The organism is Streptomyces luteolifulvus, assembly GCF_008806595.1.
Classification (GTDB): domain Bacteria; phylum Actinomycetota; class Actinomycetes; order Streptomycetales; family Streptomycetaceae; genus Streptomyces; species Streptomyces luteolifulvus.
The window spans coordinates 57,057-111,064 of record NZ_VZRB01000010.1 but is presented as its reverse complement, the minus strand read 5'-3'; the positions used below and the strand labels follow the sequence as shown (position 1 = coordinate 111,064).

The following is a 54,008-nucleotide window of genomic DNA, read 5'->3' as shown; positions in this document are numbered from 1 at the left end:
GCGGTGGAGCCGGAGGAACTGCGCCGCAAGGTGCTTCCCAAGCCGCACGGGCCGCACTCGGCGACCGTGTTCCTGACCCGGATGGCGGGGGCACCGGCCATGCTTGTGGGAGCCCCCGCACAGCCGACGGTCGCCTCACCCCAGGAGCCGCACTCCCGTTAGAGCCTGTGTCACAGGCGCTCAGGAACCGCACTCCCGCGTCCTGGCTGCCAGCAGCTCCCGTTCCCGTTCGTTCCGCGTCAGCCCCGCCGCCCGTTCGAACTCGGCCCGTGCCTCCGTCGTACGCCCGAGCCGGGCCAGCAGATCGCCGCGCACGCTCGGCAGCAAGTGGTAGTCCCGCAGGGCCGGTTCGGCGGTGAGGGTGTCGACGATGTCCAGGGCCGGGCCGGGGCCCTCGGCCATCGACACCGCGACCGCGCGGTTGAGTTGGACTACGGGGGACGGGGCGCGGGCGGCGAGCAGGCCGTACAGGGTGGCGATCTTCTGCCAGTCGGTCTCCTCGTAGGAGTGTGCGAGCGCGTGACAGGCGGCGATCGCGGCCTGGAGGGCGTACGGGCCGGGGGCGCCGGTGGCGGTCGCGGTGGCGCGGTCCAGGGCGGTGATGCCGCGGGCGATCAGCATGCGGTTCCAGCGGCGGCGGTTCTGGTCGCGGAGCAGGACGGGCTCCCCGTGCGGGCCGGTGCGGGAGGCGGCGCGGGACGCCTGGAACTCCATGAGGGAGGCCAGGCCGTGGACCTCCGGTTCCTTGGGCATCAGACCGGCCAGCACCCGGGCCAGGCGCAGGGCGTCCTCGCACAGGGAGGGGCGCAGCCAGTCGTCGCCGGCCGTGGCGGCGTATCCCTCGTTGAAGATCAGGTAGATGACGTCGAGGACGGAGCCGAGGCGGGCCTCGCGGTCGGGCCCGTACGGCACCTCGAAGGCGACGTTCTTCGCCGCCAGGGTCCGCTTCGCGCGCACGATGCGCTGGGCGACCGTCGGCTCCGGCACCAGGAACGCACGGGCGATCTCGGCGGTGGTCAGACCGCCGAGCAGACGCAGCGTCAGGGCGATGCGCGCCTCGGCGGACAGGACCGGGTGGCAGGCGGTGAAGACGAGCCGGAGCAGGTCGTCGTCGATGTCCTCGGGGTCGGCGGGCTCCTTCGGGGGTGCGGTGACCGACAGGTCCCGCCCGATCTCCTGGAGCTTGCGGGCGTAGTTCTCCCGGCGCCGGATCAGATCGACGGCGCGGTGCCGGGCGGCGGCCATGAGCCAGGCGCCCGGGTTGTCCGGCACCCCGTCCCGCGGCCACTGCTCCAGGGCGGCCACCAGCGCGTCCTGCGCCAGTTCCTCGGCGATGCCGACGTCCCGCACGATACGGGCGACGCCGGCGATGATCCGCGGGGACTCCATGCGGAAGACGGTCTCGACGGTGCCGCGTACGGTGCCGCGCGGGTCGGCGGAGGGCGGGACTGCGGAGGGCTGTGAGCTCACAACCCTCCATGCAACACCCGGGGCGGCCCGAAGCAAAGGAGGGTTCAGCCCTCCACGATCTCCCGCACCTCGCAGGTCACCGTCCAGTGCGCCTCGTGGATCTTCAGGAACCGCTTGGTCCACTCGATCGCCTCGGCTTGATCCTTGGCCTGCATGAGGGCGTAGCCCCCGATGACCTCCTTGGACTCGGTGAAGGGTCCGTCGGTGACGGAGAGTTCGCCGCCCGTGTAGTGCACCCGGCTGCCCTGGGCGGACGGGGTCAGACCGGCGGTGTCGAGCAGGACCCCGGCCTTCGTCATCTCCTCGATCAGCTCGCCCATCCGCTGCATCAGCTCGGGGCTGGGGCCCTCGGCGGGAGCGTTCGCCTCGTCGATACGGACCAGGGAGAGGTAGCGCGGCATGGTGACTCCTCGTGTCGGTAAGGGCCGGGACCTTTCCGGCCTCTCACCCCTGCGTCGATCGGGAGACACCCGGATCGACACAGGAGCCGACATTCTCCGAAGTTTCTTCCGCGGTCCTGTTTCCGCAGGTCAGCGCAGTGAATCCCAGAGTTCGCCGGCCTCCGGCTCGTCCGCCACCACACGGTTGCTGTCCGAGGCCGCCGTCACGACCGGCATGGTCACCGTCGTCACCTCGTCCGCCGACAGGCCCTTCAGGCTCTGGCCGAGGCGCATCAGCTCGTTGAGCGAGTCGAGGCCGGTGTCCGTGGTCAGGCTGCCGGTCACCGCGTCGGCGACGGCGTACAGCTCGGCCGGGTCGGCGAGGAGGTTCGTCGAGGCGATCTGTTCCAGCAGGGCCTTCACGAGCTTCTGCTGGAGCCCTATTCGGCCCAGGTCGCTGCCGTCGCCTATGCCGTGCCGGGTGCGGGCCAGGGCCAGGGCCTGGGTGCCGTTGAGGGTGTGGGTGCCGGCCGCGAGTGTCAGGTGGCTGTCGTCGTCGTCGATGTCCTCGTCCGTGGTGACGGTGACCCCGCCGAGCGCGTTCACCAGCTGCGCGAAACCGGAGAAGTCGATCTCGATGTAGTGGTCCATACGGACGTCGGTGATCGACTCGACCGTCTTGACGGCACACACCGGACCGCCCAGCGAGTAGGCGCTGTTGAACATCGCGTCGTACGCCACCGCCGAGGTCCCCCCTGAGGGCAGCGGGCAGGACGGGCGGGTGACGAGCGTGTCGCGCGGGATGCTGACGACGGTGGCGGAGGCACGGCCTGCGTCGATGTGGACGACCATCGCCGTGTCGGAACGGGCGCCGGTGCTGCTTCCGCCGCCGAGTTCCTGGTTCTCCTTGCCGCTGCGCGAGTCGGAGCCCAGGACCAGGATGTTCAGGGCCTCGGTGGGCAGCGCGGAGGGGGAGGCCGTGCCGGAGGGCGTCGAGGTGGTCACCGCCTTCGCCGGCCGGTCGTCGCCGAGGGCGCTGTTGATGTCGACGCTCTTGATGTTGCTGTTCAGATGCCAGTAGGCCCACCCCGCCGTGGCGATGCCCAGGACCAGGGCGCCGGCCAGCGTGAGGCCGACGGCCTTCCTCAGCCCCGTCCGCCGGCCCGTCCGTCTGCTGTCGTCGCCGATCTCCGAGTGTCCGGTCACGGGGGTGAACGTAGGTCCGAATTATTAGGAGATTGTTAGTGGTTGGGGTCCGGGTCTGTTTTCTTCGGGGAATCTCACGCTTCTCAGGTCCCGCTCAGACCCCGCCCACGGGAGGCACCCCCGTGCTGCCGCGCACCACCAGGCTGGTCGCCAGCTCCACGCTCGTCGCCTCCACGCTCGTCGCCTCCGCATCGGAGCCGTCCTCGCGTCCGAGGTCCAGCACCAGCTTCGCGGCCGCCTCGGCCATCTCCGTGAGCGGCTGCCGTACGGTCGTCAGCGGCGGCCCGACCCAGCGCGCCACCGGCAGATCGTCGAACCCGACCACGCTCAGGTCCTCCGGGATGCGCAGCCCCAGCTCGCGCGCGGCCTCGTACAGCCCGAGCGCCTGGAGGTCGTTGCCCGCGAACACGGCGGTGGGCCGGTAGGGCCTGCGCAGCAGCTCCAGCCCGCACCGGTAGCCGGTCTCGTGGTGGAAATCGCCGTCGGCGACGAGCGCGGGGTCGACCGGCAGCCCGGCCGTCTCCAGGGCGGCCCGGTAGCCGTCGATGCGGGCACGGCTGCACATCATGCGGGACGGTCCGCTGATCGCGCCGATCCGGGTGTGCCCCAGCTCGACCAGATGCCGGGTGGCGGCAAGCCCGCCCTGCAAGTTGGTGGCGCCGATCGACGGCATCTCCGGGCCCGGGTCGCCGGCCGGGTCCATCACCACGTACGGGATGGAACGGCTGTTCAGCAGCGCACGCTGGGACGCGTCGAGCCCGGACAGCACGAGGATCACTCCGTGCGGGCGGCGGGCGGCGACCTGGTCGGCCCAGGTCCGGCCGGGGGTCAGCCGGCCCGCGCTCTCGGAGAGCACGACGCCGAGGCCCGCCTGCCTCGCCACGTTCTCCACCCCCCGGATGACCTCCATCGCCCACGCGCTCTCCAACTCGTGGAAGACGAGGTCGATCAGCGGCGAACGGCTCGCCTCCGCCCGCCGGCGCCGGTAACCGTGGGCGCGCAGCAGTTCCTCGACACGGGTGCGGGTCGCGGGGGCCACATCGGCGCGGCCGTTGAGGACCTTCGAAACGGTCGGCGCGGACACGCCGGCCTCTCGCGCGATCTCGGCGAGCGTCGCGACGGGCTCCCGGGCTGCCATGACGGCGATCGTAGCCCTACGGGCCATCGTGACGAAGGGGCGGCGATACTACGTGGCCCCATTGCAACTGCCCGGCGTCCAGGGCGAGTTGCTGGTGTTCTGACCGTTCCTGCCGGAGGCGGGCACTCATGTACGCCTCAAAGGTGCCAAGATGCCCCCGAACTGCCCCTCCTCAGCCCTCGCCGAGCGACTCGAACCGCCACCGATGCACCGAGCGGGTCATCAGCTCCGCGTCCGGCTCGGGCAGTTCGGGGAGTTCGGCGTCGAGGGCCGCGTCCCACCAGGTGATGACCAGGACCCGGTCCTGCGGGGCACGGAAGCTCTCGCGGCGTACGGGACGCTCGGTCAGCTCCTGCCGGCGGGCCCAGGCCAGGAGTTCCTCGCTCCGCCCCTCCGCCGCCCGGGCCTCCCACATCAACGCGACCGTCATGAGTAGAGGTTCTCCTTGCTGACTTCGTGGACATGGTCGTGCCCTGGGACATGCGGGTCCGTCACCGGCAGGGAGGAGTCCGCCGACAGGTCCCAGCTGGAGGCGGGCCGGTTCCGGGCCACCATCTCCGCGCCGAGCGCCGCCACCATCGCCCCGTTGTCGGTGCACAGCTTGGGCCGCGGCACACGCAGCCGGATGCCGGCCGCCTCGCAGCGCTCCTGGGCCAGCGCCCGCAGCCGGGAGTTGGCCGCGACACCGCCGCCGATCATCAGATGGTCGACGCCCTCGTCCTTGCAGGCCCGTACGGCCTTGCGCGTCAGCACATCCACGACCGCCTCCTGGAACGAGGCCGCCACATCGCGCACCGGCACCTCCTCACCCGCCGCACGCTTCGCCTCGATCCAGCGGGCCACGGCCGTCTTCAGACCGGAGAAGGAGAAGTCGTACGCCGGGTCGCGCGGGCCGGTCAGACCACGCGGGAACGCGATCGCCGACGGATCGCCCTCCTTCGCGTACCGGTCGATCACCGGGCCGCCCGGGAAGCCCAGATTCAGCACGCGCGCGATCTTGTCGAAGGCCTCGCCGGCCGCGTCGTCGATCGTCGCGCCCATGGGCCGGACGTCCGAGGTGATGTCCGAGGACAGCAGCAGGGAGGAGTGCCCGCCGGACACCAGCAGCGCCATCGTCGGCTCCGGCAGCGCGCCGTGCTCCAGCTGGTCGACGCAGATGTGGGAGGCGAGGTGGTTGACGCCGTACAGGGGCTTGCCGAGCGCGTAGGCGTACGCCTTCGCCGCCGAGACGCCGACCAGCAGTGCACCGGCCAGGCCGGGACCGGCGGTCACCGCGACGCCGTCGAGGTCCCGCGCGCTCACCCCCGCCTCCTTCAGCGCACGGCCGATGGTCGGCACCATCGCCTCCAGATGCGCCCGCGAGGCGACCTCGGGCACGACCCCGCCGAAGCGGGCGTGCTCGTCGACGCTGGACGCGATGGCGTCGGCCAGCAGGGTGGTGCCGCGGACGATGCCGACGCCGGTCTCGTCGCAGGAGGTCTCGATGCCGAGGACGAGCGGTTCGTCAGCCATTGATCTCGGTTCCTTGTACGGAGGTTGCTGGGTCGGTCAGTCGCATCACCAGGGCGTCGACGTTGCCCGGCTGGTAGTAGCCGCGCCGGAAGCCGATGGCTTCGAAGCCGAAGCGCTCGTACAGCTTCTGCGCCCGGGTGTTGTCGATCCGGCACTCCAGCATCACTTCGGCACAGTCGAAAGCGGTCGCGGCCCGCAGCAGTTCGGTCAGCAGCTGTCCGCCGAGCCCCGTCCCCCACTGGTCGCGGGCCACGGCGATGGTCTGGATGTCGGCGAGGTCCCCGGAGGCGGCGAGGCCGGCGTAGCCGACGATGCGGTCGCCGTGCTCGGCGACGAGATACCGCCGGGTCGTCCCGGGCCCCCGCGAATGGGCCAGCTCGGACCAGAACATCCCCCGCGACCAGGCGTCCTCGGGGAAGAGATCCTTCTCCAGCTCGAGCACGGGGTCGATGTCCCACCAGCGCATCTCGCGCAGTCGAAAGGTCATGGTGTCGGTCACTTGGGGGTGACCACCTTGTAGTTCTTGGGGACCTGGGCGTCGGGACGGCGCAGGTAGAGCGGTCTGGGAGCCGGGAGCGCCTCGCCCGCGGCCAGTTTCTCGGCGGCCAGGGAGGCGAGGGCGGCGGCGGACACACGCTCGGGCTCGTGCACGTTCGGGAAGGTGTCCGGGTACAGCAGCGCGCCGGCGCCGACGGCGGGCAGCCCCGCCACCCGGCCGGCGATGTCGGCGGGACGGTCGACTGCGGGGTCGGTCAGCCGGGTACGGGAGTCGGCGTACCGCGCCCAGTAGACCTCCTTGCGGCGGGCGTCGGTCGCCACGACGAAGGGGCCCTTCTCGATGTCGGCGGCGTACGCGAGGCCGTCGAGCGTGCACACACCGTGCACGGGGACGCCGAGCGCGAGCCCGAAGGTGTCCGCGGTCATCAGACCGACCCGCAGTCCGGTGTAGGGGCCGGGGCCGATGCCGACAACGATGCCGCTGACGGCGTCGAGCGTGAGCCCGGCCTCGGCGAACACACGGTCCACGGCCGGCAGCAGCAGCTCTCCGTGCCGGCGCGCGTCCACCTGGCTCGACGAGGCGATGACGGCCGTGCCGTCGTGCAGGGCGACGGTGACGGCGGGGGTGGCGGTATCCAGAGCGAGCAAGAGCACGCAAACAGCCTACGGCTCCGCAGGGCCTGTGTCGGACGGCTCGGGACAGCCGGGATTCCGACACGGGCCCGGCGCGGGACGGCCGCCCCGGTCGGGCGGGCTCCTGCTGCTACCGTCGCCACGAAGCGTGACGTACGAGACGACCGAGGTGGGCGACGGTGTCAACAGGCAGCGCCGGATTCGTGGCCGGGCTCACCGCGGCGGCCCTCGCGACGGTCGGCGTCCTCGCCTACCAGGCCTCGGCGAGCGTCCCGGGCAGCCTGGGCGGGGGCCACGAGCGCAACTCCCCCGCAGCGGCCGCCTCGAAGATGCCCCGGGACAAGAGGAACCCCGCCGCCCTGCCCGCCGGGTCCGGCACCGGCCGGCGGGTCGTCTACTCGCTGGACGACGACCGGGTGTGGCTGGTCGGCGCGGGCAACAAGGTCCGGCGCACGTTCCGGGTCGTGCCCGGGTCGGTCGACCCGCGCACCGGTGTCCACCGGGTCACGTCCCGTTCCGGGGCGGTCACCGGCACGGACGGTACCCCCATCGAGCACGTCGTCCGTTTCACCAGCAGGGACGGGGTGCACATCGGTTTCAGCGCGGCCGTGGGACCGCCGAAGGAGCAGGTCGACCCGAAGGTGCGCACGGGCGGCATCCGGGAGTCCCGGGCGGACGGCTACGCGATGTGGAAGTTCGCGCTGGTCGGCGAACAGGTCGTCGTCATTCGCTAGCAGGGCCTGTCCAGCGCATTCAGGCGCCCTGGTCACTCTTTTCACTCTCGGGGACGACTCGCCCGCACGGGGGTCACGCGGCCTCGGGCTGGTCCTCGCCGGGTTCCGGCCGCCGCGGCTCCGACTCGCGCGGCGGCTTCGAGATCACGTCCGCCGCCGCACATGCCGCCAGCAGGTCGTGCATGGACACCACACGGGGCAGCGCCTCGTCTCGCTCCGTGGCCGGCATGGACGCCTCCTGAGGTCCGGGGGGCGACGTGGTTAGGCACACCTAACTACGCACTGGATACCATGTGACCACGCACAAGACACCGAACGCAACATCTTGCCGACGTGTTGTCGGAACGTTCATGGAACCCGGCGGCTCACGCCGAGAGCACGCTCAGATCGACGGCCGCCCAGCGCTCCCCCAGCCCGGTCAGCGTCACATGGCGCACCTCGTCCGTCGTGTTCCCGACGGCCCGGTGGATGACGACCTGCAGACGGTCGTCGGTCAGCTCCTCGACCTTGCCCTCGCCCCACTCCACGACGATCAACGACTCGGGCAGCGACACATCGAGGTCGAGGTCCTCCATCTCGTCGAGCCCGCCGCCCAGGCGGTACGCGTCCACGTGGACCAGCGGCGGACCGTCCCCGAGGGAGGGGTGCACACGGGCGATCACGAAGGTCGGGGAGGTCACCGCACCACGGACGCCGAGGCCCTCGCCGAGCCCGCGGGTCAGCGTCGTCTTGCCCGCGCCGAGCTCCCCGCTGAGCATCACGAGGTCGCCCGCGCGCAGCAGCTTGGCCAGCCTGCGGCCCAGCTCCCGCATCTGGTCGGGGGAATGGACGGTGATGTCCAGGGAAAAGGGCTCAGCCGGGTCGTGCGGTGCTGCTGGTGCTTCCATAGCCACTTACGGTAGCCCCTGCGGGGACCGCGCCCGCGCGGGTCAGCAGGTCGGCGAGGCGGTCGGTGACCACTTCCGGGTGCTCCAGCATGACGAGGTGCCCGGCGTCCGGAACGAGCACCAGCTCCGCGTCCGGCAGCAGATCGGCGATGGCCTCGCTGTGCTCACTGGGCGTGACGAGATCGCTGACCCCGGCCAGCACCAGCACCGGCATGTCCGTGAAGCAGTCGAGCGCCCCGGTCTTGTCGTGGTCCGTGAACGCCGGGTAGAACTCGGCGACCACGTCGATCGGCGTGCCCTCGATCATCCGCTCGGCGAACCGGGCGACGGCCGGGTCGACCTCCCGGGACGCGAACGAGTACCGCTTGATGATCCCGGCGAACAGATCGGCGGTGGCCCGCCGCCCCCGTTCCACCAGGGCCGCCTGCTGGCCCAGCGCCTTCAGCACTCCGGGCAGCACCCGCCGCACCGCGTTGACGCCGGCGACGGGAAGCCCGAAGTTGACCTCGCCGAGCCGCCCCGAGGACGTACCGACGAGGGCCGTGGCCACGACCCGGTCGCGGATCAGCTCCGGATACTGGTCGGCCAGCGCCATGATGGTCATCCCGCCCATCGAGTGGCCGACCAGCACTATGGGGCCCTGGGGCGCGGCGGCGTCGATGACCGCCTTCAGATCGCGGCCGAGCTGGTCGATGCTGACCGGCACGCCGTCCTGGGTCTGCGCCACTCCGCGCCCGGACCGGCCGTGGCTGCGCTGGTCCCAGTGCACGGTCCGGACGACTCCGCGCAGCGCCGCGCGCTGGAAGTGCCAGGAGTCCTGGCTGAGGCAGTAGCCGTGGCTGAAGACGACGGTGACCGGGGCGGGGGCCTTGCGGCCGAACAGCCGCCGGCGGCGTGGTGCGAGCGCGGGCACGGCGTCCGGGTCGATGTCGTCGACCTCGTAGTACAGCTCCGTGCCGTCGTCGGCGTACGCCTTGCCGGGGGTGCCGCGCAGTGTCCCGTACGGCCCCGCCGAGTCGAGGACGAGCCGCGCCTTCATCCGCATGCCACGTCCGACGGTGAGCCGCTCTATCGCCACACCGGCGGCCGCGCCCGCGGCCACCACGCCTATCGCGACGCCGGCGATGCCGGTCGCCCGGCGCCAGTTCCCGGCCGCCGCCGTGGCGGAGGCGACGGCCGCGGCTGCCTCCGCGCTGCTCTCGCTCACGTACCGCTCCTCTTCGCGTCTTTGCCGTGCGGGTTACCGGTCTGGTCCGTCCTTCACGGGAACTCGTTCGTCTTTCATGGGAACTGTGCCTCGTTCACACGGACGCATTCCTATAGACGCGGGGAACGCGCGTCCCGATCCGTGTGACGATTTCGTACGCGATCGTCCCCGCCGCCTGCGCCCAGTCCTCGGCGGTGGGCTCGCCGCGGTCGCCGGGCCCGAACAGGACCGCCTCCGCGCCGGGCTCGGGCTCGTCCCCGCCGAGGTCGACGACGAACTGGTCCATCGCGACCCGCCCCGCGACTGTGCGCCACTTTCCGCCCACCAGCACCGGGCCGGTCCCGGAGGCGTGTCGTGGGATGCCGTCCGCGTAGCCGACGGGGATGAGGCCGAGGGTGGTCTCGCCCGGCGTGACGTAGTGATGCCCGTAACTGACGCCGTGACCTCCCGGAACGTGCTTCACCAGCGCGACCGACGCCGAGAGCGTCATCACCGGGCGCAGCCCGAGGTCGGCCGGGGTGCCGAGCTCCGGGCTGGGCGAGATGCCGTAGAGGGCGATCCCGGTGCGGACGAGGTCGAAGTGGCTCTCCGGAAGGGTGAGCGTGGCCGGCGAGTTGGCGATGTGCCGCACCTCGGGGCGGACGCCCTGCTGTTCGGCGTACGCCACCATCTCCCGGAAGAGGGTGAGCTGGGGGGCGATGGAGGGGTGCCCCGGTTCGTCGGCGCAGGCGAGGTGCGACCACAGCCCGGTGATCCGGACGAGCCCCTCGGCCTCGGCCCGCAGGGCCCGGCCCACCAGCTCGGCCCAGTCGTCGCCGGGCGGGCACCCGTTGCGCCCGAGACCGGTGTCGGCCTTGAGCTGCACGCGCGCGGGCGTGCCGGCCTGCCGCGCGGCCTCCGTGACCTCCCTGAGGGCCCACATCCCGCTCACGCCCACATCGAGACCGGCCTCGATCGCCTCCCGCCAGGGCCCGCCGGGCGTCCACAGCCAGCACATGATCCTGATGTGCTCCGGCAGCCCGGCTGCGGCGCGCAGCGCCAGCGCCTCCTCGGGCGTGGCGGTGCCGATCCAGCTCGCCCCCGCCTCGACGGCAGCGCGGGCACACGGCACCGCCCCGTGGCCGTACGCGTCGGACTTGACCACGGCCATCAGGGCCGCACCCGGCGCGAGGGCGCGCAGGGTCCGCACATTGGCGCGCAGGGCGGCCAGGTCGATCTCGGCGCGGGCGCGCAGGGGTGCGGTCGGCGCTGCTGCTGTCTCACTCATGGCGCCCCCAGTGTCTCAGAGGGGTCGGACAGCGCCGGAGGCTATCTAGCTACCGGGCCTTCGCCCCCATACGTAGACGCGGTCGCCGGTCTTGAGGGTGTCCCACAGCTTGCGGGCGTCGGCGGGTTTCAGATTCACGCAGCCCGTGGAGCCGCCGGTCGTGAAGATGGTGTCGTACACGGCGTGGAAGGCCTGCCCGCCGCTGAAGAACTGGGCGTACGGCATGGGGGCGTTGTACAGCGTCGACCAGTGGTTCTTGTGCCGCCAGTAGACCGTGTGCCACCCGGTCCGCGTCCGGTACCCCGCGCGCCCGCTGCGCATGTTCAAGGGCCCGAGGACGGTCTTCTTCCCCTTCTGCACCCAGGTCAGCTGCCGGCTGAGATCGACACAGACGACCCGGTACGTCCGAACCGGGCACTTCTTCGCGGCGTTGGGTTCCTCCGTGCCGCGAGGAGTTGGATCCGCGCCCAGGTGACGGGCCCCGCGAACCCGATGGCGGGCTTGATCTTCTGCTTCTTCTGGAACGCGCGGATGGCCCGGCAGTCGGCGGCCGACTGCTTCCCGTCCACCTTGCGCTTCAGCCCTTTCTCCACGGCCCGCTGATACGGCCCGGTCCGCTTGCTGCACGCCGCGCCGGCGGCGCGGACCAGCGGCGCGGACGCGTCGGCGGGCGGCACGGATCCGGCCTCGGGACCTCCGCCGGCCGGACGCAGGGATTCGGCCGAGGCGGTTGCCGCCGGGAGGGCGACCACCGCGGCGAGCAGCACGGCGACACCTCGGCATGCGATATGTCTGCTGATCATGCGATCAGAGAAACGCGGGTGGCGCGGGGGCGGGCGGTGGCGCGCGGGGGGAGTCACCCGTACGGGCAGCCCGTGCCCACCCGCCCGGAGCGGCGCCGTACGCCTGTTCAGTCCCGTACATCCCGCCAGGCCCTCGGAATCGCCTCCGCCACGTCATGCGCGCCGACCGGCGCCCCGTCCGCCGCGAACCTCCCGGCCAGCCCGTGCAGATACGCCGCCGCGCTCCCCGCGTCCACCGCGGACAGCCCCGCCGCCAGCAGTGACCCCGCGAGCCCCGACAGCACGTCCCCGCTGCCCGCCGTGGCCAGCCAGGACGTCCCGGTCGCGTTCACCCGCACCGGTCCGCCCGCGGAGTCGGCCACCAGGGTCGTCGACCCCTTCAGCAGCACGGTCGCCGCATAGCGCCCCGCCAGCTCCCGCACCGAGGCCAGCCGGGCCCCCTCGACCTCCTCCCGCGCCACTCCGAGCAGCGCGGCCGCCTCGCCGGCGTGCGGGGTCATCAGGGTCGGTGCCGTGCGGGCCCGTACGGTGTCCCGGTCGGCCAGCCGCAACCCGTCCGCGTCGATGAGCACGGGTACGTCCTCCGCCAGCACCTCCGCCACGGTCGCCGCGTCGTCCCCGGCGCCGGGCCCGACGACCCACGCCTGCACGCGCCCCGCCTTCCGCGGCCCCTTGTCCGACACGAGCGTCTCCGGGAAACGGGAGATCACCGCGTCCCCGGCGGGCCCGACGTACCGCACGGCCCCGGCCCCGCCCCGCAGCGCCCCCGACACCGCGAGCACGGCCGCCCCCGGATAGCGCGCCGACCCGGCGGCGATGCCGACGACGCCCCGCCGGTACTTGTCGCTCTCGGAACCGGGTACGGGCAGCAGCGCGGCCACGTCCGCATGCTGCAGGGCCTCCAGCTCGGCCTCGGCGGGCAGTTCGGGCCCGAGCCCGATGTCGACGAGCCGCACCGAACCGGCGTACTCGCGTGCGGGATCGATCAGCAGCCCCGGCTTGTGCGTCCCGAAGGTGACGGTGAGATCGGCCCGGACCGCGGCCCCGTGGACCTCGCCCGTGTCGGCGTCGACCCCGCTCGGCAGGTCGACGGCGACGACGGCGGCCCGCGCCCGCTCGGCCGCCTCGGCGAGCGCCGCCGCGTCGGGCCGCAGGCCGCCCTTGCCGCCGATCCCGACGATGCCGTCGACGACGAGGTCGGCCCGCTCGATCACAGCCTCGGCGGTACCGGGCCGCGCGACGCCACCGCCCGCCCGGCGCAGGGCGGCAAGACCACCGGCGTGCGTGCGGTCGGGCGCGAGCAGCACCGCGGTGACCCCGGCACCGCGCCGGGCGAGACGGGCCCCGGCGTAAAGGCAGTCCCCGCCGTTGTCACCACTGCCGACGAGCAGAACGACCCGGCTCCCGTAGACCCGCCCCAACAACTCCGCACAGGCGGCGCCGAGCCCGGCCGCGGCCCGCTGCATCAACGCCCCGTCCCGAAGCCGCGCCATCAACTCCCGCTCGGCGCTCCTGACCGTCTCCACGCAGTACGCAGTACGCATACGAACGAGTCTGCCGCACCGGCGGCCCCGAAAAGGGGAGCGCCGGGGTCCGCCCGCTGCGCTCTCCCCCTGGGCCCGGTCGTCAAACTCCCGCCTGCCACGCGACGCCATGCGCGCTTCCCCAAGCTCTTCGAGCAGGGGGGACCCCCACTCGCCGCACCGGGCCCTGACCCAAGTACGTCCAGTACGAGGGCCGGGCCCCGGCACGCCGAGAGCACGCACCTGACGCCGCGAGGCCCGCCCTTCGGGCGGACGACGGGAGTTGACGACAGGACCTGGCCGCGACGCTCACCCCTCCGCGATCACCACCGCCGACGCCACCCCCGCGTCATGACTGAGCGACACATGCCATGACCGCACCCCGAGTTCGGCCGCCCGCGCGGCCACGGTCCCCTTCACCCTCAGGCGTGGCTGCCCGCTGTCCTCGACATAGACCTCCGCGTCGGTCCAGAGCAGGCCCGCGGGGGCGCCCAGCGCCTTGGCGAGCGCCTCCTTCGCCGCGAAGCGGACGGCGAGCGAGGCGACGCCCCGGCGATCCCCGTTGGGCAGCAGCAACTCGCTTTGCAGAAAGACCCGTTCGGCCAGGCCGGGCGTCCGCCGCAGCGACGCCTCGAACCGGTCGATCTCGGCCACGTCGATTCCGACCCCGATGATGCTCATCCGCGCACTCTACGAAACCATCGGCGGGCCGCTACTCCACCGTCACCGACTTCGCCAGGTTCCGTGGCTGGTCCACCTCGTTGCCGCGGGCGGTGGCCAGCTCGCAGGCGAAGACCTGCAACGGGACCGTGGCCACCAGGGGCTGAAGGAGCGTCGGTGTCGCCGGGATGCGGATCAGATGGTCGGCGTACGGCACGACCGTCTCGTCACCCTCCTCCGCGATCACGATGGTCCGCGCACCCCGCGCCCGGATCTCCTGGATATTGGAGACGATCTTGTCGTGCAGAACGGAACGGCCACGGGGTGAGGGCACGACGACCACCACGGGCAGGTCCTCCTCGATCAGCGCGATCGGCCCGTGCTTGAGCTCCCCCGCCGCGAAGCCCTCGGCGTGCATATAGGCGAGTTCCTTGAGCTTGAGGGCGCCCTCCAGTGCCACCGGATACCCGACATGCCGCCCGAGGAACAGGACCGTGTTCTTCGAGGCGAGCGTCCGCGCCAGCGCGCGCACCGGCTCCATGGTCTCCAGGACGCGCTCGACCTCACCGGAGATCTGCGACAGGTCACGGATCACCGCATCGATCTCGTCGCCCCACTTGGTGCCCCGTACCTGGCCCAGATACAGCGCGACGAGATAGCAGGCCACGAGCTGGGTCAGGAACGCCTTGGTCGACGCGACGGCGACCTCCGGCCCGGCGTGGGTGTACAGCACCGCGTCCGACTCGCGCGGGATCGTCGAGCCGTTGGTGTTGCAGATCGCCAGCACCTTGGAGCCCTGCTCGCGGGCGTGCCGCAGCGCCATCAGCGTGTCCATCGTCTCGCCGGACTGCGAGATGGCGATCACCAGCGTGCGCGGGTCGAGGATCGGGTCCCGGTAGCGGAACTCGCTCGCCAGCTCCACCTCGCACGGAATCCGCGTCCAGTGCTCGATGGCGTACTTGGCGATCAGCCCGGCGTGGAACGCCGTACCGCACGCGATGATGACGACCTTGTCGACCTCGCGCAGCTCGGCGGCGGAGATACGGACCTCGTCGAGCGTCAGCGAACCGGAGTCGTCGATACGCCCCAGCAAGGTATCGGCGACAGCCTTGGGCTGCTCGGCGATCTCCTTGAGCATGAAGTAGTCATAACCCCCCTTTTCCGCGGCCGACGCGTCCCAGTCGATGTGGTACGAGCGCACATCGGCGGGGCGGCCGTCGAAGCCGGTCACCGTCACCGAGTCCCGGCGCAGCTCCACCACCTGGTCCTGACCCAGCTCGATCGCCGACCGCGTGTGGGCGATGAACGCGGCGACGTCCGAGGCGAGAAAGGCCTCGCCCTCTCCAACGCCCACCACGAGCGGCGAGTTCCGCCGCGCCCCCACGACCACATCGGGCTCGTCCGCGTGCACCGCGACCAGCGTGAACGCCCCCTCCAGACGCCGGCACACCAGCCGCATCGCCTCCGCCGGATCGGCGCACGAGGAGAACTCCTCGGCGAGCAGATGCGCGACGACCTCGGTGTCGGTCTCGGAGGCGAGGGCGTGCCCCCGCTCCTCCAACTCGGCCCTCAGCGCGGCGAAGTTCTCGATGATCCCGTTGTGCACGACGGCGACGCGGCCCGCGTTGTCGAGATGCGGGTGGGCGTTCGCGTCGGTGGGCCCTCCATGGGTCGCCCACCGTGTGTGCCCGATCCCCGTCGTGCCGGTCGGCAGCGGCCGGTCGACCAGTTCCTTCTCCAGATTGATGAGCTTCCCGGCCTTCTTCGCGGCCGCCAGCCCACCGTCCGCCAGTACGGCGACACCTGCCGAGTCGTACCCCCGGTACTCCAGCCGCTTCAGCCCGGCCATCACGACATCGAGCGCCGACTGCGACCCCACGTATCCCACGATTCCGCACATGGGGGGCAGCCTAAGGCCGAAACCCAGCCCGAAACTGCCTTCCGCGTGCCCGAATTCGGAAATTCTCACGGGGATACGAGCCCCTTATGTCTTCGCGCGATACGCCCTCATGGCCAGCGGATAGAACACGAGCGCTATCCCCGCGGCCCACACCAGCGACCACAGCACCGGCTCCGCCACCGGGCCCCCGAGCAGCAGCCCGCGGAAGGCGTCGGACAGATGGGTGACCGGGTTGACGTCGCTCCACGCCTGAAGCCAGCCGGGCATGGTGTCGACGACGACGAACGCGCTGCTGGTGAACGTGATCGGGAAGATGATGGTGAAGGCGAACGCCTGCACCTTCTCCGCATCTCCGGCGAGCATCCCGATCAGTACCGCGCCCCACGACACGGCCGCGGCGAACACCACCACCAGCAGCGTGCCGAGCAGGAATCCGCCGAACCCGCCCGTGACCCGGAAGCCGAGCAGCAGACCGAGGCCGATCATCAGCAGCAGCGCCCACACATGCTTGGCGAGGTCCGCGGTGATCCGTCCGATGAGCGGGGCGGAGCGGGCTATCGGCAGGCTGCGCAGCCGGTCGAAGACGCCCTTGGTGAGGTCGGTGTTGAGCGCCATCGCCGTGTACATCGTCATGAACAGGGTGTTCTGCACGATGATCCCGGGCAGCGCGTACTTCAGATACGCCTCGGGTGATCCGGCCATCTGCCCGCCCAGCACGTAGGTGAAGAGGAACACGAACATGATCGGCGTGATGCTGTAGTCGACCAGCTCGAGCGGGTTGTGCTTGACCGCGACCAGGCTCCGCCAGGCCATCGTGAAGGTCTGCTGCAGCCCGGCCAGGGGCGGCACGCGGCCCGATCCGGTGAGCGGGGCCGTGACGGTGGTGGCGGTCATGTCCGGTTCACCGCCTTCTGGAGTTCGCCCTCGTCCCGGACGGTCGCGCCGCCGTTGCCCTCGGGCTCGCCGGGTTCCGCGCGGTGACCGGTCAGGGCGAGGAAGACCTCGTCGAGCGACGAGCGGCGCAGGGCCAGCTCGCCTATCGCGATCCCTTCGCGGTCGAGCGTGCGCACGACGGTCGGCATGAGTTCGGGGTCCTGCACCGGAGCGGTGACGGTCTCGCCCTCGATCTGGGTGCGCGGACCGGCTGCCCCGGCCACGAGCGCGTGCACCCGCGCGAGGTCCTGCGCCAGCACGGGCCGAAGCTCCAGCACCTGGCCGCCGACCTGGGACTTCAGCTGGTCCGGAGTTCCTTCGGCGATCACCCGGCCCTTGTCGATGACCACGATGTCGTCGGCGAGCACATCGGCCTCGTTCAGATACTGCGTGGTCAGCAGTGCGGTCGCACCGTCCGCGACCAGGCCCCGCAGCAGGTCCCACAGCTCGCCCCGGCTGTGCGGGTCGAGGCCGGTGGTCGGCTCGTCGAGGAAGAGGATGCTGGGTCTCCCCACGAGGCTGGCCGCGAGGTCCAGCCGCCTGCGCATGCCTCCCGAATACGTCTTCACGGCCCGGCCGGCCGCGTCGGTCAGCTGAAAACGCTCCAGCAGCTCACTCCCCCGCGCCCTGGCCTCCCGTCGCGGCAGACCGAGCAACCGGCCGATGAGCAGCAGATTCTCCGTACCGGTCAGGTTCTCGTCCACCGCCGCGTACTGCCCGGTCAGTCCGACGAGGGCACGCACCACCCCGGCGTCCCGGACCACGTCGTGACCTGCCACATGGGCTCTCCCCGCGTCGGGGCGCAGCAGCGTCGCGAAGATCCGCACGGCGGTCGTCTTCCCCGCACCGTTGGGACCCAGCAGCCCGAGCACCGAGCCCCTGCGGGCCCCCAGGTCGACACCGGCCAGCGCCGTGGTCTCCTTGAACCGCTTGACCAGGCCTTCCGCTTCTATCGCATAGGTCATGGGTCGCCCCTCGGGGTTTGTGGACCCCGGCCTGGGCCCACCTCTCCCACAACTGTGACGCACGGCACTGACATTCCCCCCAAGTCCCGACTCCGCCCGGTTTACGGTGCAAGGGCGACGAGGGCCTGCGTGACGGATCCCACCTCACCATCCGTTCGTACTCCCGTAACAATGAAGTGTGATCTCTCCGGTCTCCTCGATGCCCCGGAGCGCCCACCGGCAGCGGCCGGAGGCGACTCCCTATGTCGACCTCACCCGAGCCGAGTGGAGCGCGCTGCGCGACAAGACGCCGCTGCCGCTCACCGCCGACGAGGTCGAGAAGCTGCGCGGTCTCGGCGACGTCATCGATCTGGACGAGGTGCGGGACATCTATCTCCCGCTGTCCCGGCTGCTCAACCTCTACGTCGGCGCCACGGACGGACTCCGCGGCGCCCTGAACACGTTCCTCGGCGAGCAGGGCTCCCAGTCCGGCACCCCGTTCGTCATCGGGGTCGCCGGTTCCGTTGCGGTCGGCAAGTCCACCGTCGCCCGTCTGCTGCAGGCCCTGCTCTCCCGCTGGCCCGAGCACCCACGCGTCGAGCTGGTCACCACGGACGGCTTCCTGTTGCCCACCAAGGAGCTGGAAGCCCGCGGTCTGATGTCGCGCAAGGGCTTCCCGGAGTCGTACGACCGCCGCGCCCTCACCCGTTTCGTCGCCGACATCAAGGCGGGCAAGGGCGAGGTCACGGCCCCCGTCTACTCCCACCTCATCTACGACATCGTCCCCGGTCAGAAGCTCACGGTCCGCCGCCCGGACATCCTGATCGTCGAGGGGCTGAACGTGCTGCAGCCCGCCCTGCCCGGCAAGGACGGCCGCACCCGGGTCGGCCTCGCCGACTACTTCGACTTCAGCGTGTACGTCGACGCCCGCACCGAGGACATCGAGCGCTGGTATCTCAACCGCTTCACGAAGCTGCGCGAGACCGCCTTCCAGAACCCGTCCTCGTACTTCCGCAGGTACACCCAGGTGTCGGAGGAGGAGGCCCTCGACTACGCGCGCACGACCTGGCGCACCATCAACCGGCCCAACCTGGTGGAAAACGTCGCGCCCACCCGAGGCCGAGCCACCCTGGTCCTGCGCAAGGGCCCGGACCACAAGGTCCAACGCCTGAGCCTGCGCAAGCTGTGAAGGAGCGCGGGGAACCGCGCGACAGGCCACCACAAACCCGCAGCCCGCCCACGACAGAACCCCAAACCCCTACCCGGCCGCCGACCTCATCCCAGCGCCGACTTCACCGCGTCCGCCAGCCGCCCCGCCACCGACCGAGCCTGATCGATGTCCGCCGCCTCGACCATCACACGGACCAACGGCTCCGTCCCCGACGGACGCAACAGCACCCGCCCCGTCGCCCCCAGCTCCCGCTCCGCCTCGGCGACGGCGGCCGCGAGTTCGGCCGAGGCCCCGACCCGGGTCCGGTCGACGTCCGGCACATTGATCAGCACCTGAGGCAGCCGCTCCATCACACCCGCCAGCTCCCGCAGCGACCGCCCGGTCCCGGCGACCCGAGCGGCCAGCATCAGCCCGGTCAGCGTGCCGTCACCCGTGGTCGCGTGGTCCAGGATGATCACATGCCCGGACTGCTCGCCGCCGAGGGTGTAGCCGTGCTCCTTCATCTCCTCCAGCACATAGCGGTCGCCGACCGCGGTCTGGACGATCGTCAGCCCCTCCCGCTCCAGCGCCAGTTTGAAGCCCAGGTTCGACATGACCGTCGCGACAACGGTGCCGGAGCGCAGTGCGGAACGCTCCCGCATCGCCAGCGCGAGTACGGCCATGATCTGGTCGCCGTCCACCTCCTCCCCCGTGTGGTCGACTGCCAGGCAGCGGTCGGCGTCGCCGTCGTGCGCAATGCCGAGGTCGGCTCCGTGCTCGACGACGGCCGCCTTCAGCAGTCCGAGGTGGGTGGAGCCGCAGCCCTCGTTGATGTTGAGCCCGTCCGGCTCGGCGCCGATCGTGACGACCTCGGCACCGGCCCGCGCAAACGCCTCGGGCGAGACCAGGGAGGCCGCTCCGTGCGCCTCGTCAAGGACGATCTTGAGTCCGTCGAGCCGGTTCGGGAGCGTGCCGACGAGATGGGCGACGTACTGCTCGAACCCTTCGTCGTACGTCCGTACACGTCCTACGCCGGCGCCGGTCGGCCGGTCCCAGGGGGCGCCGGTGCGGTGCTCCTCGTAGACGGTCTCGATCCGGTCCTCCAGCTCGTCGTCGAGCTTGTGCCCACCGCGCGCGAGGAACTTGACGCCGTTGTCGGGCATGGAGTTGTGGCTGGCCGACAGCATCACGCCGAGGTCGGCACCGAGCGTGGCCGTGAGATAGGCCACTGCCGGTGTCGGCAGCACCCCGACAAGCAGGACGTCCACACCCGCGCTCGCGAGGCCCGCGACCACGGCGGCCTCCAGGAACTCCCCGGACGCGCGCGGGTCCCGTCCGACCACGGCGGTCGGCCGGTGGCCCTCGAAGGTGCCCGCCTCGGCGAGTACATGCGCCGCCGCGACGGAGAGGCCGAGCGCCATCTCGGCCGTCAGATCCGCGTTGGCGACACCGCGCACGCCGTCCGTGCCGAAGAGTCGTCCCACTTGTCCTCCTGAGGAAGCGTCAGTTGTGGCGGCCGGTGCCGGTATGCCCGTACACGCGGCTTCCGCATCTCAGGCATTCCATGCCTGACTATCCGATCACACAAGTCTTTGAGCGTCTTGTGCCGTTATACGCCCCCGCTCGCGATATACGAACGCCCCGACGGCACAGTGGCGTGCCGCCGGGGCGTTCGACGTACGTGCAGGCAGCGAAGCTTAGCGCTTGCTGTACTGCGGGGCCTTGCGGGCCTTCTTCAGACCGGCCTTCTTGCGCTCGACCGCCCGGTCGTCGCGGCGGAGGAAGCCGGCCTTCTTGAGCGGGCCACGGTTGTTGTCGACGTCGGCCTCGTTCAGCGCACGGGCGACACCGAGACGGAGCGCACCGGCCTGGCCGGAGACACCGCCACCCGCGATACGGGCGATGACGTCGTAACGGCCCTCGAGCTCGAGCACCTTGAAGGGCTCGTTGACTTCCTGCTGGTGCACCTTGTTCGGGAAGTAGTCCTCGAGGGTGCGACCGTTGATCTTCCACTTGCCGGTGCCCGGGACGATCCGGACGCGGGCGATGGCGTTCTTGCGACGGCCCAGGCCGGCGGCCGGCTGCGGGTCGCCGAAGCGGGACGCGAGGGACTCGGAGGTGTACTCGCCCTCGACGGGCGTCTCCGACTCCGAGGTGTAGCTGTCGATGTCAAGCTCTTCGAGCGGCTGCTCGGCAGTGGTCTCGGCCACGATTCTCCTCAGATTCTCTTCAGTCTTAGGGGTGGCCGGACTTACTGCGCGACCTGGGTGATCTCGAACGGAACCGGCTGCTGCGCAGCGTGGGGGTGGTTCTCGCCCGAGTAGACCTTCAGCTTCGAGAGCATCTGACGGCCCAGGGAGTTCTTGGGGAGCATGCCCTTGACGGCCTTCTCCACTGCTTTCTCCGGGTTCTTGTCCAGCAGCTCGTCGTAACGGACGGAGCGCAGACCACCCGGGTAGCCGGAGTGGCGGTACGCCATCTTCTGCGTCCGCTTGTTGCCGGACAGGTGCACCTTGTCGGCGTTGATGATGATGACGAAGTCACCAGCGTCGACGTGCGGTGCGTAGATCGGCTTGTGCTTGCCCCGCAGAAGGGTCGCGGCGGTCGACGCCAGACGGCCCAGGACGACGTCCTGGGCATCGATGACATGCCACTGGCGGGTGATATCGCCGGGCTTGGGGCTGTACGTACGCACGGTTCGTAGCCTTCGCTTCTTCAGTGAATGGTCCTGACAAGGTCACCGAAGACGATCACGACAGCCCTGACCGCACTGCGGTGACGCAAACCGCGTGCTGATCGCTGGTCATCGGCCCGGTGGACCGGTGTAAGGGCCCCTCACGTGAGAATGAGCAAGCCAATACACATAACGAACAAGCAGGATACCTGCGGGGACCCGGACGGGTCAAAACGAGGGATCACTGCCGACACCCACCCTACCGGTACCGCATCCGCGACCGTCCGACCACGGAGCGTAAGGCACATCTTCATACCAACCACCCGCAGATGTCGCATTTGCCCTCACTCCCCGACCGAACACCAGTGACTCCAGCGCCTCTTGAGACGAACAGGCATCCCCCGTCCCCCGTCTAAGATGCGGCCCATGAGCTATGGGCAGGGGGGACCCCAGTCCCAGTGGGATCCCTGGAAACCGAATTCCCAGCAGCCGTGGAACCACGGCACCGACCAGACCCCGGACTGGGCCGCGCTCGCCGAGGCCTCCGAGACGCGCAACAAACGGCGCCGACTGATGTTCATAGGCGGCGGAGCACTCGCCACCGTGGCGATAGGGGCCGTCGTCGCCGCGGCCGTGGTGTCCTCGGGCGGCAGCGACGAGGCGTCGAACAATCCGACGTCCCAGCTGCCGGCGACCGCGGACATCCCGGGCGGGCCGGCCGCCACGGCTCCGTCCTTCGACCCGACCACGGCCCCGCCCCCGCTGGACCCCAAGGACTTCATCGCCAGCAAGGGCAAGGACACCGCTCCGCTCGGCGTGGACATCCTCTTCCCGGGCACCCAGCTGACCGTGGGCGAGACGGTGTACAAGAAGGGCCCGAAGGACGACACGAAGAACTGCGCGTCGGCCGCCCAGGGCACTCTGCCCAAGGTCTTCACCGACAACGACTGCACCCGTCTGCTGCGCGTCACCTACACCAAGGACGACGTCGCGGTCACGGTCGGTGTGGCCGTCTTCGACACCGAGGCACAGGCCACGAAGGCGAAGGGCCAGGCCGACAGTAAGAGCATCGTCGAGTCGCTGTCCGGCAAGGGCGTCAAGACGTTCTGCAACGCCGCGGTCTGCCGCTCGACGACCAACGCCTACGGCCGCTACGCCTACTTCACGATCTCCGGCTTCACCACCGGCAAGGATGTGACCACGAAGGACACGAAGGTCTTCACGACCGGGGACGACCTGGCCGAGTTCGCCTTCCGGCAGATCCGCCGCCGGGGCGAGGCCCAGGCGTCGGCCGCGGCCAACCAGTAGGCCTGCCAGGGCCCGGCGTCCCGCCGGGCCCTCACCGGAGCCGGGGTCAGCAGCACCCCGCGCCGGGCAGCGTCCGCTTGTTCCGCGCCTCCTTGTTGCGCGCGGCCAGCAGCTCGTCGGCGGGGTAGCCGACCTCCTCCAGCGTCAGCCCGTGCGGCCGTACGACATGCACCGCGGAGTCCCGTACACCCGCCGCGAGCACCTTCCCGGGCCACTGTGGCCCGCGGTGCCCGTCGCCGACGAACAGCAGGGCGCCGATCAGCGAGCGCACCATGTTGTGGCAGAAGGCGTCCGCCCGGACGGTGGCGGTGATGATCCCGTCGGCCCCGCGTTCCAGGCTGAGCTCCTGGAGCGTACGGATGGTGGTCGCGCCCTCGCGCTTCTTGCAGTACGCGGCGAAGTCGTGCTCGCCGAGGAGTCCCCGCGCCGCCTCGTTCATGGCCTCGACGTCGAGGGGCCAGTCGTGCCAGAGGACATGGCCTCGCAGCAGGGGGTCGACCCCGCCCGGGTTGTCGGTGACGCGGTAGGCGTACCGGCGCCAGACGGCGGAGAACCGGGCGTTGAAGCCGCTGGGTGCCTCCCTGAGCGCCCACACCCTGACGTCCCTGGGCAGACGCCCGGCGAGACGCTTGAGCAGCTTCACATGGTGCTCGGCCCAGACCTCCCGGGGCAGATCGACATGGGCGACCTGTCCCCTGGCGTGCACACCGGCGTCGGTACGGCCGGCCACGGTCAGCTCGTACGTCTCCCCGGACCGCGTGACGGTACGCAGGGCGTCCTCGATCTCGCCCTGCACGGTGCGCTGTCCCCTGGCCTGCTTGGCCCACCCGGAGAACTCGCTCCCGTCGTACGAGAGATCCAACCGCACCCGTACGAACCCGGGCTGTACTTCGTCACTCACCCCTAGATCCTCTCAGCAATGCAAGAGCGGGCCCGCCCCGCAGGGGGCGGACCCGCTCAACGCAGGGCAGAGCCTCAGGCGTCCTTCGACTCCTCGGCGGCCTCCTCGGCCGGCGCGGCGTCCTCGACGGCCTCGTCGGACTTGGCCTCGACGGCCTCCTCCTTCTTGAGGGCGTCTTCCTTGACCGCACGCTTGGTGGCGGCCTCGGCCTCACCGGTCGCCTGCTGCGCCACCGTCAGCGCCTCCACCAGCTCGATGACGGCCATGGGCGCGTTGTCGCCACGGCGGTTACCGATCTTGGTGATACGGGTGTAGCCACCCGGACGGTTCTCGTACCGCGGGCCGATCTCGGTGAAGAGCGTGTGCACGATGCCCTTGTCCGTGATGACCTGGAGCACCTGACGGCGGTTGTGAAGGTCACCCTTCTTCGCCTTGGTGATCAGACGCTCGGCGTACGGCCGCAGACGGCGGGCCTTCGCCTCGGTGGTGGTGATACGGCCGTGCTCGAAGAGGCTCTTGGCGAGGTTCGCGAGGAGCAGCTTCTCGTGCGCGGCACTGCCGCCCAGACGGGCACCCTTGGTGGGCTTCGGCATGGTTCTTCTCCTGTGTGTCTGCCCCGGCCGTATCAGGTACCGGGGTCAGTATCCGAGCAGACGGTCGTCTGTCGGAGATCCGGGCGCCTTTCGGACGCCCGGAGGGTCCGCGCCCCAAAAGGGCGCGGGGCTCTGCCCATATGCGGCTCCGCCGCGTGGGCGCGACCAGCCACAACGGACCGGCAGCCGAATCAGTACTGCTCGGTCTCCACGAAACCGGCGTCAGCATCGTCATCGGCACCGAACGCGTCCGCGGCGGCAGTCGGGTCGAATCCGGGCGGGCTGTCCTTCAGGGCCAGGCCCATGCCGGCCAGCTTCGCCTTGACCTCGTCGATGGACTTCGCACCGAAGTTACGAATGTCGAGGAGGTCCGCCTCGGAGCGGGCAACGAGCTCACCCACGGAGTGGATGCCCTCACGCTTGAGGCAGTTGTACGACCGAACGGTGAGCTCCAGCTCCTCGATCGGCAGCGCCAGATCGGCAGCGAGCGCGGCGTCCGTCGGCGACGGACCCATGTCGATGCCCTCGGCGTCGATGTTGAGCTCACGGGCGAGACCGAACAGCTCGACCAGGGTCTTACCGGCCGACGCCATGGCGTCGCGGGGACGCATGGCCTGCTTGGTCTCGACGTCGACGATCAGCTTGTCGAAGTCGGTGCGCTGCTCGACACGCGTGGCCTCGACCTTGTACGTGACCTTCAGCACGGGGCTGTAGATGGAGTCGACCGGGATGCGGCCGATCTCCTGGCCCACCTGCTTGTTCTGCACGGCGGAGACATAACCGCGGCCGCGCTCGACCGTCAGCTCCATCTCCAGCTTGCCCTTGCCGTTGAGCGTGGCGAGGACGAGGTCGGGATTGTGCACCTCGACACCGGCCGGAGGCGCGATGTCGGCGGCGGTGACCAGACCCGGGCCCTGCTTGCGCAGGTACATCACGACCGGCTCGTCGTGCTCCGAGGAGACGACCAGCTGCTTGATGTTGAGGATCAGGTCGGTGACGTCCTCCTTGACGCCCGGCACGGTGGTGAACTCGTGCAGAACGCCGTCGATGCGGATGGACGTGACCGCCGCACCCGGGATCGAGGAGAGGAGCGTACGGCGCAGGGAGTTGCCGAGGGTGTAGCCGAAGCCCGGCTCCAGCGGCTCGATCACGAACCGGGAGCGGAACTCGTCGACGACCTCTTCGGTCAACGAGGGACGCTGAGCGATCAGCATGTGTGGATCAGATCCTTCTTTCGTGGACGCCCGCTATTTGACGCCCGACAAAACCGTGCCGCTCGCGCAACACGGGGGTACTGCAAGGATACGGGCGATACGGCCCCTTGACGGTGCCGTATCGCCCGAAACCGCTGCCCGCGGAGCGTGACGCGTCAGACGCGACGGCGCTTCGGCGGACGGCAGCCGTTGTGCGGGGTGGGGGTGACGTCCTGGATCGAGCCGACCTCGAGGCCCGTGGCCTGGAGGGAGCGGATCGCGGTCTCACGGCCGGAGCCGGGACCCTTGACGAACACGTCCACCTTGCGCATGCCGTGCTCCTGCGCGCGGCGGGCGGCCGACTCGGCGGCCATCTGCGCGGCGAAGGGGGTCGACTTGCGCGAGCCCTTGAAGCCGACGTGGCCGGCGGAGGCCCAGGAGATCACGTTGCCGGACGGGTCCGTGATCGAGACGATCGTGTTGTTGAACGTGCTCTTGATGTGCGCGTGGCCGTGAGCGACGTTCTTCTTTTCCTTGCGGCGCACCTTCTTGGCAGCGCCCTGACGACCCTTGGGGGGCATCTGTACTCCTACGGGAGGTGGTCGGTCCTACAGCGAAGACCGCTGGACGGCGAAGTCCGCTGAGGACTACTTCTTGCCCGGCTTCTTCTTGCCGGCGATGGCGCGACGCGGGCCCTTGCGGGTACGGGCGTTCGTGCTGGTGCGCTGACCCCGGACAGGCAGACCGCGACGGTGACGGAGACCCTGGTAGCAGCCGATCTCCACCTTGCGGCGGATGTCGGCCTGAATCTCGCGACGGAGGTCACCCTCGGTCTTGATGTTGTTGTCGACGTACTCACGAATCGCGACGAGCTGCTCCTCGGAGAGGTCGCGAACGCGGGTGTTCGGGTCGATGCCGGTCTCGGCCAGCGTCTGCTGGGAGAGCGTCCGGCCGATGCCGAACACGTAGGTGAGGGCGACCTCCACGCGCTTTTCGCGCGGGATGTCAACACCGGAAACGCGTGCCATTCAATGGCTCCTGGTGATCTTCGGAGGTCTTCCGCAGAACCGGTTCCCAGTCGCCGTACGAGGTACGAACTGAGTCCCCGGCCTCCGAGCCGGGGGTATCAGACACCGAGGTGTCCGGGCCCTGCGTATGAACAAATTCAGCTTGCGTCGCGCGAATCTCTGCGAGGGTGCAGAGGGATCGGTCGTGCGTCAGCCCTGGCGCTGCTTGTGGCGCGGGTTCTCGCAGATGACCATGACCCGACCGTGACGGCGGATCACCCTGCACTTGTCGCAGATCTTCTTGACGCTCGGCTTGACCTTCATGGGATTGAGGTTCTCCGGGTCAGTGCCACCACCCCGCCGGAGCGGAATGCGGGCAAGATCTACTTGTAGCGGTAGACGATCCGGCCACGCGTCAGGTCGTACGGAGACAGCTCCACCACGACCCGGTCGTCAGGGAGGATGCGGATGTAGTGCATACGCATCTTGCCGCTGATGTGTGCCAGGACCTGGTGGCCGTTCTGGAGCTCGACCTTGAACATGGCGTTCGGCAGAGACTCGACGACAGTGCCCTCGATCTCGATGGCACCTTGCTTCTTGGCCACGCTTCGCCCTTCGAATCGACTACCTTGATCGACTCCCTTGCGTCCCTTAGGGCGCATGCAGGCATGCGGATGCACGAGAGCCGACGAGTCAGTCTACGTCAGCGCACCCGGAAAGACGAATCGAGAAAGTCTGCCCCACACCGAAGATCCTTAAGCGAGCGGATCCGGTGCCACCGTGATCCCGTACTCCGCCAGCTTCGCCTTGCCGCCGTCGGGGGCCGTGAGGACCAGGAGGCCCTGTTCCGTCAGGGCGACGGAGTGCTCCCAGTGGGAGGACCAGGTGCCGTCCGTGGTGATCACGGTCCAGTCGTCCTCCAGCACCTCCGTCTTCGGGGTGCCGAGCGAGACCATCGGCTCGATCGCAAGGCAGAAGCCGGGGACCAGCTTGGGGCCCTTGCCCCGGCGGCGGTCGACGTAGTTCAGCAGATGCGGGTCCATGTGCATCTCGGTGCCGATGCCGTGACCGCCGTAGTCCTCGATGATCCCGTACCTGCCGCCGCCCGGCTTGGGCTGGCGGCGGATGTACGTCTCGATGGCCCGCGAGATGTCGACGAGCCGGCTGCCCTGCTTCATGGCCGCGATGCCCGCCCACATCGACTCCTCGGTCACCCGGGAGAGCTCGACCAGCTCCGGAGAGTGACCCGAGCCCACGAAGGCGGTGTACGCGGCGTCCCCGTGCCAGCCGTCGATGATCGCGCCGCAGTCGATGGAGATGACGTCCCCGTCCTTGAGGACGACCTCGTCGGACGGGATGCCATGGACGACGACCTCGTTCACGCTGGTGCAGATCGTCGCGGGGAAGCCGCCGTAGCCGAGGAAGTTCGGCTTGGCGTTGTGCTCGGCGAGCACCTTGCGGGCGACCTGGTCCAGATCCTTGGTCGTGGCCCCGGGCACGGCGGCCTCACGGGTGGCCGCGTGGATGGCGGCAACGACCAACCCCGCCTCACGCATCTTGGCGATCTGCTGGGGGGACTTGATCTGCACCATGCGGCTACGGCCTTTCTGGACCGGGGAGTGTTACGGACACCCTCAACGATACGGGGCGGGCGGATCCGGCCCGTCCGGCGCCCGAGGACTGGGCCTCACCCGCACATACGTCGGCCGCGGCCCCCGGCGGGGAACCGCGGCCGACCGAGCGCGGAGCTACTCGCCCCGCTGCAGCGCCTCCATCGAGCGGGCGGTGACGTCCTCCACCTTGCCGAGCGCCGAGATCGTGACCACCAGGCCCTGGGCCTTGTAGTAGTCGATGATCGGCTCGGTCTGGGTGTGGTAGACCTCCAGCCGCTTGCGGACGGTCTCCTCGGAGTCGTCGTCGCGCTGGTAGAGCTCACCGCCGCAGACGTCGCAGACGCCCTCCTGCTTCGGCGCCTTGTACGACACATGGAAGACGTGCGACGAGTCGTTGCGGCAGATGCGGCGGCCGGCGATCCGCTTGACCACCTCTTCCTCGGGGACCTCCAGGTCCAGCACGGCGTCCAGCTTCATGCCCTCGGACTTCAGCATCTCGTCGAGCGCCTCGGCCTGCGAGACGTTGCGCGGGAAGCCGTCGAGGAGGAAGCCGTTCTCTGCGTCCGGCTGCTCCATGCGGTCCTTGGCCATCGCGATCGTGACCTCGTCCGGCACCAGCTCGCCCCGGTCCATGTAGGACTTCGCGAGTTTGCCGAGCTCCGTCTGCTTGCTGATGTTGGCGCGGAACAGGTCGCCCGTGGAGATGTGCGGGATGGACAGGTTCTTGGCGAGGAACGCGGCCTGCGTTCCCTTGCCGGCACCCGGCGGCCCGACGAGGACGATACGCATCAGCGGAGGAACCCTTCGTAATTGCGCTGCTGGAGCTGGCTCTCGATCTGCTTCACGGTCTCGAGACCGACACCCACGATGATGAGGATGCTGGTCCCGCCGAACGGGAAGTTCTGGTTTGCCCCGAAACCAGCCAACGCCATCGTCGGCACAAGAGCGATCAGGCCCAGATACAGCGAACCCGGCCAGGTGATCCGGTTGAGTACGTAGCTGAGGTACTCAGCCGTCGGTCGGCCAGCCCGGATGCCCGGGATGAAGCCACCATACTTCTTCATGTTGTCCGCGACTTCTTCGGGGTTGAACGTGATGGCCACGTAGAAGAAGGCGAAGAAGACGATCAGAAGGAAGTACATCGCGATGTGGGCCGGCGCCGCCGTGTCCGCGAGGTTCTTCCTGATCCAGACGGCCCAACCCGCCGTGGAGTTGGTGAACTGCACGATCAGCGCCGGGATGTAGAGCAGCGACGAGGCAAAGATCACAGGGATGATGCCCGCCTGGTTGACCTTCAGCGGAATGTACGTCGACGTGCCGCCGTAGGACCGGCGGCCGATCATGCGCTTCGCGTACTGGACCGGAATACGGCGCTGAGCCTGCTCGACGAAGACCACCAGGCCGATCATGACGAGTCCGACGGCGATCACGGTACCGAACTCGATCCAGCCGCCCGCGAGGTCGCCCTGCTTCTTGATGGCCCACAGCGCGGACGGGAAGGTCGCGGCGATCGAGATGAACATCAGGATCGACATGCCGTTGCCGATGCCGCGGTCGGTGATGAGCTCGCCGAGCCACATGACGACGGCGGTACCGGCGGTCATGGTGACGACCATGACGATGGTGGTGAAGATCGAACGGTCCGGGACGATCCCGCTCGCCACGGTGCAGCCGGAGAACAGCGCGCCGCTGCGGGCGGTGGCCACCAGGCCGGTGCCCTGCAGGATGGCGAGCGCCACGGTCAGATAGCGGGTGTACTGCGTGATCTTCGCCGTACCGGCCTGGCCCTCCTTCTTGAGGGCTTCCAGGCGCGGGATCACCACGGTCAGCAGCTGCAGAATGATGCTCGCCGTGATGTACGGCATGATGCCCAGCGCGAAGACGGTGATCTGCAGCAGCGCGCCGCCGCTGAACATGTTGACCAGGCCGAACAGGCCCTGGTTGCCGGAGGCCTCGTCCACGCACTGCTGGACGGCCGTGTAGTTGACGCCCGGGATCGGGATGTGGGTACCGACCCGGTAGACCACGATGATGCCGAGCGTGAAGAGCAGCTTCTTGCGCAGGTCGGGCGTCTTGAACGCCCGGGCGAACGCGGTGAGCACGGTGCCTCCTGCGACCCCCGCGCTACTGCGTCAAGGGTGACGGTCTTGAGAGTCCGATAGAACAACGAATTACGTAACGGTCGACTGCCGCTCAGAGTGCCCCAGCTGAAGCATTCCGTGAAAGTAGGCAGTGCAGGCCACCTTACCGGCGAGACTGCCCCCTTGGAACGACCAACCGGGGATACCCCATTTGTGGGGTATCCCCGGTCGGGATCGTTCAAGTCATCGAGACGCCCGAGGGGTTCAGACGAGCTCGGTGACGGTACCGCCGGCGGCGGTGATCTTCTCCTTGGCGGAGCCGGAGACGGCGTCCACCGTCACCTGCAGCGCCACGGAGATCTCGCCCTGGCCGAGGACCTTGACGAGGCTGTTCTTGCGCACGGCACCCTTGGCCACGAGGCCCTCGACCGTGACCTCGCCACCCTCGGGGTAGAGCGCGGCCAGCTTGTCGAGGTTCACGACCTGGTACTCGGTCTTGAACGGGTTCTTGAAGCCCTTCAGCTTCGGAAGACGCATGTGGAGGGGCATCTGCCCACCCTCGAAGCGCTCCGGAACCTGGTAGCGGGCCTTCGTACCCTTGGTGCCACGACCGGCCGTCTTACCCTTCGACGCCTCACCACGACCGACACGGGTCTTGGCGGTCTTGGCGCCGGGGGCGGGACGGAGGTTGTGGATCTTGAGCGGGTTCTGCTCCGCCATGATCAGTCGACCTCCTCGACCGTCACGAGGTGGCGGACGGTGTGCACCATGCCGCGGAACTCGGGGCGGTCCTCCTTGACGACCTGCGTGTTGATGCCCTTGAGGCCAAGGGAGCGCAGGGTGTCACGGTGGTTCTGCTTGCTGCCGATGTACGACTTCGTCTGCGTGATCTTGAGGCGGGCCATCAGACACCCGCCCCGGCACGCGCACGCAGGAGAGCCGCGGGGGCGACGTCCTCGAGGGGCAGACCACGGCGGGCCGCGATCTCCTCGGGGCGCTGCAGGCCCTTCAGGGCCTCCACGGTCGCGTGCACGATGTTGATCGCGTTGTCGGAGCCGAGCGACTTCGACAGGACGTCGTGGATACCGGCGCACTCGAGCACGGCACGCACCGGGCCACCGGCGATCACACCGGTACCGGGGGACGCGGGCTTGAGCAGCACGACGCCGGCAGCCTTCTCACCCTGGATCGGGTGGGGGATGGTGCCCTGGATACGGGGGACCTTGAAGAAGTGCTTCTTGGCCTCCTCAACGCCCTTGGCGATGGCGGCCGGCACCTCCTTGGCCTTGCCGTAACCGACACCCACGGTGCCGTCACCGTCGCCCACCACGACCAGCGCGGTGAAGCTGAAGCGACGACCACCCTTCACAACCTTGGCGACGCGGTTGATCGCGACGACGCGCTCAACGTACGCGGTCTTCTCGGCGGCAGCAGCGCCGCCGTCACGGCCCTTCCGGTCCCGCCGCTCGCCGCCACCGGCACCGCCACCGCGGCGCTGGGGTCCAGCCATTGGATTACCTCTCTCTTTCCGCTAGCTACAAGCGGCTCAGAACTTGAGCCCGGCTTCGCGGGCGGCGTCCGCCAGGGCGGCGATACGCCCGGCGTACTGGTTGCCACCACGGTCGAACACGACGGCCTCGACACCGGCGGCCTTGGCGCGCTCGGCGACCAGGGCACCGACCTGCTTGGCCTGCGCGGACTTGTCGCCCTCGCCACCGCGGACCGACGCGTCCAGGGTGGACGCCGACGCAAGGGTGTGACCCTTGAGGTCGTCGATCACCTGGGCCACGATGTGGCGGTTCGAGCGGGTCACGACCAGACGCGGACGCTCCGCCGTACCGTTGATCCGCTTGCGGATCCGGATGTGGCGGCGCTTGATCGCGGCGCGCTTGTAGGCGTCGCCCTTGAGGATCTTCTGTCCGTATGCCATGGCTTACTTACCCGCCTTTCCGACCTTGCGGCGGATGACTTCGCCCTCGTACTTGACGCCCTTGGCCTTGTACGGGTCGGGCTTGCGCAGCTTGCGGATGTTGGCCGCAACCTCGCCGACCTTCTGCTTGTCGATGCCCTCGACCTGGAAGCGGGTCGGGTTCTCCACCTTGAAGGTGATGCCCTCGGGCGCCTCGACGGTGATCGGGTGGCTGTAGCCGAGCGCGAACTCGAGGTTCGAGCCCTTGGCCGTCACGCGGTAACCGACACCGCTGATCTCGAGCTTCTTCACGTAACCCTGGGTCACGCCGGTGATCATGTTCGCCACCAGCGTGCGGGACAGGCCGTGCAGGGCCTTGTTCTGACGCTCGTCGTTGGGGCGGGTGACGTTCAGAACGCCGTCCTCACCCTTTGCGATGTCGATCGGCGCCGCGACGGTGTGGGTCAGCGTGCCCTTGGGGCCCTTGACCGAGACCGTACGGCCGTCGATGGTGACGTCCACGCCGGCGGGAACCGTGATGGGGAGCTTGCCAATACGCGACATAGCTGTTTCCTCCGTTCCCTTCCGCTACCAGACGTAGGCGAGGACTTCCCCACCCACGCCCTTCTTGCCGGCCTGCTTGTCGGTGAGGAGCCCGTGCGACGTGGAGATGATCGCCACGCCGAGGCCGCCGAGCACCTTCGGCAGGTTGGTGGACTTCGCGTACACCCGGAGACCGGGCTTGGAGATCCGCTTGATGCCCGCGATGGAGCGCTCACGGTTCGGGCCGAACTTCAGCTCGAGAACGAGGTTCTTGCCGACCTCGGCGTCCTCGACGCGCCAGCCCGTGATGAAGCCCTCCTGCTGGAGGATCTCCGCGATGTGCGACTTGATCTTCGATGCCGGCATCGTCACGGAGTCGTGGTACGCCGAGTTCGCATTCCGCAGACGCGTAAGCATGTCTGCGATCGGATCAGTCATGGTCATGAATTGGCCTTCGGCCTCTCTCGCCGGGGTTTCCTGGTGCGCCATCCCTCTCCCCGATCCGAGACGGGACGGGTGCGGCGCGGTGGACCTACGGCGTAGTAAGTCGTATGGGCGCGACAGGCGCCCAACCCCACAAGCCTAAGCCATGCGGGGGTGGGCCCCTGTCCACCCAGTTGCTTACCGAGAGCCCTGAGAATCCCGAATTACCGGAATTACCAGGAGCTCTTGGTCACGCCCGGCAGCTCGCCACGGTGAGCCATCTCACGAAGGCACACGCGGCACAGGCCGAACTTGCGGTACACGGAGTGGGGACGGCCGCAGCGCTGGCAGCGCGTGTAGCCCCGCACACCGAACTTGGGCTTGCGAGCAGCCTTCGCGATCAGAGCCTTCTTCGCCATCTCGCTCACGCCTCCTTGAACGGGAAGCCGAGGTGACGAAGGAGCGCGCGGCCCTCAGCGTCGTTGGTCGCCGTGGTGACCACGGTGATGTCCATACCCCGGACGCGGTCGATCTTGTCCTGGTCGATCTCGTGGAACATGACCTGCTCGGTGAGACCGAAGGTGTAGTTGCCACGGCCGTCGAACTGCTTGGGGGACAGACCACGGAAGTCGCGGATGCGCGGCAGCGCGAGCGACAGGGTGCGGTCCAGGAACTCCCACATGCGGTCGCCACGGAGCGTGACGTGGGCACCGATCGGCTGGCCCTCGCGCAGCTTGAACTGCGCGATGGACTTGCGGGCCTTGGTGACGGCCGGCTTCTGACCGGTGATCGTGGTGAGGTCGCGGATGGCGCCCTCGATCAGCTTGGAGTCGCGGGCGGCGTCGCCCACACCCATGTTGACCACGATCTTGACGAGGCCGGGGACCTGCATGACGTTCTCGTACTTGAACTCGTCACGCAGCTTGCCCGCGATCTCCTCGCGGTACTTCGTCTTCAGACGCGGAGTGGTGGTGGTAGCCATCAGATGTCCTCACCCGTCCGCTTGGCAACACGGATCTTGTTGCCCTCGTCGTCGAAGCGGTAGCCGACACGCGTGACGACCTTGTTGCCGTCCTTCTCAACGACCAGCTGGACGTTGGAGACGTGGATCGGCGCCTCGGTCGTGACGATGCCGCCGGCCTGGGAACCGCGAGCGGTCGGGCCGGCCTTGGTGTGCTTCTTGACCCGGTTGACACCCTCGACCAGGACGCGCTCATCGCGCGGGTAAGCGGCAATGACCTTGCCCTGCTTGCCCTTGTCCTTGCCGGTGATGACCTGGACCAGGTCGCCCTTCTTGATCTTCATGCTTACAGCACCTCCGGCGCGAGCGAGATGATCTTCATGAACTTCTTCTCGCGCAGCTCACGGCCGACCGGGCCGAAGATGCGGGTGCCGCGAGGGTCGCCGTCGTTCTTCAGAATGACGGCGGCGTTCTCGTCGAAGCGGATGTACGAGCCGTCCGGACGGCGGCGCTCCTTGACGGTGCGAACGATGACCGCCTTGACGACGTCACCCTTCTTCACGTTGCCACCGGGGATCGCGTCCTTGACGGTGGCGACGATGACGTCACCGATGCCCGCGTAGCGGCGACCGGAGCCACCGAGCACACGGATGCAAAGGATCTCCTTCGCACCAGTGTTGTCGGCGACGCGCAGTCGCGACTCCTGCTGGATCACGTCTATCTCCTGTGTGTCTGCCGGTTCCCGGCAGGGGCGTCTCGTGATGAGCTGAGCCCCTGCCGAGCCTGGCGGAACTGTCCTGCGGGGCCCCTATGTCTTTTAGGGCCGCAGGAGAATTACTTGGCCTTCTCGAGGATCTCGACGACGCGCCAGCGCTTCGTCGCGGACAGCGGCCGGGTCTCCGCGAGGAGGACACGGTCGCCGACACCCGCGGCGTTCTGCTCGTCGTGCGCCTTGAGCTTGTTCGTACGGCGGATGACCTTGCCGTACAGCGCGTGCTTGACGCGGTCCTCGACGGCGACGACGACGGTCTTGTCCATCTTGTCGCTGACGACGAGACCCTCACGGGTCTTGCGGAAGCCGCGCGCCTCAGTCTTCTCAGTCACATTGTTCTCGCTCATCAGGCGTTCTCCACCGTTTCGATGCCCAGCTCACGCTCGCGCATCAGGGTGTAGATCCGCGCGATGTCCTTGCGGACCGCCTTCAGACGGCCATGGTTCTCGAGCTGGCCCGTCGCCGCCTGGAAGCGGAGGTTGAACAGCTCTTCCTTGGCCTCGCGAAGCTTCGCAAGAAGCTCCTCGTTGCCCAGCTCGCGCAGCTCGGACGCCTTGGTACCGGCCGACATCACGCTTCACCTGCCTCGCGCTTGACGATCCGGCACTTCATCGGCAGCTTGTGGGCCGCACGAGTCAGCGCCTCACGGGCGATCTTCTCGTTGGGGTACGACAGCTCGAACATCACGCGTCCGGGCTTGACGTTGGCGATCCACCACTCCGGAGAACCCTTACCGGAACCCATGCGGGTCTCGGCAGGCTTCTTGGTGAGGGGACGGTCCGGGTAGATGTTGATCCAGACCTTGCCACCACGCTTGATGTGACGCGTCATGGCGATACGAGCGGCCTCGATCTGACGGTTCGTCACGTACGCCGGGGTGAGCGCCTGGATGCCGTACTCGCCGAACGCAACCGTCGTGCCACCCTTGGCAGCGCCGCTGCGCTTCGGGTGGTGCTGCTTGCGGTGCTTGACCCTACGGGGGATCAGCATGTCGGTCAGGCCTCCGTTCCGGTGCTCTCAGCCGGAGCGGCGGGGGCCTCGGCCTTGGGGGCCTCGGCGCCGGCAGCCTGCTGCGGCTTGCGACCGCGCCGCTCGCCACCGCGGCCACCACGGGCCGGGCGGTCGGCGCCACCGCGGGCCGGGCGGTTACCCGCACGGGCGGCAGCGTTCTCGGCGCGGACCTCGGCGATGTTCTTGACGTCGCCCTTGTAGATCCAGACCTTCACACCGATACGGCCGAAGGTCGTCTTGGCCTCGAAGAAGCCGTAGTCCACGTTCGCGCGGAGCGTGTGCAGGGGCACACGGCCCTCGCGGTAGAACTCCGAGCGGGACATCTCGGCGCCGCCGAGGCGGCCACCGCACTGGATCTTGATGCCCTTGGCGCCCGCCTTCATGGCCGACTGCATGCTCTTGCGCATGGCGCGGCGGAAGGAGACGCGGGAGGACAGCTGCTCGGCGACGGCCTGGGCCACCAGCTGAGCGTCCGTCTCCGGGTTCTTGACCTCGAGGATGTTCAGCTGGACCTGCTTGCCGGTCAGCTTCTCCAGGTCACCGCGGATGCGGTCGGCCTCGGCGCCGCGGCGGCCGATGACGATGCCCGGGCGAGCGGTGTGGATGTCCACCCGCACGCGGTCACGGGTGCGCTCGATCTCCACCTTCGAGATACCGGCGCGCTCCATGCCGGACGTCATCATCCGACGGATGGCGACGTCTTCCTTGACGTAGTCCTTGTACAGCTTGTCGGCGTACCAACGCGACTTGAAGTCGGTCGTGACACCGAGCCGGAACCCATGCGGGTTTACCTTCTGGCCCATTACCGGGTTCCTTCCTTGCTGCTGACGACCACGGTGATGTGGCTGGTCCGCTTGCGGATCCGGTAGGCACGGCCCTGGGCGCGCGGACGGAACCGCTTCAGGGTCGGGCCCTCGTCGACGTAGGCCTCGGAAACGAAGAGGCTGTCGGCGTCGGTGTGGTCGTAGTTGTGCGCGGCGTTGGCAATGGCGCTGTCGAGCACCTTGCCGACCGGCACGGAGGCTGCCTGCGGAGCGAATCGCAGAACAGCCTGGGCCTCCGTGGCGTCCATGCCACGGATGAGGTCCACCACACGGCGGGCCTTCATGGGCGTGACGCGGATGTACCGCGCCTGGGCCCTGGCTTCCATGGTTGTCCCTTCAGAGTTACTTACGTGTCTGAATGCGATCCGCTACTAGCGGCGCTTCGACTTCCGGTCGTCCTTGACGTGACCCCGGAAGGTGCGCGTCGGCGAGAACTCGCCGAGCTTGTGGCCGACCATCGACTCGGTGACGAACACCGGGATGTGGGTCTTGCCGTTGTGCACCGCGATCGTGTGGCCGAGCATGGCCGGGACGATCATCGAGCGACGGGACCAGGTCTTGATGACGTTCTTGGTGCCGGCTTCGTTCTGGGCGTCCACCTTGTTGATCAGGTGGTCGTCGACGAAGGGCCCCTTCTTGAGACTGCGCGGCATCTAAACCCGCTCCTAGCGCTTCTTGTTCGTCTTGCGGCGGCGGACGATGTACTTGTTGCTCGCCTTCTTGGGAGAACGAGTACGACCCTCCTTCTGACCCCAGGGGCTGACCGGGTGGCGACCACCGGAGGTCTTGCCCTCACCACCACCGTGCGGGTGGTCAACCGGGTTCATCGCCACACCGCGAACGGTCGGGCGGACGCCCAGCCAGCGCTTGCGGCCGGCCTTACCCCAGTTGATGTTGCTCTGCTCGGCGTTGCCGACCTCGCCGACGGTGGCGCGGCAGCGCACGTCGACCAGGCGGATCTCACCGGAGGGCATGCGCAGGTGGGCCATCTGGCCCTCCTTCGCGAGCAGCTGCACGGAGGCACCGGCGGAGCGGGCGAACTTGGCGCCGCCACCGGGACGGAGCTCGATCGCGTGGATCGTGGTACCGACCGGGATGTTGCGCAGCGCCAGGTTGTTGCCCGGCTTGATGTCGGCCCCGGGACCGTTCTCGACGCGGTCGCCCTGCTGCAGGTTGCGCGGGGCGAGGATGTAGCGCTTCTCGCCGTCGGCGTAGTGCAGCAGCGCGATGCGCGCGGTGCGGTTGGGGTCGTACTCGATGTGCGCGACCTTCGCCGGCACGCCGTCCTTGTCGTGACGACGGAAGTCGATCACGCGGTAGGCGCGCTTGTGGCCGCCACCCTGGTGGCGGACGGTCACACGACCGGAATTGTTACGGCCGCCCTTGCTGTGCAGGGGACGGACCAGCGACTTCTCCGGCGTGGACCGCGTGACCTCGACGAAGTCGGCGACGCTGGAGCCACGACGGCCCGGCGTAGTCGGCTTGTACTTGCGGATTCCCATTTCTCAGTCCTCGTCCGATATCGGACGATCCGGACCGCCCTCAGGCGGTCGGACCGCCGAAGATGTCGATACGGTCGCCCTCGGCGAGGGTCACGATCGCGCGCTTGGTCGCCGCACGCTGGCCGAAGCCGGTGCGGGTCCGCTTGCGCTTGCCCTGGCGGTTGATCGTGTTGACCCCGGTGACCTTGACCGAGAAGACCGCCTGGACGGCCTGCTTGATCTGGGTCTTGTTGGCACTCGGGTCGACGATGAACGTGTACTTGTTCTCGTCGAGAAGCGCGTAGCTCTTCTCGGAGACGACCGGCTTCAGCAGCACGTCACGGGGGTCCGTGTACGCCTTGCTCGCCGGGGTCTCGACGGTGTTCTTGCCCTCGGCGGCGTGGCGGCGCGCCTTGGCGACGCGCGCGGCCTTGGCGGCCTTCGCAGCCTTGGAGGCAATGCTCGGGTGACGCGTAGCCATCAGGCGTCGCTCCCTTCGGTGTCAGTGTTCCGTTCGGCACTGGGCGTGCCGGACACGAAGGACTCGAAGGCAGCCTGGGTGAAGACCACGTCGTCCGAGACGAGAACGTCGTACGTGTTCAGCTGGCCCGGCTCCAGGATGTGGACCTGGGGCAGGTTGCGGGCGGACAGCCACGCGGCCTCGTCGGCGCGGTCGACGACCAGGAGCAGGTTCTTGCGCTCCGAGATCTTGCCGAACAGCGTCTTGGCGGCCTTCGTCGACGGGCTCTCGCCCTCGACGACGCCGGAGACGACGTGGATGCGGTTGTTGCGAGCCCGGTCGGTGAGGGCGTGGCGCAGGGCCGCGGCCTTCATCTTCTTCGGGGTCCGCTGCGAGTAGTCACGCGGCACGGGACCGTGCACGACGCCACCACCGGCGAACTGCGGCGCGCGGGTCGAGCCCTGACGGGCGCGGCCGGTGCCCTTCTGGCGGTACGGCTTCTTGCCGCCACCACGGACCTCGCCACGGCGCTTGGTCTTGTGCGTGCCCTGACGGGCCGCGGCCAGCTGCGCGACGACGACCTGGTGAAGCAGCGGGACGCTGATCTTCTCTACGTCGAAGATCTCCGCGGGGAGCTCGACGGAACCGGCCTTGTCGCCCGCCGGCGAAAGGATGTCAACAGTGCTCATCGGTTACCTCAGGCCCCCTTGGCCGCGGTGCGGACCAGGACGAGGCCGCCGTTCGGACCGGGAACCGCGCCCTTGATGAGCAGCAGACCCTTCTCCGCGTCAACGGCGTGGACGGTCAGGTTCTGGGTGGTGACCCGCTCGTTGCCCATACGACCCGCCATGCGGAGGCCCTTGAACACGCGGCCCGGGGTGGCGCAGCCACCGATGGAACCGGGAGAGCGGTGCTTGCGCTGGGTGCCGTGACCGGCACCGAGGCCCTTGAAGTTGTGACGCTTCATGACACCGGCGAAGCCCTTGCCCTTGCTCTTGCCGGTCACGTCGACCTTGATGCCGGCCTCGAACACCTCAGCGGTGATCTCCTGGCCGAGGGTGTACTCGCTGGCGTCAGCGGTACGGATCTCGACGAGGTGGCGGCGGGGAGTGACGTCGGCCTTGGCGAAGTGGCCCTTGAGGGGCTTGTTCACCTTGCGCGGGTCGATCTCGCCGAACGCGATCTGGACGGACTCGTAGCCGTCGACGTCGTTCGTACGGACCTGGGTGACGACGTTGGGGCCGGCCTTGACGACGGTGACCGGAACAACGCGGTTGTTCTCGTCCCACACCTGCGTCATGCCGAGCTTCTCGCCCAGGATGCCCTTGATCTGCTTAGCCATTCTCAGATCACCGGCCTCAGAGCTTGATCTCGATGTCGACACCGGCCGGGAGGTCGAGTCGCATCAGAGAGTCAACGGTCTTGGGCGTCGGGTCGAGGATGTCGATCAGGCGCTTGTGCGTGCGCATCTCGAAGTGCTCGCGCGAGTCCTTGTACTTGTGCGGCGACTTGATGACGCAGTACACGTTCTTCTCAGTGGGCAGCGGCACCGGGCCCGCGACCGACGCACCAGTGCGGGTCACCGTCTCGACGATCTTCTTCGCCGAGGAGTCGATGACCTCGTGGTCGTAGGCCTTGAGCCGGATGCGGATCTTCTGTCCCGCCATGGCTACTCAGTAGTCCTGTCTCTCGTAACGCTCTGGAACCCGGCGTTTCCTTCATTTCCTCCGACCCACGCGGTCGGGCGTGTCGCACTCCCGCTGACACAGATGCCCCTTGTTCGAACATCCCTGCTGGGAGCACGGCCCTTCCGGAACCGCAAGCCGGGGACGAAAGGCCCACCGGGTGCCTGGCCGGTGCCGCACTGACACTTCCCGGAAGATTCCCGTACGTCCGCCCCAGCGCTGCCTCACGGCAGTTAGGGCGACGAGTACTGTGGGACTCGCTTCCGGTCCCCCCGGCGGGAGGCGCGCAGCATCAACACTCGACCGAGCAACCCCGCTAGTCTGCCATACGGGGCAGGGGGCTGGCCAATCGAGCGGGAGAGAATACCCCGGGGGTGACGAAGGTCAAACCAGCGCCCCGCCGGCTCGTGGACCGCACGTCATCCGCCGCATACGGTGCGCTGAGCCCGTTCGGGCGTGCAGCCGGGTCATCGCGAAGTCGATCTCCCAACCGCTCGGCTGCAGCAGCCGCTTCCCGTCCGCTGACGGCGTTCCCTCCAAGCCGATGCCGACACCGGGGACCAGTGCCAGGCGTCGGGCAGGCCGGGAAGCACGGCCGCACCGCGGAATTCGGTGACTATGGCCCTTATGTCCATGGTTCTCCTGAGGCGACGCAGTGCTCAGAAGCCCCAGGGGTTGGGGTGAGGGGTGAGCGTGCGGTCTTCGGACCAGATCAGACGGGCCTCCAGGTCGGCGCCGAGGATTTCCCTCAGACGGTCCACCGCCCAGGCATTCCAGTGGACGCCTCCCGGGAATTCGGGCACGCGGAAGGCCGGCAGCCCGGCCGGCAGGGCCTCGGGGCGGAAGACGGTCTGCTTCATCTGGCCCGTCCCTTTCTTCGGCTTCGACGATCTGCGCAGGTCCACGCAGTCGACGACCTTCGCCACCAGATAGAGGAGGTAGTCCGGCCCCTCTTCCGGATCAGTGCCTTCCGGATAGACGGGGAGGTACCTCCCTGCCGCCGCGAGGTCTTCCGCCACCAGACCGGCGACATGGCGGCTGAACACCGGAGCGCCCGGATACCCGCAAGGGAACTCGGCGGACCGCAGACGCGGATTCCCGACCCACTCGGCAGTGAACGACTCCGGCAGGTCCTCGGGGGCACCGGTGCGCAGCCAGCGGATCAGCTTCCGATGCGCGTACTCCTCCAGAGACAGGGTCCGGAACTCCACCATGCTCGGCATCAGCCGGTACACCGCGAGAGGCCCACGGGAGCGGTCAGCCGTCATGGCGCCGTCCAGAAGGCACCGGGTCCCGGTACACCGGTGGCGAGCTCACCCTCGACCTGGCGGCCACCCGGCGGCCCGCCTCGTCAGAAGCCCCACGGATCCGGATGGGGCTTGGCCGCGGGGTCCTCTGACCACGTCAGACGCTTCTCGATCTGGTCCCCCGTGAGGCTGACGAGCCGGTCGGCCGCCCAGCCGTTCCACTGGACGGCGCCGGGGAACTGCGGCAGGCGGAAGGCGGGCAGATGCGTCGGCAGCGCTTCGACTCGGTACACCGGCTTCTTGACTTCCCCGTCCAGCCTCTTCGGCTTCGACGACCTGCGAAGGTCCAGACAGTCGACCACCTGTTCCACCAGGTACAGGAAGTACTCGTCGTCCTTCGCGCCCGTGATGTCGACAGGCACCAGACGGCCGGCCGACAGCAATGCGTCCCCCAGGTTCTCCGCGAGACGCCGACTGAGCACGGGAGCGCCCGGTCCACCGGAGGGAAACTCGCTCTTGGACCAACGCCGCTCGCCCATCCACTCCGCGCCGAGCCGAGTCGGCGGGTCTGCGTCGGCTCCGGCACTCTGCCAGCGCATGAGTCGGCGCACACCGACCCTGTCGAGATGTAGCGCCTGGTACTCGCTCAGGCTCGGCAGGAGCCGATATACCGACAGCCCCCTTCCGGGCACGTCAGCCATTGCGTCACCGTCCTCGTTCGTCGTCACATCGGCACGGTCCATCATGGTGCCGTCCATACGGCGTCCGCCGCCGGTTGCCCGCTCGCCAGCTCTCTCTCGATCTGCTGCCCGATGGAGCGCAGTTCCCCACGCAGAGCGCTGCGAATGGCACGGGCCCCGTATCCGGCCGTCGTCATCCTGTCCACCGTGGTTTCCAAATGCGTGTTCAGGCGGAGCAGGAACGGCTTGCGGTGCGTGAAGTTGTGTGGCCGCGGATGTCCCAGCGGTATCCCGTTCGCCGCGTCGTTGATGTCGACGCCGTACTTCTCCAGCAGGGCCCGGCTCTCTGCCGCCCTGTTGCGCTTCATGCCAGACGGCACGATGTGCGCGGCGGCCTCGCCCGCGCCTTTCGCCCGGCCCTCCTTGGCCAGGTTCTTCGCCAGCAGGTCGGCGTTCTCTGCACAGGTGAGGAGGCCTAGGTAGTCGAGCCATGAAAGCGGGTTCGGCACGTAGGTCCGAGGATTCGGGCCCGCGTCCAGACCCAGCGGGTCGGCACTGACGTAGGCGGCCGTGACCGGGTCGTAGTACCGGAAGAAGTTGTGGTGCAGCTGCGACTCGGGATCGAAGTACTGCCCCGGAAAGCGCAGCGGCGTCGACGTGGCGTATGCGTCGTCCCACGCTGTGAGGCCCCACAGTGTGGCGTCGGAGCGCCAGGCGATGTCACCGTTCTCGGACACGAGTTCAGTCGGGGTGCCCACGATGTCGGTGACGATGGCGTAGAACCGCTCGTCGACCAGGTCCTGGGGTGCTCGGTCCAGGGCGGTGCGCTCCGTCTGGGCGAGTGGCCGGACGCCGTCGCGCTCCCAAGTCAGTGTCGACGTCCCGGGAGAGCCGGTCCGGACCGTGGTCTGCTCCACGAGATGCGGGCCGTCCCAGGTGAATCGGGTCTCCTCGGCCACACCCTGGTCGTCGGCGGTCAGCCGCTGCTTGGCGACGCGGCGTCCCAGCGGGTCGTGCAGATAGCGCCAGACCGTGCCGTCGGGGGTGACGACGGAGGTGAGCCGGTCGTCGGCGTCCCAGCTGTAGCGCCAGATGTCGGGCTTGCGCGACAGCCGCGTCCGGCGGCGCTGTACAACGCGCCCGGCGGCGTCGTACTCGTAGTGGACCCCTCCCGCGCGCACGACGCGGTTGCCCTGGTGGACGCGTTTGCCACGGGCCTCCTGTGCCGAATACCGGTCGGGCCAGGTGGCGCGGGTCTGGTTGCCCTGGTCGTCGTAGGCGTACGACTCCGTCCGCTCTCCCGCACGCATCGTGAGGACGTGTCCCGCCGGGTCGAGATCGAATGTCCGACGTCCGGCCGTGCGGTCGTCGAGCGCGGTCACATGGCCGTCCGGCCGATAGGTGTAGGTGCGCTGGGTCAAGGGCAGCGCGCTGTTCGGCGACGTCAACTGCTGGCCGGTGAGCCGGTCGCCGGAGTCCCAGGCATGGGCCAGCGTGAGGGCGGAATCGATCCGTCTTGTCGTCTCGCGGCCGAGTCCGTCGTGGTCGAAGGCCAGGGTGCGGCCGGCGGCGGTGAGCGCCGTACGGTGCCCGGCCTGGTCGTACGCGTAGGTGCTGACCGCGCCGCTGGGCGTGGTCCGGCGCACAGGACGGCCGAGAACGTCGTAGGCCGTGGCCAGGACCCGCCCGTCGACGGACTCGGTGATGATGCGGCCGCCCCGGTCGTATTCCTGGGTGAGGACGGCGTCGGGCCCCTCCGCCCGGACGAGACGGCCTGCTCGGTCATGGAGGTACGTGGTCGTCCGGCCGTCGAGCGTCACCCGGGTCTGGTTGCCGGCCTCGTCGTAGGCGAAGGCGGCGGTCTGCCCGACGGCGTTGGTACGGCTCACCAGCTGGCGTGCGGGGTCGTAGCCGTAGACCAGCGTGCGGCCGTCGAAGTCGGTCTCGGCGACCAGATTGCCGATCGCGTCGTAGCGGTAGTCCCAGGTCAGCCCGCGAGGCCCGGTCACCTGCAGCAACCGAAGTTCCGTGTCGTGGAGGAAGGTGTGGCGGACGCCGTCCGGTGTCGTGCGCGAGGTGAGCAGGTCGAAGGGGCCGTACGTGAATCTGGTGGTGCGGCCCATCGTGTCCGTGTGGGTGACCTGGTTGCCCTCGCCGTCGTACGTCCACCGCTCCACGGTGCCATCAGGGTCGGTCCGCGAGGTGAGGAGGCCCTCCACGGACCAGGTCCGCCGGGTCTGCCCGCCCAGGGGGTCCACAACGGTGGCGCACCGGCCGAAGGGGTCGTACGTGTACGAGAAGACCGCGCCGAGCGGGTCGACGGCCGAGGTCGGCTGTCCCGCCGGGTTGTTGGTGAAGCGGTGGACCGCCCCCGTCGCATCCGTCAGTGAGGACAGGGCTCCGGTCGGCTCACGGGTGAAGACTGTGGTGGCTCCGTCGGCGGTCGTCACCGATGTGCAGTTGCCGCGCTCGTCCCACGCCTGGCGCAGGACGGCACCGTCGTACTCGGTGATCTCCACCGGAAGGCCGAGGTCGTTGTAGCGGGTCGTCGAGGCGGAGCCGTCGGGCAGCCGGACGGCGGTCGGGCGCCCCGCGTCGTCCCACTCCATGCGGAGGGACCGGCCCAGCTGGTCGGTCCGGCTGAGCAGTCGGTCCCGGTGGTCCCACTCCTGGGTGACCGTGTGGCCGAGCGCGTCGGTCTCCTCGACCAACTGGTGGGCGTCGTTGAACCGATAGTGCGTGGCATGTCCCAACGAGTCGACGGCGACCGTCCGGCGGGCCTCGTCGTCGTACGCGAACGTGTAGGAGAGAAACCCGTCCATGCCGTGCCCGGTCACGCAACGGCCGGCCTCGTCGTAGTCGAAGCGGTAGCCGACCCCGTTGCGGTCCTCCCAGCGCGTGATGCGTCGGCTGTCGTCGTAGTCGAACCGCAGGGGCAGCCCCGAGGAGTTGAGTACGGCCGAGAGGTTGCCGCGGTCGTCGTAGCCATAGCGGACCAGGGACGGCTGCTCGGGGTGGCTGCGCAGGGTCAGTTCGGTGATCCTCTTGTTCTCGCACGTCACGCCGATGCGGTAGCCGCCGTGGTGGACGACCTCGTCGGGTGTTCCGTCCGCCCGGTAGGTCACGCCGATCGTGTTGCCGTTGCGGTCGCTGACGCCAGCCAGGGGGAGTTCGGCGGGCGACCTGTCCTGCAGGGGCCGGAAACGCAGCCGGTGACCCGTCTCGGGCCGGTGTACGACGAGTTCGCCGTCGGCGGTTCCGTCCCAGCTCAGCGGCCAGGCCGGGCCTACCACCGGCAGGACGGGGACGTCCGTGTCCGGGACCGGGTAGTGCAGCACCATGCCGTCCTCGACGGCGAACCGGACGCCGGTGTCGTCGAGCAGCAGGCGCTGATCGAGCATGCACGTCCAGCTCGGGCCGAGGAAACGGCCACTGCGGACGTTCGTGCGGTAGTGGCGTTCCAGGACGAGGGGGAGCACACCCTCCAGCGCCACATCGGTGGCGGACATGACGAGTTCGCCGGTCGCGAGGTCGACCGGGTCTCCACGGGTGATGAGCTTCTTCATCTGGCGCCCCATGGAAAGGGCGCTCTTGCCGAGCCCCCTGACGCCCATGGCCATACCCTTGAGGCCCACCTTGCCCAAGCCCTTGAGCCCCTTGGCCAGCCCACCCAGAGTTGTCAGGCCCTTCATGCCCGGGATGCAGTCCAGCGCCGCCAGCCCCACGTCCCACAGCGACGCCCGGCCCTTGGAATACTTGTAGAGCGTGTCGGCCAGGACCACGAGCGCGGCGACCAGCACGATCGCGCCGAGGATCGGACCGCCGATGATCATCGCGACGATCCCGACCACCGCCACCACGATCTTGCACGCCGCGACGATGGTGTCCCAGTTGTCGCTGAACCAGTCGCCGACCTCCTCCCACCACGACCGGTTCTGGATCCCCGCATCCGACGCCTCGTCGATCTTCGACTTCGCGTCCCGCGCCGCCTCCTCACGCATCTTCCGCGCATCCGCAGCCATCTTCTTCGCCGCATCCAGCGCATCCTGCGCATCGTTGACGTCCGACTGCGCCTTGGCGTGGGCCGACTTGGCGCTCTGCGCATCCCGCGTCGCGGCCCGCACCTTCGCCTCGTCCGGCTTCTCAGCCGTGGACTTGCTGCCGGTCGGATCGTCCTTGTACTTGTCCGCCTCCTTGTTCGCCCGCGTCACCCACGAATCCGCCGACGACAGACGGGACTGGGCGGACGACAGATCCGCCTGCGCCTCCCGCGCCCGGGCCAGCGCCCGGTCCGCCAACGCCTGCGCCCGCTCCAGCTTCGGCCAGAAATCCGCCAAAGCATCCCCGCACAACTCATAGGACTTCTTCAGCTTCTTCAGATTCTTCGGCACCCCGGAGAACTCGTCCTGGAACACCGCAGCGGACTTGCCCACCCACTCCAGCATCGCGTCCTCACCGGCCATCCCATTGACCAGACGCAACGCCTCCGACACATCGTCCGCGAAGTCATGCAGGGTCTTCGCCAGCGACCGCACCCGGTCCGGATCACCCGGCGTCGGATCCCCCTCCAGATCCAGAACATGCCAATCCCGCGGCCGATACCCCGCCATACCCCAACCCCCGTCACACGCGCACCGTCAACAACCGTATGCACACGCGAACTTACAAGGCACACCCGTTCGACGGAAAGGTCGGTTCATGCCCGGCCCCCGTGCCGCACGTAATCCACTCGCCCCTCACCGCCCCGCGCTCCTACGCTGATCAGGTACGTCGGCTGTCACGGGGGAACGTTCACCATGCGTACGCACTATCCGCGGACCCGGCATCTTCCCTGGTCCCCCGGCGCCACCGCCGATGACCTCCGGGTCACCGATCTGTCCGGGCTGCGCGGCCGTGAGGTCGTCGTCACCGAGAAGCTCGACGGTGAGAACACCACGCTGTACGCCGACGGCCTGCACGCCCGCTCGCTGGACTCGGCCCACCACCCGTCCCGCACCTGGGTCAAGGCGCTCCAGGCCCGCATCGGCCACGCCGTCCCCGAGGGCTGGCGGGTGTGCGGGGAGAACCTGTACGCCCGGCACTCGATCGCGTACGACGCCCTGGAGAGCTGGTTCTACGGCTTCTCGGTGTGGGACGGGGACGGCCGCTGCCTGGACTGGGACCGGACGGTGGCCTTTCTGCGCGGGCTCGGCATCCCCGTACCGCGTGTGCTGTGGCGAGGCGTGTTCGACGAGCGGGCGCTGCGCGCGCTGAGGCTGGATCCGGGACGGCATGAGGGGTACGTCGTCCGGATCGTGGACGAGTTCGGCGCGCAGGAGTTCGGGGAGCGCGTGGCCAAGTGGGTGCGGGCCGGGCATGTGCGGACGGACACGCACTGGATGCACGCAGCCGTCGTCGAGAACGGACTCTGCCCGGCGGCGGCGTTGTGGGCCGTACGGTCGGGGGACACCGTCGATGCGGCGGCGCTGGAGGCGGCCGTGGGACTGCCCGGAGAGGGGGACCCGCGGGCCGCCGCCCGGTTCGATCCGGCGGCGCGCTCCGGGGACGACCGGCTCATCGGCGTACTCGCCGCGCTGTTGCACTCGGGCAGGCGGCCGCGGCTCGCGGCTCGTCTCGCCGGAGTGGTGGGCATGCCGCTCGCGCGCCGGGTCGCCGATCTCGTAGGGCTGCACCAGGCGTTGCACCGGCCGTATCCGGACGAGGACCGGCGGGCCGGCCTGGTGCGGTTGTCCTACGCCGCCGACCTGGGCCTGCTGCACGCGGTCGCCCGGGCCACCGCAGCGACCGACGAAGCACGCGACCACGTGGAGTGGTCGGCGCTGCACGCCGAGGACATCGGGGGCCTGGACGAGGGCGCGCTGCGGGAAGCGTTCGCCGAGCTGCCGACCGACGCGGCCGTCCGGTGCCGGGCCGAGGCACGGGAGGCGTACGCGCAGGGGCGCATCGGCGGTGTGGACGAGGCTGTCGCGGCGACCTGGCGCCGACGGTCCGGCGCTGCCTTCCCGAAGCTGATCCACATGGTCGGTCCGGCCGGCAGCGGCAAGAGCACCTTCGCCCGGGGGCTCCCGGGCGTGGACACGTACATCTCCTTGGACGATCTGCGCGAGGAGCGCGGTGCACGCGCCGACCAGCGGGCCAACCAGGACGTCCTGCGTGAGGCGCCCGACCGGCTGGACAGGGCCCTGGCCACCGGAGGGACCGTGGTGTGGGACGCCACGTCCTTGAACAAGCAGCAGCGCTCGCTCGTGCACACGATAGCCCACCGCCGCGACGCCCTGACCACCCACGCCGTGGTCCTGGTCGAAGAGGACGAGCTGGTACGGCGCAACGCCCGCCGCGAGCACCCGGTGCCGCCGGAAGTGCTCACCGCCCAGCTGCGCCGCTTCGGCCCGCCGTACCCCGGCGACGCGCATCGCACCTGGTACATCGGGGCGAGCGGGACCGTCGAGGAAGAGGTCTGACCGGTGCGTACGAGCGAGGAGATCTATCACCGGGTGCGCTGGGACGCGCGCTTCGACCCGGCCCGCTTCGTGCTGGGCGTGCTCCAGCGCGGGGCCGCGCCCACGCGGGTTCCGCTGCCCGCGTTCGTACCCGGAGGCGAGATCCCGTGGCACCGGGTGCTGTTCTTCGAGGCCGACGGCGAGGTGGTGTGGGACCGGGCCACAGGGGTGGACCGGATCGACGCGACCGAGGCCGGGCGGGTTCGGGTGGCTCGGCTGCTTCGGGCGCCGTTCTTCACGGCCCGTACGCCGCACGCATGGGACGGCGAGGACTGGGTGCCCGCGCGTCCGTCACTCCCACCGGGCGGGGTCGCATCCGGCCCGGCGTACGACTTCGGCGGTGTGCGGGTGCTGACCTGGAACACCCTCTGGGACCGGTACGACGCCGACCTCATCGACAGCGCCCGGCGCAGGCCCCTGCTGCTGCGGGCCCTGTGCGAGGCCGATGTGGACGTGATCGCGTTGCAGGAGGTCGAGGCGGAACTCCTCGCCCTGCTGCTGTGCGAGCCATGGGTGCGGGCGGGCTGGACGCTGGGGACGGACCCGCGGGGCCGGGACGTGGACGAGTGCGGACTGCTGCTCCTGAGCCGGTTGCCCGTCCGCGAGACCGCGCAGCATGAGCTGAGCCCGCACAAGGCGGTGACGGCCCTCGTCGTGGAGGCGGGAACGCGGCCCCTCGTCGTCGCGGCGACCCATCTCAGCAGCGACCACTCCGAGAACGGTGCCGACCGCCGCGATGCCGAACTGGCCCGTGTCGCAGAAGGGTTGGCGGGCCTGGACGCCGATGTGATCCTGCTCGGCGACTTCAACGAGGGCGGAGACACACCGCAGCTGACGCTCGGGATGCGGGACGCGTGGAGCGAGGTCCACGGTGCCCATGACACGACCCCGACCTTCGATCCGGGCACCAACCCGTTGGCCGCGATCTCCTCCCTCAGCGGCCGGGCCTCCCGGCTGGACCGGGTGCTGCTGCGCGGGGAGGGGCTGCGGGTACGGCGGGCCGAACTGTACGGCGATGCGCCCACCGCGGACGGGCTGTACATCTCCGATCACTACGGTGTGCGGACCGAGGTGACGGCGGACGCGGAGGAAGGGGACGCCCTCGACCGCCTTGACGCACGGCCGACGCCCCGCACGGCTCTGGCGTGGATCCCTCCCCAGGAGCTATGGCCGCCCCTGCAGGACATCCGCCGGGACCACGACCCGCAGGTCCACCGCTGGCCTCCGCACGTGAACCTGCTCTTCGGATTCGTACCGGAACACGCCTTCGAGCAGGCGGCATCGGTGTTCGCGACGGACACCACGGCTCCCTTCGACGCCCGGCTGGAGGGCGTGCACTGGTTCGGCCACCGGGACGACGCCACCGTCTGGCTCGACCCCGCGGCCGCCGGCGAGGAACCGTGGACCGAGCTGCACCACACGCTCATGCGCCTCTTCCCCCGGTGCCGCGGCCGCCGCGCGGGCTTCACCCCACACCTGAGCCTGGGCCGCACCACCGACCCGAACGCCCTGGCCGCCGCTTGCGAGGCCCGCCTCATCCCGATGCCGGTCAGGGTCGGCGAGCTGGCGCTGCTGTCGCGGCGCGGCGACGAGCCGATGCGGCTGCGGGGGACGGTGGCGCTGGGGACGGGAGAGGTCCGCTGGACGGAGGAGGCCCCGCGGTACGGGTACGAAGCCGCCGCCGACACCGCCGCGGCCGACCGGATCACCCGCCGCATCGAGGACGCGCTCTCCGCTGGCGTCGTGCACGTCGTCGGCTCCCGGCGCATGGACTGCGCGCTGCCTGGTGCCGACCTGGACCTGGTGGCGGCTCTGCCCGGCACGGTCGAACTCGCCTCCGTTCAGGCGCGGTTGACGAAGGTGCTGCCCGGGGCGACCGACGTGCGCGAGGTGGTCGGGGCCCGGGTACCCGGCCTGCGGTTGCGGGTCGACGAGCTGGACGTGGACCTGGTGGTCGCCGCCACCGGTGCGATGGCCCCGGCCGAGGCGGTGAATCGCCGAACCGAGCTGGGCGAGGGGGCGGCGATCGCGCTCAGCGCGGTGAGCGATGCCGACGCGGTGGTCGCCTCGGTGGGCGCACACCGGCCGGCCTTCGCCCGACTCGCTACGCAGGTCAAGGCATGGGCGAAGGCACGGGGCCTGGACTCGGCGCCGTTCGGGGGTCTGCCGGGCCTGGCCTGGTCCGTCCTGGCAGCCCGCACCGCGAGCCAGGCGGACGATCTGCGACCGGCCGATCTCCTACGGCACTTCTTCGCGACGTGGGCGGCGTGGGACTGGCGCGACCCGGTGGGGTCAGTGGGCGATCGGCCTCAGCCCCTCCCCTTCACCGTCACGACGCCCTCCGCCCGGGTAGCCCCTGCACGGACCAGGTCACGGCGGGCATGCGCGACCTCATCACCCAAGAGCTGTTCCGCGCCTGGGAGTTGCTGGACGCGACGCGGGAACCGTACCCATGGGCCGAACTCCTCGCCCCTCCCCCGCTCCACCGCCGCCACGCGGCCTGGGCGGTCGTGACGGTGGGCGCGGGCGCGGACGAGGGCCGAGTACGGGGCAGGATGCGGGCCCTCGTCACCGACCTCTCGGCAACGGCCCCCGACTGCCACGCCTGGCCCCGCCCCTACACCACGCACCCCGTCCGCTATGCCATCGGCCTGGGCTCCACCCCACCGTCCCCTGACCACCTCACCTCTGTCGCGGAACGCCGACTGCGAGGCCTGACGGGGGTCACGCTGACGAGGGCAGAGGGAGGCGAGGTGCCGACGCTGCGCTGATCGTCGGGGCTGTGAAGGTCGGAGGTCAGGCTTCGGCGGCGTACGACACGAAGTCCGTCCACGCGGCCGGGCCTAGGGTGAGGCGGGGGCCGTCGGTGAGCTTGGAGTCGCGGATGTGGACGGTGGCGGGAGAGGTGGCTATTTCGACACAAGAGTCGCCTTCGTTGCCGCTGCTGTAGCTGCTCTTGAACCACGCCAGGGCGACTTCGACACAGGACTCGCCGTCGGTGCCGCCGCTGTAGCTGCTCTTGAACCACGCCAGTTGTGAGGCGTCACCGGCGGAGGCCTTGCGGATCATGTTTCCCCCAGCAGTTGCTCGATGAAGGCCAGCGACTCCCTCGGCGGGAGGGCCTGAGCCCGGAGGGTGCCATACCGCAGCTCAAGGACGCGGAGCTGCTTCGGATCGGAGGCTGGCCGACCGTTGTACGCACCGTCGGAGCGGCCAACAGCCGTGCCGTCCGGGAACTTCAGCAGTTCGATTCTGCCGTCCAGCCCCGGGTGGGCATCTGAGTTCGTCGGCATCACCTGAAGCGTGACGTTGCGCAACGTGCTCCGGCGTCTGCATCAGCCCAGCGATGATGTTGCACTCATACACGCCGATCTCAACCGCCTGCGCCTCCATCTGCGCCAGATCCCGCACCTTCTTCGGATACCGAACCCTCCGCACATCCTCCTTCATCGCCGAGAGCAACCCGCCCGCCCCCAGCACCTCGTCCGCCCTGTCCAGATAGTCGGGCCGGGGAATCCGCTTCCCACCCTCGATCTTGTAGACCATGTCCTCGCCGTACCCGACCGCCGCCCCGAAGTCGGCGGCCCGCATCCCCACCGCCTCCCTCCGCAGCTTCAACTGCCGCCCCACAGTGGCTACTACGGCAATCCCCCAGTCGTCGTCCGGGTCGACCTCCCACCCCGGCTCGTCCGCCTCGCTCCTGAGCCGCCCCGCCTCGCCGTCCTCCGACATCCCGCACCCCTCCGTCGTACGACCGTGCCGCGACGCCCCTACCCGTACGGCCGGTCCCGACAAGCCCGGACACCACCGGACAAGCTCTGGACAGTCACCGTACGCATCCGCCGTGTCACTGTTCACGGTACGCACGCGCGGCCACGCTGAGTGACGTAAGCAAGAAATCCCCCAACTCGACTCTCGCATCGGCAACTTCGGCGTGCAGCTGTCGTCCACTCCACGCGGTGCACGCCTGGCGCGCCTGCTCGCGACGGAACAGCTCCGCGCCTGGGGACTGCCGACCGGCCCGGCAGCGCACATCGTCGCCGAGCTGGCGACCAACGCGGTGACCCACGGCCGGGTCGCGGGCCGCGACTTCCGGCTCCTGCTGTACGTGGTCGGCGGCACCCTCCGCATCGAGGTCACCGACACCCGCGGCGAGCACCGGCCTCAGCCCCAACACCCCACTGATGACGCGGAGTCGGGCCGGGGGCTCCTCCTCATCGACGCTCTGGCCGACCGCTGGGGGGTGACGGAGGGGCCGGCGCCTCGTAAGACCGTGTGGGCCGAAGTCCGTGTCTCACCGGACCCCGGCGAACCATGCTCCGGTGCCACGGGCGGTCTCCCCCAACGACCACGAGAGTGAAAGAACCCGACCAAGCCCAGCCCCACTGCAATGCGCCACGCCCTGACCGCCGACCTGCCACCCGAAGGCCTGCGCCGCCCCGCCGCCCTCCTTGCCCACCGCCTCACGGCCCAGCTACCGCCCCCGCCACCCTTCCGCCCGCCCACGCCACCACCTGCCGTCAGGCATCCACTCCAGACCTGCGAAGGCTGCGACCGCGCCTTTCGCGCCGTGGGCCCCGGCTGCTGCCGTGACTGCCTCAACAGCCTTCCCGCCGCCTGACCCGCGGGCGGTTGCGCTATGTGCAATCGCCCCCCGACGAGAGGCCAGGGCCGACCATGGCCAGTTCCGCACACATGGACAGCTCCGACCCTCCCGTGTGCCGTGCCACGTCCACAGTCCGGCTCCGCTCAAGGCACAGCCGGATAGCCTGGCCGGGGCACCTCCAGGAGGACACGATGAGCACCCAGTCTGATCACGGGCACGAGCTGGTTCCCCGTCCCGAGCAGACCCCTGACGCCCTGCGCGCAGCCCTCGCCGTCGTCGATCCCGGGCGTCTGGAGGAGATGCAGGCCACGAAGGACGACGCCTTCGCCAAGGCCGTCGAATGGCAGTCGCTGAGTCCTGTGCGGAGCTGGGTCCTGGCCTGGGCCAGGGACATCGAAATCGCCCGCCGCCCCGACCTGTCCGCCCGCTATGGCCATGCGAAGACCAATCTGGAACACGAGGATCCGGCAGTGGCGCAGGAAGCGCTGCGGGAGCTGGGTGCTGTGCTGGACGAGGCAATGAAGGCAGTGCGCGGGTGAGCTGGAAGTGGGAGTACGCCTTCGGCGCGGAGGAAGCCGCCCGCACCGCTCCCGCCCACTTCCTGGTCGAGGTGGAAAGAAGAGCGGATGAGCTGGTCAGGGTCGCTGAGGCAGTCCACGTCCACGGCCGTGCGCACGCGGGGGCGGGTCCG

The 54,008-nt window shown here is 69.4% G+C and carries 65 protein-coding genes and 3 pseudogenes (2 of these 68 cut by a window edge); 10 read left to right on the top strand and 58 right to left on the bottom strand.

What is annotated here, in order from left to right:
• Positions 1–162, top strand: the end of a protein-coding gene (locus F7R91_RS16905; protein ID WP_225320677.1) for a class I SAM-dependent methyltransferase. The gene continues 1,044 nt to the left of window position 1, outside the view; the window shows 162 of its 1,206 coding nt (coding positions 1,045–1,206); its start codon lies off the left edge, out of view; the stop codon is at positions 160–162.
• An 18-nt stretch (positions 163–180) separates the two neighbouring features.
• Here the strand turns inward: F7R91_RS16905 and F7R91_RS16900 are convergent, their stop codons facing one another.
• From F7R91_RS16900 to tsaB, 8 genes are all read right to left on the bottom strand, one after another.
• Positions 181–1,470: an RNA polymerase sigma factor gene (locus tag F7R91_RS16900; protein ID WP_408056038.1), complete on the bottom strand. Its 1,290-nt coding sequence runs from the start codon at positions 1,468–1,470 to the stop codon at positions 181–183.
• A 44-nt stretch (positions 1,471–1,514) separates the two neighbouring features.
• Positions 1,515–1,871: a YciI family protein gene (locus tag F7R91_RS16895; RefSeq protein WP_150949598.1), complete on the bottom strand. Its 357-nt coding sequence runs from the start codon at positions 1,869–1,871 to the stop codon at positions 1,515–1,517.
• 129 nt (positions 1,872–2,000) lie between these two features.
• A complete protein-coding gene (locus tag F7R91_RS16890; protein ID WP_150949595.1) occupies positions 2,001–3,056 on the bottom strand; it encodes an LCP family protein in 1,056 nt (351 codons plus the stop codon).
• Positions 3,057–3,150: 94 nt separating this feature from the next.
• On the bottom strand, positions 3,151–4,194 hold the full coding sequence (locus F7R91_RS16885) for a LacI family DNA-binding transcriptional regulator (RefSeq protein ID WP_150949594.1): 1,044 nt from the start codon (positions 4,192–4,194) through the stop codon (positions 3,151–3,153).
• A gap of 172 nt (positions 4,195–4,366) precedes the next feature.
• Complete coding sequence (locus F7R91_RS16880) at positions 4,367–4,624, bottom strand: hypothetical protein (protein ID WP_150949592.1); 258 nt, start codon at positions 4,622–4,624, stop codon at positions 4,367–4,369.
• The gene (tsaD, locus tag F7R91_RS16875) at positions 4,621–5,706 is read right to left on the bottom strand and encodes a tRNA (adenosine(37)-N6)-threonylcarbamoyltransferase complex transferase subunit TsaD (RefSeq protein ID WP_150949590.1); all 1,086 of its coding nucleotides are present in this window, start codon (positions 5,704–5,706) and stop codon (positions 4,621–4,623) included. The genes F7R91_RS16880 and tsaD overlap by 4 nt, the downstream gene beginning before the upstream one ends.
• Positions 5,699–6,193: a ribosomal protein S18-alanine N-acetyltransferase gene (gene rimI / locus F7R91_RS16870; RefSeq protein WP_150949794.1), complete on the bottom strand. Its 495-nt coding sequence runs from the start codon at positions 6,191–6,193 to the stop codon at positions 5,699–5,701. The genes tsaD and rimI overlap by 8 nt, the downstream gene beginning before the upstream one ends.
• A gap of 8 nt (positions 6,194–6,201) precedes the next feature.
• Positions 6,202–6,858, bottom strand: a complete 657-nt coding sequence (gene tsaB, locus F7R91_RS16865) for a tRNA (adenosine(37)-N6)-threonylcarbamoyltransferase complex dimerization subunit type 1 TsaB (RefSeq protein ID WP_150949588.1) — start codon at positions 6,856–6,858, stop codon at positions 6,202–6,204.
• Between the two features lie 158 nt (positions 6,859–7,016).
• On the opposite strand from tsaB, the gene F7R91_RS16860 reads away from it, so the two are divergent.
• The gene (locus F7R91_RS16860) at positions 7,017–7,571 is read left to right on the top strand and encodes a L,D-transpeptidase (RefSeq protein ID WP_150949586.1); all 555 of its coding nucleotides are present in this window, start codon (positions 7,017–7,019) and stop codon (positions 7,569–7,571) included.
• Between the two features lie 73 nt (positions 7,572–7,644).
• Here F7R91_RS16860 and F7R91_RS42060 read toward each other — a convergent pair whose 3' ends face one another.
• The 11 genes from F7R91_RS42060 to F7R91_RS16810 all read right to left on the bottom strand — a co-directional run bounded on the left by F7R91_RS42060 (position 7,645) and on the right by F7R91_RS16810 (position 17,716).
• Positions 7,645–7,800: a hypothetical protein gene (locus tag F7R91_RS42060; RefSeq protein ID WP_191971517.1), complete on the bottom strand. Its 156-nt coding sequence runs from the start codon at positions 7,798–7,800 to the stop codon at positions 7,645–7,647.
• 136 nt (positions 7,801–7,936) lie between these two features.
• Positions 7,937–8,458 (bottom strand): tRNA (adenosine(37)-N6)-threonylcarbamoyltransferase complex ATPase subunit type 1 TsaE, encoded by a 522-nt coding sequence (gene tsaE, locus F7R91_RS16855; RefSeq protein ID WP_150949584.1) that lies wholly within the window; start codon positions 8,456–8,458, stop codon positions 7,937–7,939.
• A complete protein-coding gene (locus F7R91_RS16850) occupies positions 8,424–9,665 on the bottom strand; it encodes an alpha/beta fold hydrolase (protein WP_150949582.1) in 1,242 nt (413 codons plus the stop codon). Before F7R91_RS16850 ends, tsaE begins: the two co-directional genes overlap by 35 nt.
• 94 nt (positions 9,666–9,759) lie before the next feature.
• Positions 9,760–10,932 carry an alanine racemase gene (gene alr / locus F7R91_RS16845; protein WP_150949581.1) on the bottom strand — a complete coding sequence of 391 codons (1,173 nt, stop codon included), beginning with the start codon at positions 10,930–10,932 and terminating at the stop codon, positions 9,760–9,762.
• Positions 10,933–10,977: 45 nt separating this feature from the next.
• On the bottom strand, positions 10,978–11,292 hold the full coding sequence (locus tag F7R91_RS44245; protein WP_408056037.1) for a L,D-transpeptidase: 315 nt from the start codon (positions 11,290–11,292) through the stop codon (positions 10,978–10,980).
• 5 nt (positions 11,293–11,297) lie between these two features.
• Positions 11,298–11,735, bottom strand: a complete 438-nt coding sequence (locus tag F7R91_RS44240) for a peptidoglycan-binding domain-containing protein (RefSeq protein ID WP_408056036.1) — start codon at positions 11,733–11,735, stop codon at positions 11,298–11,300.
• 107 nt (positions 11,736–11,842) lie between these two features.
• Complete coding sequence (locus F7R91_RS16835; RefSeq protein WP_150949579.1) at positions 11,843–13,279, bottom strand: NAD(P)H-hydrate dehydratase; 1,437 nt, start codon at positions 13,277–13,279, stop codon at positions 11,843–11,845.
• A 288-nt stretch (positions 13,280–13,567) separates the two neighbouring features.
• Entirely contained in the window at positions 13,568–13,939 is a 372-nt protein-coding gene (locus F7R91_RS16825) for a holo-ACP synthase (protein WP_150949577.1), read from the bottom strand.
• A gap of 31 nt (positions 13,940–13,970) precedes the next feature.
• Positions 13,971–15,818: a glutamine--fructose-6-phosphate transaminase (isomerizing) gene (gene glmS, locus F7R91_RS16820; RefSeq protein WP_150949575.1), complete on the bottom strand. Its 1,848-nt coding sequence runs from the start codon at positions 15,816–15,818 to the stop codon at positions 13,971–13,973.
• An 84-nt stretch (positions 15,819–15,902) separates the two neighbouring features.
• The gene (locus F7R91_RS16815; protein ID WP_150949573.1) at positions 15,903–16,712 is read right to left on the bottom strand and encodes an ABC transporter permease; all 810 of its coding nucleotides are present in this window, start codon (positions 16,710–16,712) and stop codon (positions 15,903–15,905) included.
• Positions 16,709–17,716 carry an ATP-binding cassette domain-containing protein gene (locus tag F7R91_RS16810; protein WP_150949571.1) on the bottom strand — a complete coding sequence of 336 codons (1,008 nt, stop codon included), beginning with the start codon at positions 17,714–17,716 and terminating at the stop codon, positions 16,709–16,711. The genes F7R91_RS16815 and F7R91_RS16810 overlap by 4 nt, the downstream gene beginning before the upstream one ends.
• A gap of 199 nt (positions 17,717–17,915) precedes the next feature.
• Between F7R91_RS16810 and coaA the strand changes: the two genes are divergently transcribed.
• Positions 17,916–18,884, top strand: a complete 969-nt coding sequence (coaA, locus tag F7R91_RS16805; RefSeq protein ID WP_191971528.1) for a type I pantothenate kinase — start codon at positions 17,916–17,918, stop codon at positions 18,882–18,884.
• Between the two features lie 86 nt (positions 18,885–18,970).
• On the opposite strand, the gene glmM is transcribed toward coaA, so the two are convergent.
• From glmM to rplM, 3 genes are all read right to left on the bottom strand, one after another.
• A complete protein-coding gene (glmM, locus tag F7R91_RS16800) occupies positions 18,971–20,329 on the bottom strand; it encodes a phosphoglucosamine mutase (protein WP_150949568.1) in 1,359 nt (452 codons plus the stop codon).
• 213 nt (positions 20,330–20,542) lie between these two features.
• Positions 20,543–21,055, bottom strand: a complete 513-nt coding sequence (gene rpsI / locus F7R91_RS16795) for a 30S ribosomal protein S9 (RefSeq protein ID WP_150949566.1) — start codon at positions 21,053–21,055, stop codon at positions 20,543–20,545.
• Between the two features lie 41 nt (positions 21,056–21,096).
• The gene (rplM, locus tag F7R91_RS16790) at positions 21,097–21,540 is read right to left on the bottom strand and encodes a 50S ribosomal protein L13 (protein ID WP_150949564.1); all 444 of its coding nucleotides are present in this window, start codon (positions 21,538–21,540) and stop codon (positions 21,097–21,099) included.
• A gap of 405 nt (positions 21,541–21,945) precedes the next feature.
• Here rplM and F7R91_RS16785 point away from each other — a divergent pair, with 405 nt between their 5' ends.
• Positions 21,946–22,827, top strand: a complete 882-nt coding sequence (locus F7R91_RS16785) for a hypothetical protein (RefSeq protein WP_150949561.1) — start codon at positions 21,946–21,948, stop codon at positions 22,825–22,827.
• Between the two features lie 46 nt (positions 22,828–22,873).
• Here the strand turns inward: F7R91_RS16785 and truA are convergent, their stop codons facing one another.
• From truA to F7R91_RS16610, 34 genes are all read right to left on the bottom strand, one after another.
• A complete protein-coding gene (gene truA / locus F7R91_RS16780; protein ID WP_150949560.1) occupies positions 22,874–23,728 on the bottom strand; it encodes a tRNA pseudouridine(38-40) synthase TruA in 855 nt (284 codons plus the stop codon).
• A 74-nt stretch (positions 23,729–23,802) separates the two neighbouring features.
• The gene (gene rplQ / locus F7R91_RS16775) at positions 23,803–24,321 is read right to left on the bottom strand and encodes a 50S ribosomal protein L17 (RefSeq protein WP_150949558.1); all 519 of its coding nucleotides are present in this window, start codon (positions 24,319–24,321) and stop codon (positions 23,803–23,805) included.
• A gap of 191 nt (positions 24,322–24,512) precedes the next feature.
• Entirely contained in the window at positions 24,513–25,535 is a 1,023-nt protein-coding gene (locus F7R91_RS16770; RefSeq protein WP_003966937.1) for a DNA-directed RNA polymerase subunit alpha, read from the bottom strand.
• Positions 25,536–25,690: 155 nt separating this feature from the next.
• Positions 25,691–26,095: a 30S ribosomal protein S11 gene (rpsK, locus tag F7R91_RS16765; RefSeq protein ID WP_003956432.1), complete on the bottom strand. Its 405-nt coding sequence runs from the start codon at positions 26,093–26,095 to the stop codon at positions 25,691–25,693.
• 66 nt (positions 26,096–26,161) lie between these two features.
• Positions 26,162–26,542, bottom strand: a complete 381-nt coding sequence (rpsM, locus tag F7R91_RS16760) for a 30S ribosomal protein S13 (protein ID WP_020135802.1) — start codon at positions 26,540–26,542, stop codon at positions 26,162–26,164.
• Between the two features lie 189 nt (positions 26,543–26,731).
• A complete protein-coding gene (rpmJ, locus tag F7R91_RS16755) occupies positions 26,732–26,845 on the bottom strand; it encodes a 50S ribosomal protein L36 (protein ID WP_003998809.1) in 114 nt (37 codons plus the stop codon).
• 59 nt (positions 26,846–26,904) lie between these two features.
• Entirely contained in the window at positions 26,905–27,126 is a 222-nt protein-coding gene (infA, locus tag F7R91_RS16750) for a translation initiation factor IF-1 (RefSeq protein WP_003948620.1), read from the bottom strand.
• A 150-nt stretch (positions 27,127–27,276) separates the two neighbouring features.
• Positions 27,277–28,113 carry a type I methionyl aminopeptidase gene (gene map / locus F7R91_RS16745; protein ID WP_150949556.1) on the bottom strand — a complete coding sequence of 279 codons (837 nt, stop codon included), beginning with the start codon at positions 28,111–28,113 and terminating at the stop codon, positions 27,277–27,279.
• Between the two features lie 156 nt (positions 28,114–28,269).
• On the bottom strand, positions 28,270–28,923 hold the full coding sequence (locus F7R91_RS16740) for an adenylate kinase (RefSeq protein ID WP_150949555.1): 654 nt from the start codon (positions 28,921–28,923) through the stop codon (positions 28,270–28,272).
• Positions 28,923–30,236 (bottom strand): preprotein translocase subunit SecY, encoded by a 1,314-nt coding sequence (gene secY / locus F7R91_RS16735; protein ID WP_150949553.1) that lies wholly within the window; start codon positions 30,234–30,236, stop codon positions 28,923–28,925. Before secY ends, F7R91_RS16740 begins: the two co-directional genes overlap by 1 nt.
• 243 nt (positions 30,237–30,479) lie before the next feature.
• Positions 30,480–30,935, bottom strand: coding sequence for a 50S ribosomal protein L15 (gene rplO, locus F7R91_RS16730; protein ID WP_014674382.1), 456 nt, complete (start codon positions 30,933–30,935; stop codon positions 30,480–30,482).
• Positions 30,936–30,937: 2 nt separating this feature from the next.
• Complete coding sequence (gene rpmD, locus F7R91_RS16725; protein WP_010473936.1) at positions 30,938–31,120, bottom strand: 50S ribosomal protein L30; 183 nt, start codon at positions 31,118–31,120, stop codon at positions 30,938–30,940.
• Positions 31,120–31,725, bottom strand: a complete 606-nt coding sequence (gene rpsE / locus F7R91_RS16720; protein WP_004984517.1) for a 30S ribosomal protein S5 — start codon at positions 31,723–31,725, stop codon at positions 31,120–31,122. Before rpsE ends, rpmD begins: the two co-directional genes overlap by 1 nt.
• Positions 31,726–31,761: 36 nt before the next feature.
• Positions 31,762–32,145, bottom strand: a complete 384-nt coding sequence (gene rplR / locus F7R91_RS16715) for a 50S ribosomal protein L18 (protein ID WP_134040835.1) — start codon at positions 32,143–32,145, stop codon at positions 31,762–31,764.
• 3 nt (positions 32,146–32,148) lie between these two features.
• The gene (gene rplF, locus F7R91_RS16710; RefSeq protein WP_150949551.1) at positions 32,149–32,688 is read right to left on the bottom strand and encodes a 50S ribosomal protein L6; all 540 of its coding nucleotides are present in this window, start codon (positions 32,686–32,688) and stop codon (positions 32,149–32,151) included.
• A gap of 24 nt (positions 32,689–32,712) precedes the next feature.
• Positions 32,713–33,111 (bottom strand): 30S ribosomal protein S8, encoded by a 399-nt coding sequence (gene rpsH, locus F7R91_RS16705; protein ID WP_030046382.1) that lies wholly within the window; start codon positions 33,109–33,111, stop codon positions 32,713–32,715.
• 212 nt (positions 33,112–33,323) lie between these two features.
• Entirely contained in the window at positions 33,324–33,509 is a 186-nt protein-coding gene (locus tag F7R91_RS16695; RefSeq protein ID WP_003948630.1) for a type Z 30S ribosomal protein S14, read from the bottom strand.
• 5 nt (positions 33,510–33,514) lie between these two features.
• Positions 33,515–34,072, bottom strand: a complete 558-nt coding sequence (rplE, locus tag F7R91_RS16690; protein WP_053661885.1) for a 50S ribosomal protein L5 — start codon at positions 34,070–34,072, stop codon at positions 33,515–33,517.
• Positions 34,072–34,395: a 50S ribosomal protein L24 gene (rplX, locus tag F7R91_RS16685; RefSeq protein WP_053674523.1), complete on the bottom strand. Its 324-nt coding sequence runs from the start codon at positions 34,393–34,395 to the stop codon at positions 34,072–34,074. Before rplX ends, rplE begins: the two co-directional genes overlap by 1 nt.
• 2 nt (positions 34,396–34,397) lie before the next feature.
• Positions 34,398–34,766, bottom strand: coding sequence for a 50S ribosomal protein L14 (rplN, locus tag F7R91_RS16680; protein WP_003998823.1), 369 nt, complete (start codon positions 34,764–34,766; stop codon positions 34,398–34,400).
• Between the two features lie 119 nt (positions 34,767–34,885).
• The gene (gene rpsQ / locus F7R91_RS16675; RefSeq protein WP_150949549.1) at positions 34,886–35,170 is read right to left on the bottom strand and encodes a 30S ribosomal protein S17; all 285 of its coding nucleotides are present in this window, start codon (positions 35,168–35,170) and stop codon (positions 34,886–34,888) included.
• A complete protein-coding gene (rpmC, locus tag F7R91_RS16670) occupies positions 35,170–35,394 on the bottom strand; it encodes a 50S ribosomal protein L29 (protein ID WP_007494763.1) in 225 nt (74 codons plus the stop codon). Before rpmC ends, rpsQ begins: the two co-directional genes overlap by 1 nt.
• A complete protein-coding gene (rplP, locus tag F7R91_RS16665; protein ID WP_030967307.1) occupies positions 35,394–35,813 on the bottom strand; it encodes a 50S ribosomal protein L16 in 420 nt (139 codons plus the stop codon). Before rplP ends, rpmC begins: the two co-directional genes overlap by 1 nt.
• Before the next feature lie 5 nt (positions 35,814–35,818).
• On the bottom strand, positions 35,819–36,637 hold the full coding sequence (rpsC, locus tag F7R91_RS16660; RefSeq protein WP_055706471.1) for a 30S ribosomal protein S3: 819 nt from the start codon (positions 36,635–36,637) through the stop codon (positions 35,819–35,821).
• Complete coding sequence (rplV, locus tag F7R91_RS16655; protein ID WP_023547379.1) at positions 36,637–36,984, bottom strand: 50S ribosomal protein L22; 348 nt, start codon at positions 36,982–36,984, stop codon at positions 36,637–36,639. Before rplV ends, rpsC begins: the two co-directional genes overlap by 1 nt.
• 45 nt (positions 36,985–37,029) lie before the next feature.
• Entirely contained in the window at positions 37,030–37,311 is a 282-nt protein-coding gene (gene rpsS, locus F7R91_RS16650) for a 30S ribosomal protein S19 (protein ID WP_150949547.1), read from the bottom strand.
• 12 nt (positions 37,312–37,323) lie between these two features.
• The gene (gene rplB / locus F7R91_RS16645; RefSeq protein WP_030046376.1) at positions 37,324–38,160 is read right to left on the bottom strand and encodes a 50S ribosomal protein L2; all 837 of its coding nucleotides are present in this window, start codon (positions 38,158–38,160) and stop codon (positions 37,324–37,326) included.
• A 40-nt stretch (positions 38,161–38,200) separates the two neighbouring features.
• The gene (gene rplW / locus F7R91_RS16640) at positions 38,201–38,620 is read right to left on the bottom strand and encodes a 50S ribosomal protein L23 (RefSeq protein ID WP_150949546.1); all 420 of its coding nucleotides are present in this window, start codon (positions 38,618–38,620) and stop codon (positions 38,201–38,203) included.
• Positions 38,620–39,288 (bottom strand): 50S ribosomal protein L4, encoded by a 669-nt coding sequence (rplD, locus tag F7R91_RS16635; protein WP_150949544.1) that lies wholly within the window; start codon positions 39,286–39,288, stop codon positions 38,620–38,622. Before rplD ends, rplW begins: the two co-directional genes overlap by 1 nt.
• A gap of 8 nt (positions 39,289–39,296) precedes the next feature.
• Complete coding sequence (gene rplC / locus F7R91_RS16630; RefSeq protein ID WP_020135811.1) at positions 39,297–39,941, bottom strand: 50S ribosomal protein L3; 645 nt, start codon at positions 39,939–39,941, stop codon at positions 39,297–39,299.
• A 16-nt stretch (positions 39,942–39,957) separates the two neighbouring features.
• Positions 39,958–40,266, bottom strand: a complete 309-nt coding sequence (gene rpsJ / locus F7R91_RS16625) for a 30S ribosomal protein S10 (RefSeq protein WP_003948644.1) — start codon at positions 40,264–40,266, stop codon at positions 39,958–39,960.
• Positions 40,267–40,943: 677 nt separating this feature from the next.
• Entirely contained in the window at positions 40,944–41,552 is a 609-nt protein-coding gene (locus tag F7R91_RS16620) for a hypothetical protein (RefSeq protein ID WP_150949542.1), read from the bottom strand.
• Positions 41,553–41,635: 83 nt separating this feature from the next.
• Positions 41,636–42,289 (bottom strand): hypothetical protein, encoded by a 654-nt coding sequence (locus tag F7R91_RS16615; protein ID WP_225320676.1) that lies wholly within the window; start codon positions 42,287–42,289, stop codon positions 41,636–41,638.
• Positions 42,274–46,821, bottom strand: coding sequence for a DUF6531 domain-containing protein (locus F7R91_RS16610; protein WP_150949540.1), 4,548 nt, complete (start codon positions 46,819–46,821; stop codon positions 42,274–42,276). The genes F7R91_RS16615 and F7R91_RS16610 overlap by 16 nt, the downstream gene beginning before the upstream one ends.
• A gap of 186 nt (positions 46,822–47,007) precedes the next feature.
• On the opposite strand from F7R91_RS16610, the gene F7R91_RS16605 reads away from it, so the two are divergent.
• Positions 47,008–48,672, top strand: a complete 1,665-nt coding sequence (locus F7R91_RS16605; RefSeq protein ID WP_150949538.1) for an RNA ligase family protein — start codon at positions 47,008–47,010, stop codon at positions 48,670–48,672.
• Between the two features lie 3 nt (positions 48,673–48,675).
• Positions 48,676–51,482 (top strand): annotated as a pseudogene (locus tag F7R91_RS16600) (poly(A) polymerase).
• Positions 51,483–51,507: 25 nt separating this feature from the next.
• Here the strand turns inward: F7R91_RS16600 and F7R91_RS16595 are convergent.
• Positions 51,508–51,780: a DUF397 domain-containing protein gene (locus tag F7R91_RS16595; protein ID WP_150949536.1), complete on the bottom strand. Its 273-nt coding sequence runs from the start codon at positions 51,778–51,780 to the stop codon at positions 51,508–51,510.
• Positions 51,777–52,443 (bottom strand): annotated as a pseudogene (locus F7R91_RS16590) (Scr1 family TA system antitoxin-like transcriptional regulator). The gene F7R91_RS16595 and the pseudogene F7R91_RS16590 overlap by 4 nt, the downstream one beginning before the upstream one ends.
• Before the next feature lie 202 nt (positions 52,444–52,645).
• On the opposite strand from F7R91_RS16590, the gene F7R91_RS16585 reads away from it, so the two are divergent.
• The 4 genes and pseudogenes from F7R91_RS16585 to F7R91_RS16570 all read left to right on the top strand — a co-directional run.
• Positions 52,646–53,071: an ATP-binding protein gene (locus F7R91_RS16585; protein WP_225320675.1), complete on the top strand. Its 426-nt coding sequence runs from the start codon at positions 52,646–52,648 to the stop codon at positions 53,069–53,071.
• An 18-nt stretch (positions 53,072–53,089) separates the two neighbouring features.
• Positions 53,090–53,332, top strand: a pseudogene (locus F7R91_RS42755) (helix-turn-helix domain-containing protein); the annotation flags it as partial.
• Positions 53,333–53,508: 176 nt separating this feature from the next.
• Positions 53,509–53,856, top strand: coding sequence for an RNA-binding protein (locus F7R91_RS16575; protein WP_150949532.1), 348 nt, complete (start codon positions 53,509–53,511; stop codon positions 53,854–53,856).
• Positions 53,853–54,008, top strand: partial view of a hypothetical protein gene (locus F7R91_RS16570; RefSeq protein ID WP_150949531.1) — the 5' portion only. 102 nt of this gene lie beyond the right edge of the window; the window shows 156 of its 258 coding nt (coding positions 1–156); its start codon is at positions 53,853–53,855; the stop codon falls past the right edge of the window. The genes F7R91_RS16575 and F7R91_RS16570 overlap by 4 nt, the downstream gene beginning before the upstream one ends.

Excerpts from the sequence above, each read along its gene's own strand:
- F7R91_RS16895 (WP_150949598.1), bottom strand. The coding sequence starts at position 1,871 with ATGCCGCGCTACCTCTCCCTGGTCCGTATCGACGAGGCGAACGCTCCC.
- map (WP_150949556.1), bottom strand. The coding sequence starts at position 28,113 with ATGGTGCAGATCAAGTCCCCCCAGCAGATCGCCAAGATGCGTGAGGCG.
- rplB (WP_030046376.1), bottom strand. The coding sequence starts at position 38,160 with ATGGGAATCCGCAAGTACAAGCCGACTACGCCGGGCCGTCGTGGCTCC.
- rplO (WP_014674382.1), bottom strand. The coding sequence starts at position 30,935 with ATGGCGGAGCAGAACCCGCTCAAGATCCACAACCTCCGTCCCGCCCCC.
- rpsM (WP_020135802.1), bottom strand. The coding sequence starts at position 26,542 with ATGGCACGCGTTTCCGGTGTTGACATCCCGCGCGAAAAGCGCGTGGAG.
- rpsQ (WP_150949549.1), bottom strand. The coding sequence starts at position 35,170 with ATGAGCGAGAACAATGTGACTGAGAAGACTGAGGCGCGCGGCTTCCGC.
- F7R91_RS16785 (WP_150949561.1), top strand. The coding sequence starts at position 21,946 with ATGAGCTATGGGCAGGGGGGACCCCAGTCCCAGTGGGATCCCTGGAAA.
- glmS (WP_150949575.1), bottom strand. The coding sequence starts at position 15,818 with ATGTGCGGAATCGTGGGATACGTGGGGTCGCAGTCGGCGCTCGATGTC.
- F7R91_RS42060 (WP_191971517.1), bottom strand. The coding sequence starts at position 7,800 with ATGCCGGCCACGGAGCGAGACGAGGCGCTGCCCCGTGTGGTGTCCATG.
- F7R91_RS16835 (WP_150949579.1), bottom strand. The coding sequence starts at position 13,279 with ATGCGTACTGCGTACTGCGTGGAGACGGTCAGGAGCGCCGAGCGGGAG.
- F7R91_RS16815 (WP_150949573.1), bottom strand. The coding sequence starts at position 16,712 with ATGACCGCCACCACCGTCACGGCCCCGCTCACCGGATCGGGCCGCGTG.
- rplW (WP_150949546.1), bottom strand. The coding sequence starts at position 38,620 with ATGGCTACGCGTCACCCGAGCATTGCCTCCAAGGCTGCGAAGGCCGCC.
- F7R91_RS16615 (WP_225320676.1), bottom strand. The coding sequence starts at position 42,289 with ATGGACGGCACCATGATGGACCGTGCCGATGTGACGACGAACGAGGAC.
- coaA (WP_191971528.1), top strand. The coding sequence starts at position 17,916 with ATGCCCCGGAGCGCCCACCGGCAGCGGCCGGAGGCGACTCCCTATGTC.
- F7R91_RS16885 (WP_150949594.1), bottom strand. The coding sequence starts at position 4,194 with ATGGCAGCCCGGGAGCCCGTCGCGACGCTCGCCGAGATCGCGCGAGAG.
- F7R91_RS16770 (WP_003966937.1), bottom strand. The coding sequence starts at position 25,535 with ATGCTGATCGCTCAGCGTCCCTCGTTGACCGAAGAGGTCGTCGACGAG.
- tsaD (WP_150949590.1), bottom strand. The coding sequence starts at position 5,706 with ATGGCTGACGAACCGCTCGTCCTCGGCATCGAGACCTCCTGCGACGAG.
- rplD (WP_150949544.1), bottom strand. The coding sequence starts at position 39,288 with ATGAGCACTGTTGACATCCTTTCGCCGGCGGGCGACAAGGCCGGTTCC.
- F7R91_RS16605 (WP_150949538.1), top strand. The coding sequence starts at position 47,008 with ATGCGTACGCACTATCCGCGGACCCGGCATCTTCCCTGGTCCCCCGGC.
- F7R91_RS16825 (WP_150949577.1), bottom strand. The coding sequence starts at position 13,939 with ATGAGCATCATCGGGGTCGGAATCGACGTGGCCGAGATCGACCGGTTC.
- rplC (WP_020135811.1), bottom strand. The coding sequence starts at position 39,941 with ATGGCTAAGCAGATCAAGGGCATCCTGGGCGAGAAGCTCGGCATGACG.
- rpmD (WP_010473936.1), bottom strand. The coding sequence starts at position 31,120 with ATGGCCCGCCTCAAGATCACGCAGACGAAGTCGTACATCGGCAGCAAG.
- rpsH (WP_030046382.1), bottom strand. The coding sequence starts at position 33,111 with ATGACCATGACTGATCCGATCGCAGACATGCTTACGCGTCTGCGGAAT.
- rimI (WP_150949794.1), bottom strand. The coding sequence starts at position 6,193 with ATGACCTTTCGACTGCGCGAGATGCGCTGGTGGGACATCGACCCCGTG.
- F7R91_RS16620 (WP_150949542.1), bottom strand. The coding sequence starts at position 41,552 with ATGACGGCTGACCGCTCCCGTGGGCCTCTCGCGGTGTACCGGCTGATG.
- F7R91_RS16740 (WP_150949555.1), bottom strand. The coding sequence starts at position 28,923 with ATGCGTATCGTCCTCGTCGGGCCGCCGGGTGCCGGCAAGGGAACGCAG.
- rplX (WP_053674523.1), bottom strand. The coding sequence starts at position 34,395 with ATGAAGATCAAGAAGGGCGACCTGGTCCAGGTCATCACCGGCAAGGAC.
- rplQ (WP_150949558.1), bottom strand. The coding sequence starts at position 24,321 with ATGCCGAAGCCCACCAAGGGTGCCCGTCTGGGCGGCAGTGCCGCGCAC.
- rpsJ (WP_003948644.1), bottom strand. The coding sequence starts at position 40,266 with ATGGCGGGACAGAAGATCCGCATCCGGCTCAAGGCCTACGACCACGAG.
- F7R91_RS16695 (WP_003948630.1), bottom strand. The coding sequence starts at position 33,509 with ATGGCGAAGAAGGCTCTGATCGCGAAGGCTGCTCGCAAGCCCAAGTTC.
- F7R91_RS44240 (WP_408056036.1), bottom strand. The coding sequence starts at position 11,735 with ATGATCAGCAGACATATCGCATGCCGAGGTGTCGCCGTGCTGCTCGCC.
- rplV (WP_023547379.1), bottom strand. The coding sequence starts at position 36,984 with ATGGAAGCCAGGGCCCAGGCGCGGTACATCCGCGTCACGCCCATGAAG.
- rpsK (WP_003956432.1), bottom strand. The coding sequence starts at position 26,095 with ATGCCCCCCAAGGGTCGTCAGGGCGCTGCCAAGAAGGTGCGCCGCAAG.
- rpsE (WP_004984517.1), bottom strand. The coding sequence starts at position 31,725 with ATGGCTGGACCCCAGCGCCGCGGTGGCGGTGCCGGTGGCGGCGAGCGG.
- rpmC (WP_007494763.1), bottom strand. The coding sequence starts at position 35,394 with ATGTCGGCCGGTACCAAGGCGTCCGAGCTGCGCGAGCTGGGCAACGAG.
- F7R91_RS16810 (WP_150949571.1), bottom strand. The coding sequence starts at position 17,716 with ATGACCTATGCGATAGAAGCGGAAGGCCTGGTCAAGCGGTTCAAGGAG.
- F7R91_RS16575 (WP_150949532.1), top strand. The coding sequence starts at position 53,509 with ATGAGCACCCAGTCTGATCACGGGCACGAGCTGGTTCCCCGTCCCGAG.
- rpsC (WP_055706471.1), bottom strand. The coding sequence starts at position 36,637 with ATGGGCCAGAAGGTAAACCCGCATGGGTTCCGGCTCGGTGTCACGACC.
- rplR (WP_134040835.1), bottom strand. The coding sequence starts at position 32,145 with ATGGCATACGGACAGAAGATCCTCAAGGGCGACGCCTACAAGCGCGCC.
- rpsS (WP_150949547.1), bottom strand. The coding sequence starts at position 37,311 with ATGCCGCGCAGTCTCAAGAAGGGGCCCTTCGTCGACGACCACCTGATC.
- F7R91_RS16880 (WP_150949592.1), bottom strand. The coding sequence starts at position 4,624 with ATGACGGTCGCGTTGATGTGGGAGGCCCGGGCGGCGGAGGGGCGGAGC.
- F7R91_RS16595 (WP_150949536.1), bottom strand. The coding sequence starts at position 51,780 with ATGATCCGCAAGGCCTCCGCCGGTGACGCCTCACAACTGGCGTGGTTC.
- rpmJ (WP_003998809.1), bottom strand. The coding sequence starts at position 26,845 with ATGAAGGTCAAGCCGAGCGTCAAGAAGATCTGCGACAAGTGCAGGGTG.
- tsaE (WP_150949584.1), bottom strand. The coding sequence starts at position 8,458 with ATGGAAGCACCAGCAGCACCGCACGACCCGGCTGAGCCCTTTTCCCTG.
- alr (WP_150949581.1), bottom strand. The coding sequence starts at position 10,932 with ATGAGTGAGACAGCAGCAGCGCCGACCGCACCCCTGCGCGCCCGCGCC.
- F7R91_RS16610 (WP_150949540.1), bottom strand. The coding sequence starts at position 46,821 with ATGGCGGGGTATCGGCCGCGGGATTGGCATGTTCTGGATCTGGAGGGG.
- rplE (WP_053661885.1), bottom strand. The coding sequence starts at position 34,072 with ATGGCTACCACCACCACTCCGCGTCTGAAGACGAAGTACCGCGAGGAG.
- rplF (WP_150949551.1), bottom strand. The coding sequence starts at position 32,688 with ATGTCGCGTATTGGCAAGCTCCCCATCACGGTTCCCGCCGGCGTGGAC.
- rplP (WP_030967307.1), bottom strand. The coding sequence starts at position 35,813 with ATGCTGATCCCCCGTAGGGTCAAGCACCGCAAGCAGCACCACCCGAAG.